General features: G+C 67.1%; 55 protein-coding genes and 1 pseudogene (1 of these 56 only partly in view). 31 read left to right on the top strand and 25 right to left on the bottom strand.

Annotated features, from left to right (window positions below):
* Together AC4ELS_RS16205 and AC4ELS_RS16200 are read left to right on the top strand one after the other, a co-directional pair.
* Positions 1-431, top strand: partial view of a Rieske 2Fe-2S domain-containing protein gene (locus tag AC4ELS_RS16205; protein WP_448446135.1) — the end only. The gene continues 1,126 nt to the left of window position 1, outside the view; only the last 431 of its 1,557 coding nucleotides appear in the window; its start codon lies beyond the left edge, outside the window; the stop codon is at positions 429-431.
* A complete protein-coding gene (locus AC4ELS_RS16200) occupies positions 428-763 on the top strand; it encodes a hypothetical protein (RefSeq protein ID WP_448446133.1) in 336 nt (111 codons plus the stop codon). Before AC4ELS_RS16205 ends, AC4ELS_RS16200 begins: the two co-directional genes overlap by 4 nt.
* Positions 764-766: 3 nt before the next feature.
* Here AC4ELS_RS16200 and AC4ELS_RS16195 read toward each other — a convergent pair whose 3' ends face one another.
* Positions 767-1,594 (bottom strand): DUF5718 family protein, encoded by an 828-nt coding sequence (locus AC4ELS_RS16195; protein WP_499048138.1) that lies wholly within the window; start codon positions 1,592-1,594, stop codon positions 767-769.
* A 120-nt stretch (positions 1,595-1,714) separates the two neighbouring features.
* On the opposite strand from AC4ELS_RS16195, the gene AC4ELS_RS16190 reads away from it, so the two are divergent.
* Positions 1,715-2,413 carry a hemerythrin domain-containing protein gene (locus AC4ELS_RS16190; protein ID WP_499048137.1) on the top strand — a complete coding sequence of 233 codons (699 nt, stop codon included), beginning with the start codon at positions 1,715-1,717 and terminating at the stop codon, positions 2,411-2,413.
* Positions 2,414-2,426: 13 nt separating this feature from the next.
* On the opposite strand, the gene AC4ELS_RS16185 is transcribed toward AC4ELS_RS16190, so the two are convergent.
* Together AC4ELS_RS16185 and serS are read right to left on the bottom strand one after the other, a co-directional pair.
* Positions 2,427-5,750, bottom strand: a complete 3,324-nt coding sequence (locus AC4ELS_RS16185) for an ATP-binding protein (protein ID WP_499048135.1) — start codon at positions 5,748-5,750, stop codon at positions 2,427-2,429.
* A gap of 33 nt (positions 5,751-5,783) precedes the next feature.
* Complete coding sequence (gene serS / locus AC4ELS_RS16180) at positions 5,784-7,040, bottom strand: serine--tRNA ligase (RefSeq protein ID WP_448446124.1); 1,257 nt, start codon at positions 7,038-7,040, stop codon at positions 5,784-5,786.
* Between the two features lie 155 nt (positions 7,041-7,195).
* Between serS and AC4ELS_RS16175 the strand changes: the two genes are divergently transcribed.
* The 3 genes from AC4ELS_RS16175 (at position 7,196) to AC4ELS_RS16165 (ending at position 9,333) form a co-directional block, all read left to right on the top strand.
* Entirely contained in the window at positions 7,196-8,623 is a 1,428-nt protein-coding gene (locus tag AC4ELS_RS16175) for a septum formation family protein (protein WP_448446122.1), read from the top strand.
* Positions 8,624-8,625: 2 nt separating this feature from the next.
* The gene (locus AC4ELS_RS16170) at positions 8,626-8,976 is read left to right on the top strand and encodes a metallopeptidase family protein (RefSeq protein WP_448446120.1); all 351 of its coding nucleotides are present in this window, start codon (positions 8,626-8,628) and stop codon (positions 8,974-8,976) included.
* A 156-nt stretch (positions 8,977-9,132) separates the two neighbouring features.
* Positions 9,133-9,333, top strand: a complete 201-nt coding sequence (locus AC4ELS_RS16165; RefSeq protein ID WP_064882813.1) for a hypothetical protein — start codon at positions 9,133-9,135, stop codon at positions 9,331-9,333.
* Here AC4ELS_RS16165 and AC4ELS_RS16160 read toward each other — a convergent pair.
* Both AC4ELS_RS16160 and pheA read right to left on the bottom strand, forming a co-directional pair.
* On the bottom strand, positions 9,330-10,019 hold the full coding sequence (locus AC4ELS_RS16160) for a histidine phosphatase family protein (RefSeq protein WP_064882815.1): 690 nt from the start codon (positions 10,017-10,019) through the stop codon (positions 9,330-9,332). The genes AC4ELS_RS16165 and AC4ELS_RS16160 overlap by 4 nt on opposite strands.
* A complete protein-coding gene (gene pheA, locus AC4ELS_RS16155) occupies positions 10,016-10,960 on the bottom strand; it encodes a prephenate dehydratase (RefSeq protein WP_064882817.1) in 945 nt (314 codons plus the stop codon). Before pheA ends, AC4ELS_RS16160 begins: the two co-directional genes overlap by 4 nt.
* A gap of 144 nt (positions 10,961-11,104) precedes the next feature.
* On the opposite strand from pheA, the gene AC4ELS_RS16150 reads away from it, so the two are divergent.
* The 4 genes from AC4ELS_RS16150 (at position 11,105) to AC4ELS_RS16135 (ending at position 14,717) form a co-directional block, all read left to right on the top strand.
* Positions 11,105-11,899, top strand: a complete 795-nt coding sequence (locus AC4ELS_RS16150; protein WP_064882819.1) for a DUF2470 domain-containing protein — start codon at positions 11,105-11,107, stop codon at positions 11,897-11,899.
* Between the two features lie 46 nt (positions 11,900-11,945).
* Positions 11,946-12,710, top strand: coding sequence for a CPBP family intramembrane glutamic endopeptidase (locus AC4ELS_RS16145; RefSeq protein WP_448446117.1), 765 nt, complete (start codon positions 11,946-11,948; stop codon positions 12,708-12,710).
* Positions 12,711-12,735: 25 nt separating this feature from the next.
* Positions 12,736-14,019, top strand: coding sequence for an LCP family protein (locus AC4ELS_RS16140; RefSeq protein WP_448446115.1), 1,284 nt, complete (start codon positions 12,736-12,738; stop codon positions 14,017-14,019).
* Positions 14,020-14,168: 149 nt separating this feature from the next.
* Positions 14,169-14,717: a ferritin gene (locus AC4ELS_RS16135; protein WP_448446113.1), complete on the top strand. Its 549-nt coding sequence runs from the start codon at positions 14,169-14,171 to the stop codon at positions 14,715-14,717.
* A gap of 13 nt (positions 14,718-14,730) precedes the next feature.
* Here the strand turns inward: AC4ELS_RS16135 and AC4ELS_RS16130 are convergent, their stop codons facing one another.
* From AC4ELS_RS16130 to AC4ELS_RS16120, 3 genes are read right to left on the bottom strand one after another with little or no spacing between them, the layout of a single operon-like run.
* The gene (locus AC4ELS_RS16130) at positions 14,731-15,603 is read right to left on the bottom strand and encodes a glycerophosphodiester phosphodiesterase (protein WP_448446111.1); all 873 of its coding nucleotides are present in this window, start codon (positions 15,601-15,603) and stop codon (positions 14,731-14,733) included.
* Positions 15,604-15,608: 5 nt separating this feature from the next.
* Complete coding sequence (locus tag AC4ELS_RS16125) at positions 15,609-16,733, bottom strand: DUF4328 domain-containing protein (protein WP_448446109.1); 1,125 nt, start codon at positions 16,731-16,733, stop codon at positions 15,609-15,611.
* Positions 16,734-16,774: 41 nt separating this feature from the next.
* Positions 16,775-17,116 carry a rhodanese-like domain-containing protein gene (locus tag AC4ELS_RS16120; protein WP_064960113.1) on the bottom strand — a complete coding sequence of 114 codons (342 nt, stop codon included), beginning with the start codon at positions 17,114-17,116 and terminating at the stop codon, positions 16,775-16,777.
* 420 nt (positions 17,117-17,536) lie between these two features.
* Between AC4ELS_RS16120 and AC4ELS_RS16115 the strand changes: the two genes are divergently transcribed.
* The 4 genes from AC4ELS_RS16115 (at position 17,537) to AC4ELS_RS16100 (ending at position 20,549) form a co-directional block, all read left to right on the top strand.
* Positions 17,537-17,695 (top strand): hypothetical protein, encoded by a 159-nt coding sequence (locus AC4ELS_RS16115; RefSeq protein WP_165609202.1) that lies wholly within the window; start codon positions 17,537-17,539, stop codon positions 17,693-17,695.
* A 165-nt stretch (positions 17,696-17,860) separates the two neighbouring features.
* Positions 17,861-18,484: a superoxide dismutase gene (locus AC4ELS_RS16110; RefSeq protein ID WP_003883955.1), complete on the top strand. Its 624-nt coding sequence runs from the start codon at positions 17,861-17,863 to the stop codon at positions 18,482-18,484.
* Positions 18,485-18,722: 238 nt separating this feature from the next.
* Positions 18,723-19,259 (top strand): hypothetical protein, encoded by a 537-nt coding sequence (locus AC4ELS_RS16105; protein ID WP_064884533.1) that lies wholly within the window; start codon positions 18,723-18,725, stop codon positions 19,257-19,259.
* Positions 19,260-20,150: 891 nt separating this feature from the next.
* The gene (locus tag AC4ELS_RS16100) at positions 20,151-20,549 is read left to right on the top strand and encodes a secretion protein EspR (protein WP_055120869.1); all 399 of its coding nucleotides are present in this window, start codon (positions 20,151-20,153) and stop codon (positions 20,547-20,549) included.
* 78 nt (positions 20,550-20,627) lie between these two features.
* Here the strand turns inward: AC4ELS_RS16100 and AC4ELS_RS16095 are convergent, their stop codons facing one another.
* From AC4ELS_RS16095 to AC4ELS_RS16085, 3 genes are read right to left on the bottom strand one after another with little or no spacing between them, the layout of a single operon-like run.
* Complete coding sequence (locus tag AC4ELS_RS16095) at positions 20,628-21,770, bottom strand: hypothetical protein (protein ID WP_448446105.1); 1,143 nt, start codon at positions 21,768-21,770, stop codon at positions 20,628-20,630.
* Entirely contained in the window at positions 21,767-22,258 is a 492-nt protein-coding gene (locus AC4ELS_RS16090; protein ID WP_055118736.1) for an ImmA/IrrE family metallo-endopeptidase, read from the bottom strand. Before AC4ELS_RS16090 ends, AC4ELS_RS16095 begins: the two co-directional genes overlap by 4 nt.
* A gap of 37 nt (positions 22,259-22,295) precedes the next feature.
* A complete protein-coding gene (locus AC4ELS_RS16085; protein ID WP_499048131.1) occupies positions 22,296-23,510 on the bottom strand; it encodes a hypothetical protein in 1,215 nt (404 codons plus the stop codon).
* 212 nt (positions 23,511-23,722) lie between these two features.
* Here AC4ELS_RS16085 and AC4ELS_RS16080 point away from each other — a divergent pair, with 212 nt between their 5' ends.
* From AC4ELS_RS16080 to rraA, 8 genes are all read left to right on the top strand, one after another.
* On the top strand, positions 23,723-24,379 hold the full coding sequence (locus tag AC4ELS_RS16080) for a DUF6474 family protein (protein ID WP_064884529.1): 657 nt from the start codon (positions 23,723-23,725) through the stop codon (positions 24,377-24,379).
* Between the two features lie 9 nt (positions 24,380-24,388).
* Positions 24,389-24,916 carry a hypothetical protein gene (locus AC4ELS_RS16075; RefSeq protein WP_499048129.1) on the top strand — a complete coding sequence of 176 codons (528 nt, stop codon included), beginning with the start codon at positions 24,389-24,391 and terminating at the stop codon, positions 24,914-24,916.
* Positions 24,917-24,945: 29 nt separating this feature from the next.
* On the top strand, positions 24,946-25,599 hold the full coding sequence (locus AC4ELS_RS16070; protein ID WP_064884524.1) for a YcnI family copper-binding membrane protein: 654 nt from the start codon (positions 24,946-24,948) through the stop codon (positions 25,597-25,599).
* The gene (locus AC4ELS_RS16065; protein WP_448446099.1) at positions 25,596-26,102 is read left to right on the top strand and encodes a copper resistance CopC family protein; all 507 of its coding nucleotides are present in this window, start codon (positions 25,596-25,598) and stop codon (positions 26,100-26,102) included. The genes AC4ELS_RS16070 and AC4ELS_RS16065 overlap by 4 nt, the downstream gene beginning before the upstream one ends.
* Positions 26,078-26,932, top strand: coding sequence for a CopD family protein (locus AC4ELS_RS16060; protein WP_499048128.1), 855 nt, complete (start codon positions 26,078-26,080; stop codon positions 26,930-26,932). Before AC4ELS_RS16065 ends, AC4ELS_RS16060 begins: the two co-directional genes overlap by 25 nt.
* An 89-nt stretch (positions 26,933-27,021) precedes the next feature.
* Positions 27,022-27,552 carry a hypothetical protein gene (locus AC4ELS_RS16055; protein WP_463792069.1) on the top strand — a complete coding sequence of 177 codons (531 nt, stop codon included), beginning with the start codon at positions 27,022-27,024 and terminating at the stop codon, positions 27,550-27,552.
* A gap of 44 nt (positions 27,553-27,596) precedes the next feature.
* Entirely contained in the window at positions 27,597-28,361 is a 765-nt protein-coding gene (locus AC4ELS_RS16050; protein WP_499048126.1) for a MerR family transcriptional regulator, read from the top strand.
* Positions 28,362-28,381: 20 nt separating this feature from the next.
* On the top strand, positions 28,382-28,864 hold the full coding sequence (gene rraA / locus AC4ELS_RS16045; protein ID WP_448446091.1) for a ribonuclease E activity regulator RraA: 483 nt from the start codon (positions 28,382-28,384) through the stop codon (positions 28,862-28,864).
* Between the two features lie 59 nt (positions 28,865-28,923).
* Here the strand turns inward: rraA and AC4ELS_RS16040 are convergent, their stop codons facing one another.
* Positions 28,924-30,396, bottom strand: a complete 1,473-nt coding sequence (locus AC4ELS_RS16040; RefSeq protein ID WP_448446089.1) for a flavin-containing monooxygenase — start codon at positions 30,394-30,396, stop codon at positions 28,924-28,926.
* A 78-nt stretch (positions 30,397-30,474) separates the two neighbouring features.
* Here AC4ELS_RS16040 and AC4ELS_RS16035 point away from each other — a divergent pair, with 78 nt between their 5' ends.
* Positions 30,475-31,116 (top strand): TetR/AcrR family transcriptional regulator, encoded by a 642-nt coding sequence (locus AC4ELS_RS16035; protein ID WP_448446087.1) that lies wholly within the window; start codon positions 30,475-30,477, stop codon positions 31,114-31,116.
* Between the two features lie 24 nt (positions 31,117-31,140).
* On the top strand, positions 31,141-32,388 hold the full coding sequence (gene dinB / locus AC4ELS_RS16030) for a DNA polymerase IV (protein WP_499048124.1): 1,248 nt from the start codon (positions 31,141-31,143) through the stop codon (positions 32,386-32,388).
* A 14-nt stretch (positions 32,389-32,402) separates the two neighbouring features.
* Here dinB and AC4ELS_RS16025 read toward each other — a convergent pair whose 3' ends face one another.
* Positions 32,403-32,834, bottom strand: a complete 432-nt coding sequence (locus AC4ELS_RS16025) for a hypothetical protein (RefSeq protein WP_463806114.1) — start codon at positions 32,832-32,834, stop codon at positions 32,403-32,405.
* A gap of 163 nt (positions 32,835-32,997) precedes the next feature.
* Here AC4ELS_RS16025 and AC4ELS_RS16020 point away from each other — a divergent pair, with 163 nt between their 5' ends.
* On the top strand, positions 32,998-33,288 hold the full coding sequence (locus AC4ELS_RS16020; protein WP_064883028.1) for a YiaA/YiaB family inner membrane protein: 291 nt from the start codon (positions 32,998-33,000) through the stop codon (positions 33,286-33,288).
* Here AC4ELS_RS16020 and AC4ELS_RS16015 read toward each other — a convergent pair.
* A complete protein-coding gene (locus AC4ELS_RS16015) occupies positions 33,277-34,284 on the bottom strand; it encodes a PHP domain-containing protein (RefSeq protein WP_448446083.1) in 1,008 nt (335 codons plus the stop codon). The genes AC4ELS_RS16020 and AC4ELS_RS16015 overlap by 12 nt on opposite strands.
* Before the next feature lie 9 nt (positions 34,285-34,293).
* The gene (locus AC4ELS_RS16010) at positions 34,294-34,671 is read right to left on the bottom strand and encodes a thiol-disulfide oxidoreductase DCC family protein (protein WP_135361336.1); all 378 of its coding nucleotides are present in this window, start codon (positions 34,669-34,671) and stop codon (positions 34,294-34,296) included.
* A gap of 103 nt (positions 34,672-34,774) precedes the next feature.
* On the opposite strand from AC4ELS_RS16010, the gene AC4ELS_RS16005 reads away from it, so the two are divergent.
* A complete protein-coding gene (locus AC4ELS_RS16005) occupies positions 34,775-36,391 on the top strand; it encodes a SulP family inorganic anion transporter (RefSeq protein ID WP_448446082.1) in 1,617 nt (538 codons plus the stop codon).
* Here AC4ELS_RS16005 and AC4ELS_RS16000 read toward each other — a convergent pair.
* On the bottom strand, positions 36,384-37,730 hold the full coding sequence (locus AC4ELS_RS16000; protein WP_499048122.1) for an NAD-dependent succinate-semialdehyde dehydrogenase: 1,347 nt from the start codon (positions 37,728-37,730) through the stop codon (positions 36,384-36,386). The two genes, AC4ELS_RS16005 and AC4ELS_RS16000, sit on opposite strands and share 8 nt — an antisense overlap.
* Before the next feature lie 150 nt (positions 37,731-37,880).
* Between AC4ELS_RS16000 and AC4ELS_RS15995 the strand changes: the two genes are divergently transcribed.
* A complete protein-coding gene (locus tag AC4ELS_RS15995) occupies positions 37,881-38,732 on the top strand; it encodes an LLM class F420-dependent oxidoreductase (RefSeq protein ID WP_064935414.1) in 852 nt (283 codons plus the stop codon).
* A gap of 482 nt (positions 38,733-39,214) precedes the next feature.
* Here the strand turns inward: AC4ELS_RS15995 and AC4ELS_RS15990 are convergent, their stop codons facing one another.
* The 4 genes from AC4ELS_RS15990 to AC4ELS_RS15975 all read right to left on the bottom strand — a co-directional run bounded on the left by AC4ELS_RS15990 (position 39,215) and on the right by AC4ELS_RS15975 (position 49,067).
* Positions 39,215-40,528, bottom strand: a complete 1,314-nt coding sequence (locus AC4ELS_RS15990; protein WP_499048120.1) for a glycosyltransferase family 87 protein — start codon at positions 40,526-40,528, stop codon at positions 39,215-39,217.
* Positions 40,529-40,566: 38 nt separating this feature from the next.
* A complete protein-coding gene (gene gltD / locus AC4ELS_RS15985; protein WP_055118773.1) occupies positions 40,567-42,042 on the bottom strand; it encodes a glutamate synthase subunit beta in 1,476 nt (491 codons plus the stop codon).
* Positions 42,035-46,615 carry a glutamate synthase large subunit gene (gltB, locus tag AC4ELS_RS15980; RefSeq protein WP_064958509.1) on the bottom strand — a complete coding sequence of 1,527 codons (4,581 nt, stop codon included), beginning with the start codon at positions 46,613-46,615 and terminating at the stop codon, positions 42,035-42,037. Before gltB ends, gltD begins: the two co-directional genes overlap by 8 nt.
* A gap of 394 nt (positions 46,616-47,009) precedes the next feature.
* Positions 47,010-49,067, bottom strand: a complete 2,058-nt coding sequence (locus AC4ELS_RS15975; RefSeq protein ID WP_499048118.1) for a heavy metal translocating P-type ATPase — start codon at positions 49,065-49,067, stop codon at positions 47,010-47,012.
* Positions 49,068-49,129: 62 nt separating this feature from the next.
* Here AC4ELS_RS15975 and AC4ELS_RS15970 point away from each other — a divergent pair.
* Both AC4ELS_RS15970 and aqpZ read left to right on the top strand, forming a co-directional pair.
* Positions 49,130-49,931: pseudogene (locus AC4ELS_RS15970) on the top strand (PaaI family thioesterase).
* A gap of 111 nt (positions 49,932-50,042) precedes the next feature.
* Entirely contained in the window at positions 50,043-50,816 is a 774-nt protein-coding gene (gene aqpZ, locus AC4ELS_RS15965) for an aquaporin Z (RefSeq protein WP_064883020.1), read from the top strand.
* 1 nt (position 50,817) lies between these two features.
* On the opposite strand, the gene AC4ELS_RS15960 is transcribed toward aqpZ, so the two are convergent.
* The 4 genes from AC4ELS_RS15960 to AC4ELS_RS15945 form a co-directional block, all read right to left on the bottom strand.
* On the bottom strand, positions 50,818-51,642 hold the full coding sequence (locus tag AC4ELS_RS15960) for an MBL fold metallo-hydrolase (protein WP_498883588.1): 825 nt from the start codon (positions 51,640-51,642) through the stop codon (positions 50,818-50,820).
* A gap of 47 nt (positions 51,643-51,689) precedes the next feature.
* Complete coding sequence (locus AC4ELS_RS15955; RefSeq protein ID WP_055118784.1) at positions 51,690-52,241, bottom strand: Dps family protein; 552 nt, start codon at positions 52,239-52,241, stop codon at positions 51,690-51,692.
* Positions 52,242-52,312: 71 nt separating this feature from the next.
* A complete protein-coding gene (locus AC4ELS_RS15950) occupies positions 52,313-53,212 on the bottom strand; it encodes a DNA-3-methyladenine glycosylase family protein (protein WP_498883586.1) in 900 nt (299 codons plus the stop codon).
* Between the two features lie 9 nt (positions 53,213-53,221).
* Positions 53,222-53,581 (bottom strand): DUF427 domain-containing protein, encoded by a 360-nt coding sequence (locus tag AC4ELS_RS15945; protein ID WP_064883023.1) that lies wholly within the window; start codon positions 53,579-53,581, stop codon positions 53,222-53,224.
* A gap of 60 nt (positions 53,582-53,641) precedes the next feature.
* Here AC4ELS_RS15945 and AC4ELS_RS15940 point away from each other — a divergent pair, with 60 nt between their 5' ends.
* Both AC4ELS_RS15940 and AC4ELS_RS15935 read left to right on the top strand, forming a co-directional pair.
* Complete coding sequence (locus tag AC4ELS_RS15940; protein WP_498884090.1) at positions 53,642-54,613, top strand: aldo/keto reductase; 972 nt, start codon at positions 53,642-53,644, stop codon at positions 54,611-54,613.
* A 20-nt stretch (positions 54,614-54,633) separates the two neighbouring features.
* Positions 54,634-55,089 carry an SRPBCC family protein gene (locus AC4ELS_RS15935; protein ID WP_498883584.1) on the top strand — a complete coding sequence of 152 codons (456 nt, stop codon included), beginning with the start codon at positions 54,634-54,636 and terminating at the stop codon, positions 55,087-55,089.
* A gap of 10 nt (positions 55,090-55,099) precedes the next feature.
* Here the strand turns inward: AC4ELS_RS15935 and AC4ELS_RS15930 are convergent.
* Positions 55,100-55,736 (bottom strand): HNH endonuclease signature motif containing protein (locus tag AC4ELS_RS15930; RefSeq protein ID WP_499048116.1); only part of this gene is annotated, 637 nt, incomplete at its 5' end.

Below are 55,736 nucleotides of genomic sequence, written 5' to 3'. Positions count from 1 at the left end.
GCCTTGTCCGTGAACCCATCGCCGACGAGAAGTTCCGCTACGGCTTCGCGATCCCGCCCGAGCTGGTACGCACCGTGCTGCGGGATGACGAACCGGACTGGGTCAACACCATCTTCCTGTCCACCCGGTTCAAAGCCTGGCGCGTGGGCGGTTACAACGAGTACCTGTACACCTTCTTCAAATGCCTCACCGATGAGCGCATCGCCTACGCCGACGGCTGGTTCGCCGAGGCGCACGACGACTCCTCGTCGATCACCCTCGACGGCTGGGAAATCCAGCGTCGTTGCCCGCACCTGAAGGCCGACCTGTCCAAATTCGGTGTGGTGGAAGGCAACACCCTCACCTGCAACCTGCACGGCTGGCAGTGGAACCTGGACAACGGCAAATGCCTGACCACCAAGGGCCACGAGTTGCGGTGCAGCAAGTCATGACCGCCCCGCGCCAGTACTACGACGACGGTCTGATCCAGTTGGACCGTGAGGCGATCACGTTGCGGCGCTACCACTTCCCGTCGGGAACCTCGAAGGTGATCCCGCTGCGGTCCATCAGCGGATACCGGGCCGAATCACTCGGCCTGGTCCTCAACCGATTCCGCATCTGGGGCAGTTCAGACCTGCGCCGCTGGCTGCCGCTGGACGTGTGGCGGCCCCTCAAGTCGACGTTGATCACCTTGAAGGTCAAAGGGACTCGCCCCGACCCCGCGTTCACCCCGCAGCGGCCCGCAGAGTTCATCGCAGTGCTCGACGAACTGCTGGGGCGCTAGGCGTCAGCGCGCGGAGCGCACCACCTGCCGCAGTTCGGATGCCGCGCTGGAGGCACTGTCGTACACCCGCACGATCGCCTCGTCGCCCGGCTTGAGGAAAGTGGACTCACCCAACGGGGTGTAGCGGGTGGCGCCGATGCCGATCAGCACGTTCTCGGGATGGCCGCTGGCCACCATCAACGCACCGACATCCTCCAACGGCGTGTCTGCCGAGCCCTTCTGGTTGGCCAGCCGCTCGACGATCCAGTCCAGCAGCACCTCGCCGTAGTACGAGTAGCCCACCAGGGGTGAATCCACCCCGTAGGCATGCTGCTCGCCGTCGTTCTCGCTCAGGTAGCAGACCAGTCGCATGGTGGCCGTCGGACCGTCCGGGGTGAGATCGCTGATCTCGAAGAATTGCGGCGCAACGCCTTTGGAGGCCGGGCCCCAGTTCTTCTTGTAGCTGATCTTGGGTGCGCCCGGCCTGCGGATCGAGCAGTCGTTGAAGGCGCCGAGCGCGAATGGCTCCAGCCGCACCACGGTGTCGCCGTTCCACACCACCCGGCAGGCCACCCCGACCTCGGGCTCGATCTGAAGGTTCAGTGGGCCCTGGAATTCGGGGTCCTCGCCGACGTCAGGAATCACGATGGAGTCGCTGGACAGCGGGAACTCGCCCAGAAAGTCGTCCCGGCCCGGCGCGTACCACGGAAAGATGCCTTTGGGTGCGTACCCTTCGGTAACAACCTTGACGAAATCCCCGGCCTCCCCGGCCTGTTCGAGGTGGCCCGCGAAGTTACCGGCCACGCCGAAGCCGAACCAGTTACGCAATTCGGCAAGGTCGATGTCGATCATGGCTGCAACCCTACTGTGGCCACGACAAGCCGGTAACAAGTCGCTCTTAAGTCGCCGGGACCAAGCTGTGCTCTGCGAGTGCCGATCCGCGCCGGATCAGCCGAATCCGAGGAGTGTCCCGTGCCGACAACCACCACAAGCACCACCGTCTCACCTCGTCGCGCGGGTGACCCCGCGCCGGACCTGCTGGGTATCGCGTTGGCACACCGCGCGATGCTGGCCGACCTGCTCCGCCTGGGAGACCTGGCCGCGGCGGTGCGCGACCGGGATGTGATCTGCACCCCCGGCCGGGCCCGGGCCATCTCCCGGTATGTCGAGCTGCTGTGCGATTCCATCCACCATCACCACACCACCGAGGACACGGTGCTGTGGCCGGTGGTCCAGGCCAGTGTGGGCGACCATGTGGACCTGAGCGAGCTGATCGACGACCACGCCGCGCTGGGCCCGCGGTTGGAGCAGCTGCGGGCCCGCGCCGCGGCGTTTCGGCTCTCGATGGGTGATCGCCATATCGCCGGCCTCATGGCCATCGAGCTGGCCGAACTGGCGGCCCTGCTGACCGAACACATCAACGACGAGGAGATGGCGGTGTTCCCGCTGATCACCGAGCACGTCTCGGTCGCGGACTGGGAGACGGTCGAGAAGGCCGCCCGCAGAGCGGGGTGGTTGTGGTTCGAGGGTCCGCGGTCGCTCGCCGTGATGAGCGACGACGAGCGCACACACCTGGCCCAGCAGGTGGGGATCGAGCTGCGGATGATCCTCGCCGTCGTGGGGTTGCGGTACCGGCGCCTGGAGCGAGCCGTCTTCGGCGTCAGTCGATGAGCCGGCCCACCGGTCAGTCGATGAAGCGCCGCGCCTCGGCCGCCAGCCGGTCCCTCAGCTTCGCGGCGGCCTCCCGGTAGCCGCCCGCCTGCTCCGGCCGGCCCAGCGCGTCGGCAGCGACGGCCAGCGCCTCGTCGACAGGCCCCATCATGAGGCCGTCGACACCGAGTCCGGCGATGCGCCCGGAGTAGGGCACGAGGTCGGCCGCCCGGGCCTCTGCCTCCTCGACATCGCCGAGCGCCACGGCGGCATTGACGCGTAGCACCGTGAACGGAAGCCAGAAGTACGCCCGCTCGATCGGTTGCCGGTCGCGCCACAGTTCGCGGGCCTCCGCCTCGCGCCCCCGCGCGATCAGCGCCAGCACCGCGGCGTCCAGTGCCGCAACCGACACCTCACGGTAGAAGAACACCAACTCGTCGGCGAGCACACCGAGGTCTCCGAGGCAGAACTCACCCGTCACCCGGCCGACCATCGCCAGCTTGGCTCCGTTGGCGGCACCGTTCTCGACCATCCGTGCCGCCAGATCGGTGTAGGCACCCACCGCCTCGTCCAATCGCGCGGCAAGCAGATACATCCGGGCACGGAACAGTCCCAGCACGCCGAGGAGATGGACGAGCTGCCCGGTGCCGGCCCGGGCCACCGCGATATCCACGTGCCGTTTCGCGGTCACCAGATCGGACCGATGACCGGCCGCCAGCGACAGCAGCCAGTGCGCCACCGCTTGATAGTCGGCCTGCTCGGTGGCCTCGGCGGTCCGCAGCAGTTCGGCGGCGGTCGATTCACGCTCGGCATCGATGTCGGGGCCCAGCGCACAGTACGCCCGGACATTGAGGGCAGTGCACAACAAGCGGCCCGACGATCCCGGGTCCTCGGCGTAGGCGCGTCGCGCCAGCTCGAGCAGTTCCGTGCTGGCGGCCAGTGCGCCCTCCGGATCGGTGCCCTCCAGCTCCACATAGAGCGCCTTGAGCAACCGGATCCGGTCAGCCGCAGTGACTTCCGTCGGACCACCGGCCAGCACCTGGCGCAGCAGGCCGATCATCTGCGCATCGGATTCGTCGTATTCGCGGTCCCGCCACACCAGCGGGGTGTCCCACGCGGTCAGTACCCGCACCATGAGGTCGTCGCGCGACTTCCCGGTCAGCAGCTGCAGCGCAGCCTTCAACTCGATGCGCGCGGCGACGGCGTCGCCGGACTGGGCCAGGGCGGAGATCAGCCCACACCGGGCTTCGATCTCGGGCTCGAGCCCCTCGGTGCTGGGCCGCAACCGGCGACTGGCCGCCAGCTCCAGCATCTGCACGGCGGCACGCCACTGCCGGGCGGCTTCGACGTGGGCACCGACCGAATCCGCCTCACGGGCTGCCGCGGTCGCGAAAGCCGTGGCGGCCAAGGCGGTTTCCGCGGTCGCCGACGCGACCGCGTGGTGTGCCAGGGCAGCGGGGTCGACGGATCGGCCGGGCGCGCGCAACAGCTCCAACGCCGCACCGTGCAACCGCGACCGCCGCAGTTTGGAGGTGTCCTCATAGAGCGTGTCGCGAACCAGCGAATGGGCAAACCTCAATCTGCCTGGCGCCGGCTCGTCGAGCAGGCCGAGCAGGACGGCCGGTTCCAGTGCGTCGAGCAGGTCGTCAGGGTCGTTGCGCCCCAGTTCGGCGAGGAGGTCGACGTCGATGTCGCGGCCCAGCACGGCTGCTTGACGCAACGCGGTGACGGTGGGGCCCGGTAACCGGGCCAACCTGCGGCGCAACACATCTCGGACGCCGACGGGCACCGATGCCCAGACCGCGTCCGGCCCCTCCGCGGCCATCAGCCGGGCCAGTTCGCGGACGAACAACGGGTTGCCGCCGGTGCGTTCACGCAGCAGCCGCAGCGCCTCCCCGCTGGCGGCGGTCAGTCCGTAGTCCGCTGCCAGTGCCGCCGTGGCCGCCGCGTCGAGACCGTCGAGAATCAGATGTGCCGCGGTGTGCACCGTCAGCGCCGCCCGCGCCACCTCGAGTTCGCCGCGGTCCTCCGACGGGCGATAGGTGCCGATGACCAACACCGGAAGGTCCTTGATCCGGTCGGCCACCAGCCGCAGCAGCTCCAACGTCAGACCGTCGGTGCGATGCAGGTCGTCGAGGACCACCGCCAACGGTTGGCTGCCCGCGACCGCGCTCAACACGTCGGCCACCGCATGCCCGAGCCAGAACGTGCCCGCCTCGGCCGCGGCGACGTCGTGCAGCAACGGTGCCAACGCCTGCCTTCCGTCGTCCGCCGGGGCTCCCGCCTCCAGCAACTCGCGCAACACCTCGGTCCACGCCCAGCCTGCCGGCGCGCCGTGGACCTCCGGGCAACGGCCGAGCACGGTGCGCCAGCCCGCAGCCCGCAACTGGGCTGTCGCCGCGGCCGCCAGGGTGGTCTTGCCGGATCCCGCCTCTCCCCCGATCCACAGCACTGCGCTGTTGCCGGCGGCCACAGCGTTTGCGGCAGTGTCGATTTCGGCGAGTTCCTCGGCGCGGCCGTAGGCCGACAATTCTGAACCGCCGGGCGCGGCGACCTCCGGGATCGCAGGCTGAGCCGGACGGGAGGGCTCCAAATGATCTGCCTGGCGCAGGATGTCACGCTCGAGATCACGCAGAGCGCGGCCCGGTTCCAGTCCGAGCTCATCGACGAGGTGGTCCCTGGTACGCCGCAGCACTTCCAGCGCGTCGGTCTGACGTCCGGTCTGATACAGGGCCGTCGCCAGCACGGCAGCGGCGCCCTCGCGGCCGGGACGCTCGCCGACATGCCGTTCCAGCGCGGCGATCGCGGTGCTGTACCGGCCCAGCTCGACCTGCGCAGCGGCCTGGGCCTCCAACGCGGCAAGCCGCAGCTCGGTCAGGCGGGCGATCTCCGGCGCCGCCCACAGCGCATCGCCCGCCCCCGCGAACGGGTCTCCCGACCAGTCGGCCAAGGCCTCTTCGAGCAGGCACACGCGTTGCTGTGGATCCGATTCCCCATATGCAGCAGTGACTTTCGCTTCGAACTGCCAGGAGTCGACGGCATCGGCCGGCAGTCGCAGACAGTATCCGGGCGCGGCGCTGACCAGGATGCGGGCCGGGGCCCGTCGCTGCCGACCCGGCTCGAGTGCCCGCCGCAGATGCGACACGTAGACCTGGAGAGCCGCCAACGCCTTGGGTGGCGGTTCACCCTCCCACAGGTCATCGATGAGGCGGTCGACGGACACGGTATGTCCGTGTGCGGCAACCAATCTCGCCAACAGCGCCCGTTGCAGCCGGGCACCGAGATCCACCGGCTCGTCGCCCACCCAGGCCTGTACCGGCCCGAGCACCCTCACCCGTACCACGCTGTCCCCCGACATGTCCGCAGTTCTACTGGGCCGTGGTGTGGACGGTTACCGGGGTTCCAGCACCGGGGTGCCGACGAACGGCACAAGCGCCTCGGGTACCCGCACGCTGCCGTCGGGTTGCTGATGGTTCTCCAGGATCGCCACCAGCCAGCGCGTGGTCGCGAGCGTGCCGTTGAGCGTGGCGGCGATCTGCGGCTTACCGTTCTCGTCGCGGTAGCGCGTGGCCAATCGCCGCGCCTGGAACGTCGTGCAGTTCGAGGTGGACGTGAGCTCCCGGTAGGTCTGCTGGGTGGGCACCCATGCCTCGCAGTCGTACTTGCGTGCCGCCGATGAGCCGAGATCGCCTGCGGCGACGTCGATCACCCGGTAGGGCACGTCGATGGCCGCCAGCATCTGGCGCTGCCAGCCGAGCAGTTTCTGATGCTCGGACTCGGCGTCCTCGGGCTTGCAGTAGATGAAGCCCTCGACCTTGTCGAACTGGTGCACACGGATGATGCCGCGGGTGTCCTTGCCGTAGCTGCCGGCCTCGCGCCGGAAGCACGACGACCAGCCGGCATACCGCTTCGGACCGTCGGACAGGTCCAGGATCTCGCCCGAGTGATAGCCAGCCAGCGGCACCTCCGAGGTGCCGACCAGGTACAGGTCGTCGGCTTCGAGCCGGTAGATCTCGTCGGCGTGGGCGCCGAGGAATCCGGTGCCCGCCATGACTTCCGGCCGCACCAGCACCGGCGGGATCATCAGCGTGAACCCATTCGCCACGGCCACCTGGGTGGCCAACTGCAGCAGGCCCAGCTGGAGCAGCGCCCCGGCACCCGTGAGGAAGTAGAACCGCGAGCCCGACACCTTCGCGCCGCGTTCCATGTCGATGAGCCCGAGTGCCTCGCCCAGCTCGAGATGGTCCTTGGCGTTCTCGATCGCCCGCGGCTCGCCGACGGTGTCCAGTAGCGCGAAGTCGTCCTCGCCGCCGGCCGGCACACCGTCGATGATCACGTTGCCGATCGCCATGTGCGCAGCGGTGAAGGCGCTCTCGGCCTCGGCCTGCGCCGCCTCGGCAGCCTTGACCTGCTCGGCCAGGTCCTTGGCCTGCTGCAGCAGGGCCGGACGTTCCTCGGGTGTCGCCTTGCCCACCAGCTTGCTGGCGGCCTTCTGGTCGGCCCGCAGATTGTCGGCCGTCGAGATCGCGGCCCGCCGCGCCGCATCGGCCTGCAGCAGGGCGTCGACGCGCGCCGGGTCTTCCCCGCGGGCTCGTTGCGACGCACGGACGATGTCGGGATTGTCGCGCAGCAGCTTGAGGTCGATCACGGGCGCAACCCTACTTTTTGAAGTGCGAAGACGTACATCTGAGGTGGTCGAAAAGGTGGCGCCGGTCAAGAGTGACGGCCTCCGGGCACAACCTCGCAACATTACAACCGCATCACTTGTCACAGGGGCTGACACGCCTGTCACAATGGAGGGCAATGTTGGACGCACCCGAGCACCCCGAGTACCCCGAGAACGGGGCCCTGCTCGCCGAACCTCTTCCGGACGAACGACCCGCGAGGGAACGGTGGTGGCAGAGTCTTGCGGCCGCGTCGACGCGACGTGCGCTGCTGTTGACCGCGCTCGGCGCACTACTCATCGCGGGCCTGATCACCGCGTTGCCCATGGGTGAGGGATCGAGCTCCGCGCCGGGCGCGATCGCCCTCGGGCCGCGAGGCAACGACACCTTCAATCACGTCAAGCGCGGCGACTGCCTGAACTGGCCCGGCCGCAATCCCGACGCCGCGCACATCGTGGACTGCAAGGACAACCATCGCTTCGAGGTCGCCCAGGCCGTCGACATGCGCACTTTCCCCGGCAGCGAGTACGGACCAGGTGCGCCGCCGCCGTCGGTGGACCGGATCAAGCAGATCAGCCAGGAGCAGTGCACCCCGTCGGTCCGTGGCTACCTGGGCCCGAAGTACGACCCGAACGGCAAGTACACGATCGGCCTGCTGTGGTCGGGCGAGAAGGCCTGGAAGCAGTCCGGTGAGCGGCGCATGCTGTGCGGGCTGCAACTGCTCGGCCCCGGCGACGGCCAGTTGGAGTCGGCAGGCAAGGTGTCCGACGTCGACCAGTCGAAGGTCTGGGCCGCGGGTACCTGCCTCGGAATCGACGCCGCCACCAACCAGCCCACCGACGTCCCGGTCGATTGCGCGGCACCGCACGCCATGGAGGTCACCGGCGCGGTCAACCTCGCCGAGAAGTTCCCGGGCGGGTTGCCTGCGGAGGGCGATCAGGACAACTTCATCAAGGACGCCTGCACCGCGCAGACCGATACCTACCTGGCCCCGGTCCAGTTGCGCACCACCACGCTGGCGCTGAGCTACAGCACGATCTCACTGCCCAGCTGGTCGGCCGGCAGCCACCAGGTGTCGTGCAGCATCGGCGCCACGTTGGGCAACGGCGGCTGGTCGACGCTGGTCAACAGCGCCAAGGGACCGCTGATGATCAACGGACAGCCCCCGGTGGCGCCGCCTGACATCCCGGAGGAGCGGCTCAACATGCCGCCGATCCCGATGCCCGATGTGGACGAGACCTCGTCCTCGTCGTCGGGTTCGTCCTCCTCGTCGGGATCCGGTTCATCCGGTTCCGGCTCCTCAGGCTCGTCCGGCTCCGGCTCCTCGGGCTCGTCGGGTTCCGGATCGTCGGGTTCGTCGGGATCCTCGTCGAGCGGCCAGCACATGCCGCAGGCCTCGACCACCGCCGCGCCGGCTCCGACACAGGCCAACACCTTCAACCCGCCGCCGCCCGAGCAGGCACCGGCCCCGGCACCTGAGCAGGGTCCCGCGCCGGCTCCCGACGGCGCGGCGCCGCCTGCGGGCCCGCCTCCGGGTGAGCCTGCCCCCGTACCGCCGGCGCCGTAGCCGTGCCGGTGCGGATGAGCTCGCAGCGGTTCGACGAGTTGGTGTCCGATGCGCTCGACCTGATCCCTGAGCAGTTGGCGGCCGCGATCGACAACGTCGTGATCCTGGTGGAGGACCGCGATCCCGACGAGCCCGAGATCCTTGGCCTGTACCAGGGCGTCGCGCTGACCGAGCGGGATTCCTGGTACGCCGGCTCACTGCCGGACACCATCACGATCTACCGCGGGGCCCTGCTGGATTTCTGTGACAGCGAGGCCGATGTGGTCGACGAGGTGGCAATCACGGTTATCCACGAGATCGCACACCACTTCGGGATCGATGACGAGCGGCTCCACGAACTGGGCTGGGGATGAGCCGCTTGCGCGAAGACAAATGGCCGGGATGAGCCGCTTGCGCGAAGACAAATGGCCGGGATGAGCCGCGTGCGCGAAGACAAAGGGCTGGGCTAGGTCGCGGGTTACCCCGCGCGGCAACCGGGTTTTGTCGGTCCGCAGTGCTATCAACGGGCTATGACGATCCAGTGCCGGGAGTGCGCAGCCGGTCTGGAGCATTGCCACGGCACCGTGATCCACCACGTTCGGTACCGCGCGGAATGCACCGACGACACCTGCACCACTCCGGAAGCAGCGCATACGTTCAGCCTCGACTGTGAGTCGGTGGGCTGCCCGTGTGCAAATGACAGTGCCCAGTCGATCCAGCGGGCCGGTTAACCCATCGGGTCGGTTTCGGACTTCACCGCGTCGATGACCGGCGTGGCGTGGGGCTCCGGGTAGAAGGGCGGTGTCACGGCCGCCCACTGAACGCAGCTCCAGCGTCCGTCGGTGATCGGTGCCAGCACCACCGATTCGGTATTGGCCAGATGGTGATCGAGGGCGAAGCTGCCGTCGACGCCGGCCAGCACGGCGGCCACCAGGCGGATGGCCGCGCCATGGCTCACCAGCACGATGTCGCTCTCGAAGGCGTGGTCGTCCAGGTAGCGAAGCCGCAGCTCGGTGAGCACGGGCACGTACCGGGCCAGCACCGCCTCGGCGCTCTCGCCGCCGGGCATCGGCACGTCCAGTTCGCCCCGGTGCCAGCGCTCGTAGATCCGGTTGAACTCGGCGACGGCGTCGTCGTCGCTGCGGTCCTCGAGCTCACCTACCTGAACTTCATGGACGCCGTCGAATTCGAATGGGACAAGCCCGGTTTCGACACCGATACCGGCGGCGGTCTGTGCTGCGCGCCGGGCCACCGAATGGGCCAGGATCGACGGGCGCTGGTTCAGCGTTCCGGCGAATCTCCGGGCCTGCTCGTGGCCGAGATCGGTCAGGTCGGCACCGGGTGGCACGGTGTCCAGACGCCGGGCGACATTGCCGTGGGACTGTCCGTGACGGACGAGGATCAGCCGTCCGCTCATGAGTCGTCCGTTCCGTCGCGCAAGCCCGCCAACCACCGTGAGGCCTCATCCAGGCGCGGCGGGGGTGCACCCGCGCTCGCTCCGGTCGGCCAGGAACCTAGATATCGCACATCGGTACAACGTCGATAGAGCGCTTTGAGTGCCTCGGCCACCGGATCGTCGTCGATGTGTCCGACGCAGTCCAGGAAGAACATGTAGGTGCCCAGCTCGGTTCGGGTGGGCCGGGATTCGATCCGGGTCAGGTCGATGTCGCGGATCGAGAATTCGGTCATGGCCGTGACCAGGGCGCCTGGGGTGTTGTCCAGCCGAAGGACCACCGAGGTCCGATCGGCGCCGGTGGCTGCGGGCGGCGCACCGGGCGGGCCGGCCAGGACGAAGCGGGTGCGGGCGTTGGCCTCGTCGACCACGTCGGCGGCGAAGATGTCCAGGCCGCAGCGCTCGGCGGCCAACCGTGTGCTCACCCCGGCGTCGGCCCGGCCCTCGGCCACCTCGTGTGCGGCGGCGGCGTTGGACGTGGCCGGGACGATGTCGGCATCGGGCAAGTTGGCGGCCAGCCACCGACGCACCTGCGCCAGCGCCACCGGGAAGGCCGCGACGGTCTGCACGGGCCCGCTGTGTCCTGGCCGCGTCACGATGGTGAACGCAACGTCGAGAGTCAGCTCGGCATAGACCTGTAGCGGCTTCCCGACCGCGAGGCTGTCCAGGGTCGGCAGCACCGACCCTTCGATCGAATTCTCGATCGGTACGCACGCGTAATCCGCCGAGCCGTCCCGCACGGCAGCCAGCGCGCCCGGCGTGCTCTCGGTCAGAACCGGGGTGAAGCGGGCGCTGCCGTCGCCGGTCGCCGGCGACAGTCCGGGCACCAATTCATGGGCCACCATCTGCAGTAACGCCACTTCGGTAAAGGTTCCCTCGGGCCCGAGGTAGGCGATGCGCGGCACCTCCCAACCCTATCGGGTCGGCGTCTGCGTCATCGGTTGATGACGCCCGGCGGGCGTTTCACGGAAGCCTTGCCCGCCGGGCACCGTCCAGTTAAGTTAGGCTTACCTCACCTAAGTTCCTCACCTAGTTTCGAAGGCGGCGAGATGGCCATAGCGACACCGACGACAGCCGAGCGGATCCGCAGCGCATGTGCACGGGGCGGCGGCGCCATGGTCGCGGTCGAGGGCATCGAACCCGTCGCCTCACCCGTCCATCACCTGCTCGACGACGGCTCGTTCGCGATCACCGTCCCCGAGAACGGCCCCTTGGCCGGCATGGCGATGGCGGCCGGCTCGGCAGGGGTGCAGGCCGTGCTGGAGATGACCGACTACGCGCCGCTCCCGTTGCGCGAACCCGTGCGCTCCCTGGTCTGGATTCGCGGCCGCCTACAGCACGTGCCGACCGACGCGGTTCCGGCGCTGCTCGACCTGGTCGCCGCCGAGAACCCGAATCCAGCTCTGCTGCAGGTGAACTCCAAGCCCCAGCCGAACGACGACCAGGACAACGACAACCACGCCCTGATGCGCCTGGAGATCGAGTCCGTGGTCGTGGCCGACGCCACCGGCGCCGAGTCGGTCGGTCTCGGAGCACTGCTGCAGGCGCGGCCCGACCCGTTCTGCGCGATGGAATCCGGGTGGCTGCAGCACATGGAGTCCGCCCACCGCGATGTGGTGGAACGCCTGGCCACCCGGTTGCCGATGACACTGCGCACGGGGCGGGTCCGACCGCTGGGCCTGGACCGTTACGGGGTGCAACTGCGGGTGGAAAACGAACACGGCGATCACGACGTCCGGTTGCCGTTCCCCAAGCCGGTCGACGACGTCACCGGCCTGAGCCAGGCCATCCGGATCTTGATGGGCTGCCCATTCCTCAACGGCCTGCGCGCGCGCCGGATCTGACCCGCACGATCCGCCGCACCGCCGCACCGCCGCTACCGTAGCTTCGGTGACCGGGCCCAACGATCAACTCGAGCCGCAACGCCGCACGCTCAAGATCGAGATCGCCGTCGTGCTCGCGGTGACCTTCGGGCTCAGCGCGTACACCGCGTTCCTCCGGCTCATCGAAGCGGTGCTGCTCGGACTGTCGGGGCAGACCGTCGCGCTCAACCCCAAGCGGTCCCCGTTCGACCTGATCGACCTCGGCCTGCACCTGGCCGTGATCCTGCAGCTGCTGGCCTGGGGAGCATTGGCCCTGTACCTGCTGTGGCGCAGCGGTTTCGGGCCGTCCAAGATCGGCCTGTCCCGTCCGCAGTGGCGCGCCGACGGATTGGGCGGACTCGGTCTGGCCCTGCTCATCGGCCTGCCCGGGTTGGGGTTCTATGTGCTGGCCCGAGTGCTGGGCCTGAGCGCCGACGTGGAACCGGCCGAGTTGTATGACACGTGGTGGCGCATCCCGATGCTGCTCGGTGTGGCGTTCGCCAACGGCTGGGCCGAAGAGATCATCGTGGTGGGGTTCCTGCTCACCCGGCTGCGTCAACTCGACGTCAGCCCGGGCCGGGCCCTGATCATCTCCAGTCTGCTGCGCGGCGCGTATCACCTGTATCAGGGTTACAGCGCGGGGCTGGGCAATGTGGTGATGGGCCTGGTGTTCGGCTACGCCTGGCAGCGCACCGGACGGCTGTGGCCGCTGATCATCGCCCACACCCTGATCGACGCGGTGGCATTCGTCGGCTACGCGCTGGTGGCGGATCATCTCAGTTGGCTGTATTGACGCCTGCGGCACGTACATTTCTGCTGTGGACGACTTCACCGCCTCGGGCGGACCTCGCGACCCGCGCTCGCGGCGTCCGGGACCGCGCCGCCGCGACAACGAGCCGTCCCAGGTGATCCGGCGCGACCCGAACTACCGCCCGGCCTGGCCGCCGAATCCGCCGACGCCGCCACGAACCCCGCCGCCACCCAGACAACCCCCACCCAGGCAATCCCCGCCGCGGCAGCCCCCGCCCAGGTCCGCGCCGCCGCCACCACCGCGCCCGCCCCGGGGTTCGCAGCCGACTCCGCCCAGGTCGGCGCCGCCGCCCCGACCCCCGGCCGCACCCGCACCGGTGCGCAAGCCCCGCCGGCGACGCCACTGGGGCCGTCTGGTGTTCGTGGTGCTGCTCGTCGGCGTGCTGGCGCTGATCGGCGGCGGTGTGTGGATTGATTCGTCACTGCACCGGATTCCGGCGCTGGCCGACTATCCCGAGCGGCCCGGGGCGGCACACGGCACCACCTGGCTGCTCGTCGGATCGGACAGTCGCCAGAACCTCAGCCCCGAGCAGCAGGCCGATCTGGCCACCGGCGGGGACATCGGCAACGGCCGCACCGACACGATCCTCTTGGTACACATTCCCGGGATCGGCTCGGGCACACCGGCCACCATGGTCTCGATCCCCCGGGATTCCTACCTGCCGATTCCGGGCTACGGCGAGGACAAGGTCAACGCTGCGTTCTCGCTGGGCGGGGCACCGCTGCTGGCACAGACGGTCGAGCAGGCAACCGGTCTGCGCCTCGACCATTACGCCGAGATCGGTTTCGACGGTTTCGCCGGCCTCGTCGATGCCGTCGGCGGGGTGACGATGTGCCCGGCCGAACCGATCAGCGACCCGCTGGCCGGGATCGACCTCCCGGCTGGTTGCCAGGAGTTCGACGGCCGTAACGCGCTCGGCTACGTCCGCAGCCGAGCCACGCCACGCGCCGATCTGGACCGGATGATCCACCAGCGCGCGTTCATGTCAGCGCTGCTGCACCGGGCCACCAGCCCGGAGGTGCTGCTGAACCCCCTGCGGTGGCAGCCCATGGCCCGCGCGGCCACCAACTCGGTGGCCGTCGACCAGGACGCGCACGTCTGGGATCTGGGCCGGCTGGGCTGGGCGATGCACGGCGACATGGTGACGACGACGGTGCCGATCGGCGAATTCACCGGCAGCGATTCGGGCGCGGTGGTGGTGTGGGACAGCGACGCGGCAGGTCGGCTGTTCACCGCACTGGCCAACGACGCCGCCGTTCCGGACGACGTGATCGAAAAACCGCAACCTTGAGCTTAGGCAAAGCTAAATAAAGCAGTAGCAAATTCTGTACAGCAAATGTAATGCGCACCACACGACCGCTGTCCAACTAAGGTAAAGCTGACCTCAATGAGGTCTACCTTCGATGACAACGCATTCTGACCTGCTATATCCTCGCGATCATGACGACGACCGGTGAACACGACACGAAATTCCACGCACTTGTTCAGGACCAGATCCGCAGCGAGTTCACCGCGTCACAGCAATACATCGCAATTGCGGTTTATTTCGACGGCGCGGATCTTCCGCAGCTCGCCAAGCACTTCTACGCACAGGCGGTCGAAGAGCGCAACCACGCCATGATGCTGGTCCAGTACCTGCTCGACCGGGATATCGACGCCGAGATCCCCGGTGTCGATGCGGTGTGCAACCGCTTCGACGCTCCCCGGGACGCGCTCGCGCTGGCGCTCAGCCAGGAGCGCACCGTCACCGAACAGATCAGCCGGCTGGCCAGTGTTGCCCGCGAAGAAGGTGACTATCTCGGCGAGCAGTTCATGCAGTGGTTCCTCAAGGAGCAGATCGAAGAGGTCGCGTCGATGGCGACGCTGGTGCGCATCGCCGACCGCGCCGGTTCCAACCTGTTTCACATCGAGGACTTCGTCGCTCGCGAAATCGCCGGAGGAGCGGGTGCGGACGCAGCGGCACCGAAGGCCGCGGGCGGCAACCTCTAGCCCTCAGGTCTTCTCAGTCCCGGCCCGCGCCGGTCAGGCCGTTCTGCAGCCAACTCTTGGTGCGGCCGGGATGATTCGTGGCCACCCACCCCACGCCGATGTCGCGGCAGAACTGCACATCCTCGTAGTGGTCGACGGTCCAGCAGTACAGGGCACGCCCCTGGGCGGCGGCCCGGTCGACCAGTTCTGGGTGCTCGCGCAAAGTTGCGATGGACGGGCCGACGGCGGTGGCCCCGACCGTGGTGGCGGCACTGCCGCCCAGATACCGCGACGTCTCACCGAGCAGCACCGTCGGGAGCATCGGGGCGGCCCGGCGAATCCGCCATACGGCTGCCGCCGAGAAGGACATCACCACCGCGCGGGACAGATCGGCCGAGGCGGGCGCCGCGATCCCGTAGCGGTGCAGCAGCGCCAGCACCTTGTTCTCCACCAACGCGCCGTAGCGCACGGGATGTTTGGTCTCGATGAACAACTTGACCGGCCGGTTCCAGTCGAGCACCAGCGATACGAGGTCGTCGAGGGTCAGCAGCCCGGTGTCTCCGACGGCACCTTCTGGCGCGTCGTCTTCCTCATCGTCGTCGGAGCGCCCGCCGGCATGCCACGACCCGTAGTCCAGCTGGCGCAACTCGGCCAGCGTCATCTCGCTGACCAGCCCGGTACCCGTGGAGGTGCGGTCCACCCGGCGATCGTGCACGCACACCAGGTGCCCGTCACGGGTCAGGCGCACATCGCATTCCACGCCGTCGGCACCCTCACGCAGCGCCAGGTCATATGCGGCGAGTGTGTGTTCGGGCTTCTCGGCGGACGCTCCCCGGTGGGCCACCACGAACGGATGCCCAGGCCCCGGGGTCGCCTGCGCAGCGGCTTCGCCGTCGCCCGTTTCCATACGGCCTATGCTGCCGGGTTCTGCCCCTGGGTCTCAACCGGAACGGCGGATTCAGCGGAATCCTCACGATTCTGCGAACTGTCCGCCGCCTCGGTGTCGACCGGGGAAGGGTCGGGAGTGGGTGTCGGATCAGAAGATTCGGGCTCGAGCACCACCCAGCGCCGGACGCTGCGCTCGGCCGTCGCACCGCTGCCCTCGAACCCGACGAACACCTTGGCGGTCAGCAGGAACGCCGCCAGCGCCAGCAGATACCCGACGATCGCGGTCACGGTGTTGTTGGCGATGTTCTGCGGGGTGTTGTTGAAGAACGTCACGTACACGGTGCTGACCATCGATGCGAACGCGACGATCGCGCTGAACACCCAGACGATCCACCACACCACGATCTGGCGACGCAGATGCGAGAGGCGCCCTTCGAGGGCGGCCAGCTCCCACACGAACACCGGTGCCATCACGAGGTTGACCCCGGGCAGCAGGCAGCACAGCCACAGCGTCCTGGTGCTGCGCGGATCGACCTCACCGTGGGCGGCGTATCCGGCGGCCCGCCGCGTGATGAGCCAACGCACCAACGACACCACCGCGACGACCACGACGCCCATCGCCACCACGCTGGCCAGCAGCCCGATGGCCACTCCGCCGATCGCGATCAGCGGATGCAGCAGCACGCTGCGGTTGATCAGCAGCAGCACATAACGAATCACGTGAGCGAACGCGGCGATTCCCAGCACCACCATGGCTGCGACGAGCATGAGGCGTACGGTGCCGGCGTCGGTCTCGCCGTCGGTTTTCTGAGGCTGTTCCTCGAGATCGAACTGCTGGTGCAGTCCCCAACTCGGAATCGAGCGGTAGTGCGGCGTCGGGCCGAGCGGCCGCCGCTGCCTGCGCTGGTGCGGCGGAGGGCCGGGACGCAGGGCGATCCAGCGATAGCCGGGGGCGAGGTGCGGCGGAGTGCGCTGCGCCGTCGGCGCCGTCTGTGCCGGCGACGGAGGCTGGGCGGAAGGTCCCCACTGTGACTGGGGCGACGACGGCGCCGAAGGCGCCATCAACGAACCGCCGCACCGGGGACACCACGACCGCTGCCGGTCACGCACGTTCCAGCGCGTCCCGCACTGCGAACACACCTGGATCATCCGACCAGCCTAGCCACGATCTCTGAACAGGTCCTTGGCGGTCAGACGGTTCCGGTGCCACCGGCGTCGGTGATGACGGGACGTCCGGCCCCGGCCCACGCAAGCATTCCGCCCTCGACATTGACCGGGGTGTACCCGTTGCGAGCCAGATAGTTCGCCACCCGCAGGGAACGTCCACCCGCGTGGCAGATCACGTACAGCTCGGCGTCCGGGTCGATCTCGGCGATTCGCGCCGGCACATCACCCATCGGGATGTGCTGGGCCCCTTCGGCGTGACCGCGTTGCCATTCGTCGTCCTCACGGACGTCGAGCAGCACGACAGCCCCTTCGAACGTGGTGGGTACCGCAGCGATATCTGCCTGCCCGACTTCCACATCGTCCATGCCGTCAATGCTCGCATGCCGATGCCGGTGAGCGCAGCCGCCCCTGATGGCTCGTCGCGGCGTTAGCAACGGAAAGCTATCCACAGTTTCCACAGGTTCATCCACAGGGCGGGCACCTGGAGAAAAGCCCCCGAAATGGGAGTTACTGTGCGGTAGCTGTCCATCACTGTGGATAAACCTGGGGTGTTCACGGCAGCGATCAACAACCACCACCGTCGCGGAGCGAAATTAAGCACTCGGCTAAACCTCGGCCGCCGGCACGACCGGTCCGGTTTGGGATCAGCCTGATTCCAGGCCCCGTAATCGACGTGGAGGCCGATTTTCCCTTGGCCATTACACGGGCTATGATCGGCGTCACACCAGCTGTTGTGACAGAACTCACTGGGGGCAAGGATTGATCGTGCAGGTCAGGAGTTTTTGATGGCGTCACATCCGATCGGATCGGGATCGGCCCTTCCGCAGCCTGAATGGCACTCATCCGGGCATCTGCACACCCGTAACCAGTTGATGTCGTTCCTTCGGGCCAGCGTGATCGCCGTGCTGCTGCTCGGCGTGCTGGCCGTCATCGTCTTGTTGTGACCGACGCCCGATCGGGTATACGTGTGGTCGGCGCACGCGTCCTTGCGGTGCGCCCTGCGATGGAGCAATGTTGGCGGTGATCTTGAGTGTCGAACCGTGAGGCTCGAACACGACGATCTCTGACGAACGCCTGGCTCCATCGATCGATAATGAGGAAGGAATCTCGTGGCTGAATACACCTTGCCGGACCTGGATTACGACTATGGAGCGCTGGAGCCCCACATCTCCGGGCAGATCAACGAACTCCACCACAGCAAGCACCACGCGGCGTACGTCAAGGGCGTCAACGACGCCGTCGCCAAGCTCGACGAGGCGCGGGCCAACGGAGACCACGCGGCGATCTTCCTCAACGAGAAGAACCTGGCCTTCCACCTCGGCGGCCACGTGAACCACTCGATCTGGTGGAAGAACCTGTCCCCCAACGGTGGCGACAAGCCGACGGGTGACCTTGCCGCGGCGATCGACGATCAGTTCGGCTCGTTCGACAAGTTCCAGGCGCAGTTCACCGCCGCCGCCAACGGCCTGCAGGGTTCGGGTTGGGCCGTGCTCGGCTACGACAGCCTCGGCGACCGGCTGCTGACCTTCCAGCTCTACGACCAGCAGGCCAACGTGCCGCTCGGCATCATCCCGCTGCTGCAGGTCGACATGTGGGAGCACGCCTTCTACCTGCAGTACAAGAACGTCAAGGCCGACTACGTCAAGGCGTTCTGGAACGTTGTGAACTGGGAGGACGTGCAGAACCGCTACGCGGCGGCCACCTCCAAGACCAACGGCCTGATCTTCGGCTAGCTCCCGTCGACTGAGGGCTGGATCGGTTTTCTGATCTCTCACCAAGGGGCGTCGCGCAGATTGCGTGACGCCCCGCCCTCGTTTCTGGGGACGGTCGTTCTTGGCCGACTCGTTACCGGTCCGGATCCCGTGTCGCCTTGCACCGCCCGGGTTGCTGCCGCATTCTGATCTCATCGACCCACAGACGTGTCGGAGCACCGGCCAACCGGCGAGCCAACACCGATGTCCCGGAGGCGATATGGATACGACGGGGTCCGGCCGGGCGATTGAGATCGCCCCCTTCCATTCCGGCGGTGCACTCAAAGGGTTTGTGGTGCTGGGCCGATGGCCCGATTCCACCAAGGAGTGGGCGCAGCTTCTCATGGTCACCGTGCGGGTCGCCTCGCTACCTGGGTTGCTTTCCACCACAACGATTTTCGGGGTTCGGGAGGAATTGCCCGAGACACCCCGCCCCGGCACCGTCGGCATCGTCATCGCAGAGGGTCCGGTAGTCGGCGAATCCGCCGTCCCGCCCGGGTATTTCGCCGAGCACCAACCGCCGGCACTGCTGATGTTGCATCCGCCCTCGGAGACGACGCCGTCGCTTCCCGAGTGCACCGGCGCCGCTTCCGGCTGCGTGTTACTGCCCGGCCTTCCACATCTCGGACTGGAGCACCGCGCGGCCTGGGTGGAAGCCGAATCCGACGGCACGGTGACGTCGATGGTCAGCAGGGTGGGTGTTGATCCGATCAGTCACCCCGATACGGCGATTCTGGCGATGCTTTTGGCGGCGTAGGTACACCAGGAGCGGGACATCTTCTCCAACAAGGAGAGTCCAGCTTCCGAAAATGGATAAGAAACCTGGCGGGTCGGCCAGACAGCGGCTATGGTCCTCTAGATCAGCGAAGGGCGGAAGCCCCGCAATCGTCGTGTCGACATGCTGGCCTTGAGCCCGGCCGACAACCTGCGATGCGGTGGGCGACACCTTCGACCGTATATGGGTGAGCCGCGCAAGCGGCAGGTATCGGCGGTGTGTCGAAAGGTCGCCATGTCCGCAGGCGCAGGTGTCAGCGTCAGAGCAGGATCGCCGATGTCGGCGACCCGGCACGGGCTCCAGATAGCCGTGGCGTCCCGCCGCAACCGTCCCCGTACCCGCATTTGTGCCAATGATTGTCTGGCGACGACGGAAACCTCCGCCTGTTTCCGCCCGGCAACTACCTTCCGGAATCGGTCCCAGAATCCAGCCGGCCCCGTCTGGCTATCGCGCGCGAGGGGGTTGACGGGCATTCCACCGCCCAACCTGTAACGTGTTCCACGTCGTCCGACAACGGCCTCGCGCGGAATCCGACGCGACCGGAGGTCGGCACTCTAGCAAATATCTGTTTCCGCTAGTCACGGCCCTGCATCGGTTGCCGGCCAAGATGTTGATCATGATCGGGCGCCCCTGTGCTCGCAGCTCACCGCGCCCAATACAACGCAACCGTCACCTTTTGCATTGCCAGACGGTGCAATCCCGCTTACCCCCCACGGCGAAGGTCCGGGTATCCGCAGCCGAGGGGGTCAAAACGCAAAGCCAGTTTAACTTTTGTGGCGTTTGCACTTGGTTGTCGTCACAACACTCGCTACGATGGTCAGCAAATACGCCGCCTAATTCGTACCGCTCATGAAGCATGTGGAGGTCAAATCGATGAGCAAGACGTTCGCCGCCCGCCTAAACCGCCTGTTCGATACGGTTTATCCACCTGGGCGCGGACCCCACACGTCTGCCGAGGTGATCGCCGCACTGAAGTCTGAGGGCGTCACCATGTCGGCTCCGTACCTGTCGCAGCTCCGTTCGGGCAACCGGACAAACCCGTCGCAGGCAACCATGGCCGCACTTGCCAACTTCTTCCGGATCAAGCCTGCCTACTTCACCGACGACGAGTACTACGAGAAGCTCGACAAGGAACTGACCTGGCTGGCCAGCATGCGTGACGAGGGGATCCGCCGGATCGCTGCCCGTACTGTCGGGCTGTCCAACGAAGCTCAGCAGGATCTGGTCCAGAAGGTCGATGAACTGCGCCGCCGGGAACACCTCGACGACTGATTCGTCGGTCTCGGCCGGCACCTTCGCGCGCTGAAACCCACGTCAGTGGGGCCCATTCGGTTCCCACTCGCGCGGGTTTCAGCTGCGCGTCGCCGCGCCGTTCATTTCCCGGTACCGCTCGGAGATCGCGAGAATCCATTCCCGGTCGGAATACGATTCGGGCTGGCTCAACCAGGCGAGCCCCGGAAACTCGGAATCCTTGTCACCCTCGCGGGTGTCGTAGATCCACTGGGCGATCGCCTTGGCCTGCTCCCGCGGTGGTACATCGGGTCGCTCCACCTCGTCCAATTGTGTTGTGTCGCTTGGCTCTCCCGATCCGCTTGCGCCACGCGGCGCAGCCGTCTGATGCTGCCGCGCATCAGCGGCGGTCGCCTCCAGGTAGAGCGCATCGGAGATCAGCGACATCCGTTCGGCGACGCGGAACACCAACGGTCCGCGCGGACGTACGCCGATGCCGACATCGGGCTGGCGCCGGGCCAATTCGTTCAGAAGCGGCTTGATGGTCCGCAATTCGTGGTGCGCACCGAACCAGTCCTCGACGCTCGGCAGCAGCGATCCGGCGGCCACGATGACCATCGCACAACCGAGAAGGGTGGCCGCGGCGCCGACTCCGACGGGTTCGGTCCGGCCCACCGCTCTGAGTAGGACGAAGCCGCTGGCAGCCACGATCAGCACCATGCCAACGGTGAACAGGAACAGCGCCCGTCCACGCCGGCTGCGATTCGAGTAACGCAGGCCGGCCCAGACCACCAGGGTGAGCGCCAGGAACACGTAGAGCAGTGGCAGCAGCCACGAAGCACCGTGGGACCCAAGGTCCCGGCGCAGGTATTCGGCCGGGGACATCTCCGGTTGCCTGCCTGCGGCGAAGAAGATCACCAGGCTGATCACCGCGACGACGCCGGCGATGCCGTACTGGATCAGCGCGATACGACGGGTGAGCGTGGCCGAACGGCCCGAGGAGGCAGTCGTGATCATGACGCAACTGCCTGCCGCACAGGCGATCAGCGCGACCTGGCTCAGGCCGGCCGCGATGTTGGGCCAGTGCACCACCGTGTCGATCAGCAGGGCGAGCGGCTCCCAGTTCAGCGCGGCTACGACACCGAGGCTGCCCAACGAGAGGATCATCGCGGAGCTCACCAGGGATTGCTTGTTGACCAGAGCCCAACCGATGCGCAGGCCGGTAGCCAGACCGAGTAGGCCGGCGATCACCCAGACGATCAACCAAACGCCTCTCCGAGGCGGACCTGCACGATCGACGACCGGTCGGACGGCAACCGGCCGAGGCGGTAGAGCAGGAGCGCGGCGAAATCCTCGGCTTCCTGCTCGATGTCCTCGCCGTTGGGCCCCATACAGCCGGTCCGCTGGTTCAGCATGTAGCTGATCAGATCCGAGGTGGCCACCTCGGCGGTGGCGGCCGCTGCGTCGACGATCGAGATGCCTTCGTGGCCCAGGACCAGGTGTCCGAGTTCGTGAGCCAGGGTGCGGTCCCAGGCCGGCAGACCCTGCTGGATGAGGAAGACGTCGCGGTCGGCGTACTGCCGCCACTGCCCGCACACCCCGGGTGGAAGTTCGGCCATGGTCAGCTCGATGGGTCTGCCGCGATCTTCACTCACCGCGTCGACCAGACGGGTCAACGTGACTTCACCCTGTCGCGGGGCGAGGTCGAGAACCTCGTTGACAGCGCGGGTGACGCTTCGACTGGCGGACATGATCCCCCCTTTCCACCCTGGATTCTTCCAAGTCGTGCTAACTCATGAACCGACTGGCATCGATTCGGACCGTACGGCCGGCTTTCGCCTGCCGGTAGCCCACGAATCCACCGAGGCCGGTCAGAGCCATCATCCCGGTAACCCCGGGCAGCGCCACTGCCGCGAGTTCCATTGTGTTCGCGGTGCGCAGGTAGTCCGCGTACCCCGCCCGGAAAGCCACGGGCATCGCGGCGTCCAACCCGACAGCGGCGGGCGGCGGCGACCCGGAGCGCATCTTGATGCTGGGTTGCACGGGTCCCGACCACGGCCCGGACTGCGGCCCGTGGTCAGAGCCCGGAGCGCCCAACGGCACCGCGAGCGGCGGCACGATGACCGGCAGTGCGATCACCGGGACGGCGATCGGCGGTACCCCGGCCGCTGCGGCCAGACCGGGCGGGGGTGGCACGGCCGCGTCGGGAGCCTGTGTCTGCGCGACGGGTATCTGGAGGACCGGTGGGCGCGGGAAGTCGAAGGGAGTCGGGACACCGGGACCCCACTCCCCGCCACCGCGAGTAGGACCGCCGATCAGCGTCGTGGTCGTCGCACTTGTCGGAGACGTCGTAGCCGAGGTTGTCTCGGTCGTCGACTCGGTCGTCTTCGTGGTCGTCGGCTCCGTGGACTTCGTGGTGGTCACCGCGGTCGACTCCGTGGTCGACGTCATTTGAGTCGTCGAAGGCGTAGTGGGCGCAGTGGTCCCCGATGTCGTCCCCGGTGTCGTTGTGGCCTCGGAAGTGGTCGGCTCGGCAGAAGTCTCCGACGGGTTTGAGGTGGGTGGCGTCTCGGTACCGGAGGCCGTCGCGGTGGCCGTCCCCGTGCCTGTCCCCGTTTGCGGGGGCGTGCCGGTCCCGGAGGGCTGGCCCGTTCCCGACGGTTCACCCGTGTCCGTCGGTTTGCCAGTTGGCTTGGTCGGTCGGCCCGTCGGCTTGGTCGGCTTGCCCGTGGGCCGGGTGCCGCTGTGGGACGGACGCGTGCCCGGCGAGCCGCTGCCGTCGCCGTCCTCGCCCTGGGAGTCGCCGTCCCGGCTATGGCCTTGGCCGTGGTCCTTGCCGCTGTGCCCGTCATGGCCATTGCCGGCACCATTCGAGGATCCCTGGCCGCTGTCGGGCCGACCCCGATCGGGATCGGCAAATGCCAATGCCCCTCCGACACCGGCGGTGATCAGGCCCGTAAGCACCAGACCGGTCGAGGCGGCGACGCGCAACCGCGAACGCACGTTGTCACCACCCTTTCGCGCACCGCCCAACAGCTTCGATTGATGAATCTGATTCTTGCACAATCGGGCAGTCCAAATTTGCTAGCTGAGGCGATTACCCGGGCCCGTAGCGGGGAGCCGCAGCAGAGCAAATCCACCGGACGATACTGTGGGTCTGCAGCAGTTCTGCGGTGACCACGAACACACGACGAATTGACCGGGAGGCAACCGGAATGGGCCTGTTCACGCGACGAAAAAGCCGCGCCACCCGCCGCGCCGAAGCCCGCGCCATCAAGGCGAAGGCCAAGCTGGAGGCCCGGCTCACCGCAAAGAATGAGGCTCGTCGCATCAAGTCCGATCAAAAATCTGCGCAGCGGGCTCTCAAAGCTCAGGTCAAAGCGCAGCGGGACAGTGACCGCAATGCCCTCAAAGTCGCCGAGACCGAGTTGAAGGCGGCCCGCGAAGGGCGCCTGCTCTCCCCCACCCGGATTCGCCGCGTGCTCACCGTCACGCGTTTGCTGGCACCGGTGCTCGTGCCCTTGATCTACCGGGCCGCCACGGCCGCCCGTGGCGCCCTGGACGAACGTCGCGCTGATCGTCTCGGCGTCCCGTTGGCTCAGCTCGGTCAGTTCTCCGGGCACGGCGCCGAGTTGTCCGCGCGCATTTCCGGGGCCGAGCAGACCCTGCGCCAGGTCGCCGACAAGAAACCCAAGGACGCCGAGACCAAGCAGTTCGTTTCGGCGATCAACGAGCGCCTCACCGATCTGGCCGCAGCCGTGACGGCCGCCGAGAACATGCCGACCGCGCGCCGCCGGGGTGCCCACGCGGCGATCACCGCTCAGCTCGACGGCATCGACGCCGATCTGATGGCGCGGCTCGGGTTGGTCTAGCTCAGCTCCATGGCCGGCGCCGCCCGTATCGACTCCGCAGCCCCGCTGCGCGGTACGGCCGTCGGCGCACTCACCGCTGCGCTGGCCATCGCCGCCCATGGCGTCGCCGGGGGCGGCCTGCCGGACGGGGCCGTGGCCGCCCAACTCCTCGTGCTCTCGGTGACATTGGGTGCGCTGGCCGCGAACCTGGCCGCCGCGAACCGCACCGTGGTGCTGTGGGGCCTGCTGGGCGCCGGCCAACTGCTGGCGCACGCGTTGTTGGCCACGGCCGGTCACGTGCACGACGCTCAGCCGGGCCTGGCCATGTTCGGCACGCATGTGGCCGCGGTATCGCTCGGCGCGGGTCTGATCGCTTGTGGTGCGCGCCTTTCGGCGACGGTTTCGCGGGTGGTCCGCGTGATTGTGCGGAATGGCCGCGTCGCACCCGAATCGGCCGCCGGCGGCACGGCACGCAGCGCCGATCAGCCGTTGCACTCCGCCCGTCTCCTCGCCGCTTCGGTGTCGCACCGGGGTCCGCCGGTCGGCGTCATTGCCTGACCATCCGACCCGACCCACGAAAGACACCAATGCAACCCTTCACCGGGGCGTCCTCGCGCGCCCTACTCGCGACCTCCGCGGTGGCCGCCGCCGGTCTGCTCACTGCCGCGCCGGCCTGGGCCCATGTCCACGTCGACGCCGACAATCCGACGCCGGGGACCACCTCGGTACTCACCTTTCGGGTTCCCGGCGAGTCCGATACCGGTGCGCTGACAACACAATTGAAAGTCGACCTGCCCAACGTGGCCTCGGCCCGCACCGAGGTGATGCCGGGCTGGGCCGCCAAGCTCGACCGTGACACCGCGGCGGGCACGGTCCGGACGGTGACGTGGACGGCGGCGCCCGGGGTAGGCATCTCATCCGAGCAGTTCGCGCTGTTCCGGGTGTCGGTCAAGCTTCCCGACGCGGCGACCGCGAGCTTTCCCGTCACCCAGACCTACTCCGACGGCTCGGTGGTCCGCTGGGATCAGCCGCCCCTGCCCGACGGCAGCGAGCCCGAACATCCGGCTCCACAGCTGGCGCTCACCGGAACCGAGGCCGCTCCGGCGCCCAGCCAAACCGCTCCTGCCGTCGCACAGCCCGCAGGCACCGTCGACAATTCCGCACGATGGCTCGCCGGCGGGGCGTTGATCGTGGCAGCAGCCGCGGTGGTCGCGTCCCTGCTGAACCGGCGCCGGTCATGAGCCGCCTGCCGGCCGCCATTCTGAGCGGACTGATCCTGGCCGCGTCCGCACTGCTCGGAGCCCCTGCGGCGTCCGCACATGCGGCCCGGATCGCGACCGACCCGGCCGAACATTCCTCGCTGAGCAGCTCACCGCCGCGGGTGAGCGCCACGTTCAACGAGGCACTGCAGCCTGCCTTCGCCAACATGACGGTCGTCGGGCCGGACAACAACCTGTGGTCCGAGGGCGATCCGACCGTGGCCGGCGCGGTACTCAGCGTCGGGGTCCGTCCGCTCGGCCCGGCCGGAACGTACACGGTCAATTACCGGGTGACCTCGGCCGACGGGCACGTGGTTTCGGGTTCCTGGTCGTTCGACCTGACGGTGGCCGGATCGGGCACGCCGGGCGCGGCCGCGTCGGCGCCTGCGCAGTCCGACGGCGGCATCGTGGTGTGGCCGTTCGTGCTGGTCGCCGCCGTCCTCATCGGCGGCGGAGCCTGGTGGGCGGTCCGGCGCCAGCGGTGACCGGCGCGCTGATCCGGGCGCTGGCTGACGGCGCCGCCATCGTGACCCTCGGCCTGGCTGCGGTGCCGCTGCTCGAATCCGACCGTTACCGCGCCGAATTGTGTCGCAGAGCCGCGGGACCGCTCGGGCTGGTGGCAGCCGCCTGGCTGTTGGCCGAGGTCGTGCGGCTGACTGTGGAGGCGGCGCAGACCGCGGGCGTCGGGTTCTGGCAGATCGGCGTCCGCACCCTGACCGACTTCGGCCTCCACACGACCGCGGGCCGTTCGGGGCTGGTGGGTGTGGCAGCCGCGTTGATCGTCGCTGCGGTGGCGATCCTGGCCCCGCGAGGTGCGACCACAACCGTCGTCACGCTCGGCCTGGCCGCCGTCGGTATGGCGGCCAGGACACTGGCTGGGCATCTGTCCGAGAGTCCGGTCGGCGGAATGGCCGTGGCGGTGCACGCATTGGCCGCCGCGGTGTGGTGCGGCGTCCTCGCCGCCTTGGTGCTCACCGTGACGCACCGGGGTCAGTGGGCGAGGGTGTTGCCCAGGTTCTCGCAGTTGTCGCTGTCGTGCGTGGGCGTGCTGCTGGTCGCCGGGGTGGCCGGGGCGGCGATCAGGTTGAACTCGCCTGCCGATCTGTGGACGACCGCCTACGGCCAGGTGTTGACGGTCAAGGTCGTGGTGACCGCGGCCCTGTTGACGTTGGCCTGGCATAACCGGGCGCAGTGGCTGCCTGCGGCGCGGGCCCATCGCAGCAGCGCCGCACTGTCACAGAACCGTTCGTTGGTGGAGTTGGGCATCATGGCTGTGGCGGTCACGCTCGCCGCGGTTCTGGCCGTCACGGGTTGACCGCTGCGGCGCCTGGCATGATGGGAAACACTGCCGGCCCTACCCCCCGCGCTCGCGCGGAACACCGGACACTGCAAAGGAGCAGCCAGATGGCAGAGCAGCAGGATCAACCCGCCGAGAAGCCCGAGACCGGGGCCGAGTCGGCTGCGGCCGACGCATCAGCGGCCGGCGCGGATCCTGCTCCGCCCACTCCGGCCCCCAAACCCGGCCCTCCGCCGGCCAAGAAGGCCGCCGCGAAGAAGGCCCCCGCCAAGAAAACCCCGGCGAAGAAGGCCCCGGCCAAGGCCGCCAAGAAAGCTCCGGCGAAGAAGGCCCCGGCCAAGAAAGCGCCGCCCGCTCCTCCGGCTACTCCCGCTCCGGCTACTCCCGCCGCCCCGCCCCCGGCCGAACCAGCCCCCGCGCCCGTCATCCCCCTGCCGGATGTCGCCAAGGCAGCCAAAGAGACTGCCGCCCAAGCCAAGTCGACTGTCACCTCGGCCGCCAATCCAGTGTCGGGCCCGGTGCCATCCGCACTGAGCGAGAGCCCGTCGTCCAAGCTGCCCCTTGCCGCGGCGGTGGCCGTAGGCGTCCTGGCCCTGCTCCTGGTCGTGCTCAGCCGTCGGCATTCCGAGGACAGCTGACCCGGGCTTGACCCTGACGCGACGTCAGGGTCGATAGTGGCCTCGTGCACGCAGATCCGCAGGTGAGATCCGTCGGCGCGGTGGCCGCGCTGACGGAGATCTCGGTGCGGACTCTGCATCACTACGACCACGTCGGTCTCGTGGTGCCCAGCGTGCGTACCGCGGCGGGTTATCGCGGCTATACCGACGCCGATATCGAGCGGTTGCATTTGGTGTTGGTGTACCGGTCGGTCGGGCTGGCGCTGGATGAGATCCGGTCCCTGCTCGACGATCCGGATGCCGACGTGCTCGCCCACCTGCAACGCCAGCACAGCGTCCTGTGCGATCAGGCCGAGCAGCTGCAGCAGACCATCAAGGCAGTGGAGGAATTGATGAGCGCCCACGACAGAGGAATTCAGCTGACCGCCGAGGAGCAGGTGGAGATCTTCGGCAGCGCCGTTTTCGACGAGCACGCCGAGGAGGCCGAAGCGCGCTGGGCCGATACCGAGGAGTGGAAACAGTCCCGGCAACGGACCGCGCAGATGACCAAGCGGGACTGGATCGAGTTCAAGGCCGAGAACGACGCGCTGCTCGACGCCCTAGCCGAGGGTAAGCGCACCGGGGTCGAACCGGGCTCGGCGCAGGCCGACGAGTTGGCGGCACGGCATCGCGCCACCATCTCGCGGTTCTACGACTGCAGTGACGACATGCATGTGTGCCTGGCGCAGATGTATGTCGACGACGAGCGCTTCGCCCGCTACTACGACGATGCAGAGCCTGGGCTGGCCCAGTTCGTGCACGACATCATCGTGCAAAGTGTCGGTCGCTAGCGGGCTGCGATAATCGCGGGGTGAGTATCGAACCGCGCGCCACCGCTGATCTGGTCGACGAGATCTACCCCGACGTCCGTAGCTGCGATCTGCAGTTGCAGAACTACGGCGGCAGGACCATGTTCGCCGGGCCGATCACCACGGTGCGCTGCTTCCAGGACAACGCCCTGCTGAAGTCGATCCTGTCCACCCCGGGTAACGGCGGGGTGCTCGTGGTCGACGGTGACGGCTCGGTGCACACCGCGCTGGTCGGTGACATCATCGCCGGGTTGGCCGCCGACAACGGCTGGTCCGGGGTGATCGTGCACGGCGCGGTACGCGATGCCGCCGCGCTGCGCACCATCGATGTCGGGATCAAGGCGCTGGGCACCAACCCGCGCAAGGGCACCAAGACCGGCGAGGGTGAGCGCGACGTCGAGGTCAGCTTCGGCGGCGTCACCTTCATCCCCGGCGAGATCGCCTATGCCGACGAGGACGGCATCGTGGTCGTCGCCGCTTCCTAAAACCAGAAGCGAGAAAAGCCCCCACCTTGATGAAGGTGGGGGCTTTTCTCGCTTATTGCCTAGCTAACCTTCACGGCCGCACGGTGTTTGGTGAACATCAGCGACTCCTCGTCGACCTTGCCGTAGCGGATGGTCCGCAGGTCGAAGAAGTAGTTCTGCTTGAGCCGCCAGGGCGCCTCCGACCCCGACTTGGGCAGGCTGTCCATGGCACGCCGGAAGTATCCCGGGGTGAAGTCCATGAACGGCATCTCGTCGACAGCGGTGCCGGGGTGCTGGGCCTCGACGCGGTCGAAACCGTTGGCGTCCATGTAGTTCAGCACGCGGCAGATGAACTCCGAGACCAGATCCGCCTTGAGCGTCCAGGACGCATTGGTGTAGCCGAAGGTGATCGCCATGTTGGGAACACCGGAGAGCATCAGGCCCTTGTAGGTCATCGTGTCCGACAGGTCGATCGGCTCGCCGTTGCGCAGGGCCTGGGCACCGCCGAACAACTGCATGTTCAGACCGGTCGCGGTGACGATGATGTCGGCCTCGAGCTCCTGCCCGGAGCTGAGTTTGATGCCCTTGTCGGTGAACGTGTCGATCGTGTCGGTGACGACATCGGCCTTGCCCGACCGGATGGCCTTGAACAGATCGCCGTTGGGCGCCAGGCAGACTCGCTCATCCCACGGGTTGTAACGCGGGCTGAAGTGCTTGTCGTAATCGAAGTCCTGGGGCAGCCGGCGGGTGCCCATCTTGCGCAGGAACTGCTTGAAGATCGACGGGAAGCGGCGCGCGATCTGGTACTGGCCGGTGCTGTACCCGACGGCCTTCCAGCGGTTCGCGAAATGCGCGAGATTCTTCGGCAGGTACTTGTTGGTCTTCACGGCGAACGGATCGACCAGAGGCAACGATCCGACGTACGTGGGCGAGCGCTGCAGCATGGTGACGTGCCCGACGCCGCCGTTGACCAACGATGGGATCAACGTGATCGCGGTGGCACCCGAGCCGATCACGACCATCTTCTTGCCGGCGTAATCCAGATCCTCCGGCCAGTGTTGGGGGTGGACGATCTGGCCCTTGAAGTTCGAGGAGCCGGGGAACTCCGGTGAGTAACCCTCGTCGTAGTTGTAGTAGCCGCTGCACACCGACAGGAACGAGCAGGTGATCTGCTTCTCCTCGCCATCGTGCTCGACGGTCACGGTCCACTTGTTCTCGGCGTCGGACCAGTCCGCCGACACCACCTTGTGGCCGGTGCGGATGTGCTTCCGGATGCCGTTCTCGTCGGCAGCCTCGTTGATGTAGTTCCAGATCGACTGGCCGTCGGCGATCGATTTGGCCGACTCCCACGGCTTGAACCGGAACCCGAGGGTGAACATGTCCGAGTCGGAGCGGATGCCCGGGTACTTGAACAGGTCCCAGGTGCCGCCGATGTTCTCCCGGCGCTCGAGCATCACGTAGCTCTTGGTGGGGCAACGGTCCTGCAGATGCCAGGCCGTGCTGATGCCGGAGATGCCGGCGCCGACGATCACAACATCGAAGTGTTCGTTCATGGGACCGACGGTATCAACATGGTGTTGAGTCGGTCAACAGTCTGTTGATAAATTCAACGCGGTGTTAGGCTGCTCGTTGTGACCACCTCCGGTACGACGCGCGCCCCCCGCGGTCGACGCGCCGCCCGACCATCGGGCGACGACCGTGAGGCGGCCATCCTCGAGACCGCCCGGCAGCTGCTGGAGACCAAGAAGTTCGCCGACATATCGGTCGACGACCTGGCCAAAGGTGCCGGGATCTCCCGGCCGACGTTCTACTTCTACTTCTCATCGAAGGAAGCGGTCCTGCTGTCGCTGATCGACCCGCTGATCAAGCGGGCGGACACCGGTTTCGACAGCGCACTCGAGGACATGCCCACCGACCCCAAGCGGGCGATCCGGCACGGGATCGAGATCTTCGTCAGCTCGTTCGGGTCGCATCCGGCCACCGCACGCGCCGGTACCGAGGCACTCAACAGCAGCCCGGAGTTCCGGGTGTTCTGGTCCGGGCTCATGCAGAAGTGGATCAACCTCACCGCCGCCCTGATCACCGCTGAGCGTGAGCGCGGCGCCGCCCCGGAGACCATTCCCGCGATGGACCTGGCGACCTCGCTCAACTTGATGAACGAGCGCACCATCATGGCGGCTCTGGGCGCCGAACAACCCGCGGTCGCCTACGACAAGGTGGTCGACACCCTTGCCCACATCTGGCTGACCAGCATCTACGGCCGGCCCCTCTAACCCGTCCGCCACCTATGCGAACATATGTTCGTGTCGGGCTCACCCACCGCTCCGCAGGCTCAGGCTCAATCGCCTGCTCCGCAGGCCGCTATCCTGCACGCTGATCTCGACTCGTTCTACGCATCAGTCGAGCAGCGCGACGATCCGGCGCTGCGCGGCCGCCCGGTGATCGTCGGCGGCGGCGTGGTGCTGGCGGCCAGTTACGAGGCCAAGGCGTTCGGGGTCCGCACGGCGATGAGTGGTGGTCAGGCCCGGACGCTGTGCCCGCAGGCCATCGTGGTGCCGCCGCGGATGTCGGCGTATTCGGAGGCCAGCGGGCACGTGTTCGAGGTCTTTCACGACACCACACCGGTGGTCGAGCCACTGTCGGTGGACGAGGCGTTTCTCGACGTGTCCGGGTTGGGGCGGGTGTCCGGCACTCCGGTGGAGATCGCCCGACGGCTGCGCGAGCAGGTCAGCGAGCAGGTGGGCCTGCCCATCACCGTCGGCATCGCACGCACCAAGTTCCTGGCCAAGGTGGCCAGCCAGGTGGCCAAACCGGATGGGCTGCTGTTGGTCCCGCCCGATCGCGAACTGGCGTTCCTGCATCCGTTGCCGGTGCGCCGGCTGTGGGGTGTGGGCGCCAAGACGGCCGAGAAGCTCCATGCCCACGGGATCGAGACCGTCGCCGATGTGGCCGAGCTGCCCGAGTCTGCTCTGCGGCCCATGGTCGGCGGTGCGATGGCGCGACAGCTGTATGCGTTGTCGCGCAACATCGACCGACGCCGGGTGACGACAGGGGTCCGGCGCAGTTCGGTCGGCGCCCAACGTGCGCTCGGCCGGCGCGGCAATACGATGTCGGCCGCGGAGGTGGATGTCGTGGTGGTCAACCTCGTCGACCGCATCACCCGCAGGATGCGCGGGGCCGGCCGGACCGGACGCACCGTCGTATTACGTTTGCGCTTCGATGATTTCGGCCGGGCCACCCGGTCGCACACCCTGCCCCGGGCTACCGCATCAACTGACGCGGTCCTGGCCGCGGCCCGCGCACTGGTGACGGCCGCAGCTCCCGTGATCGCCGAGCGCGGGCTCACACTGATCGGGTTCGCGGTATCCAACATCGACCACCAGGGCAGCCAGCAGTTGGAGCTGCCTTTCGACTCGGAACCCGATCCGGTCGCGATCGACGGCGCCATCGATGAGGTGCGGCAGCGGTTCGGTAACGCGATGCTGACCCGCGGTGTGCTGGTCGGACGTGATCCGGGCCTGGAGATGCCGACGCTGCCCTACTAGAAGAGTTGCGCGTGCTAAAAGAACTGTCCGGCAATGAATCCCGCGAGCAGCACGGCGAACCCACCGATCTCGCCGACGATGAGGGCGATCATCCCGGCGTGCAGTGATGTGGTGGGCTTCTCGAACTGGTTGGTGGTGTCGCGCTTGGCACCGTGCTCGATGTAGGCGGCGATGGCGACGACGAAGAACAGCACGAGCACCATGGCTGCGGCGAGGTTCACCCACGTGGGCCAGGCGCTGAGTTCGACGAAGACCGCGACCAGCAGCGTCGCGAAGGAGTACAGCAGCGCGGCCCGGTGGGCGATGTCGACGTACGGGTGGGCCAGGTGATTCTCGCTGGTGGCCATCTGCCGGTACTTCCACACCCCGAGCACCAGGGCCAGCAGGAAGATCAGGCCGGCGGCGAGCAGGGTGATGACGGTGTCGATGCCGAGTTCCGCGTGCATCGCGTGAGTTTACGAGCCTGTCGAATTCGGCCGGTCACCCGCAGTGCGGTATTGGACCGAGGATCGTCCGCCGATGTGCTGCGGCCGTGGCAACGGAACTGAGCATGAAATCTGAGTAATGTCCCCCATCCGCAGCACCCCGGACTACGACAAGCTGCGAGACATGAACGCTTTCAACGACTCATCCAGGGTCACCGCCGCATTCTTCCTCCAGGCCGCCATCGCTTTCGGGGCCAGCTTTCTCGGTCTGCTCGGCGGGGTCCTGTTCCTGCCCCTGGACCTGTGGCAGCGCCTGTTCCTGGCGATGACGGTCCTATTCCTCGTGACGAGCTCGTTCACCCTGGCCAAGGTGATCCGCGATCAGCAGGAAGCCACCACCATCCGGGTCCGGCTCGATGAGGCCAGGATGGAAAAGCTGATCGCCGAACACAATCCGTTCACCTCAGCCGCCTGAGGCCCACTCCAGCAGTTCGTCGGCGGGCCAGGTGTTGACGATGCGCTCGATCGGTACCTCGGCGTCCAGGGCGCGCTGGGCCCCGTAGCCGAGAAAATCCAGCTGGCCGGGTGCGTGTGCATCGGTGTCGATACTGAACACGCAGCCGATCTCCAGCGCCATCGTCAGCAGCCGGGTCGGCGGGTCGCGCCGCTCGGGACGGGAATTGATCTCGACGGCCGTGCCGTGTTCGAGGCAGGCCGTAAAGACTTTCTCGGCATCGAATTTCGACTCGGGCCGCATGCCGCGGCCGCCGGTGACCAGGCGTCCGGTGCAGTGCCCCAGCACATCTGTGTGCGGATTCGAGACGGCCTTGACCATTCGCCGGGTCATGGCTTCCGAGTCCATCGCCAGCTTCGAGTGCACGCTTGCCACCACCACGTCCAGGCGTTCCAGCAGTTCGGGTTCCTGGTCCAGCGATCCGTCTTCGAGGATGTCGACTTCGATCCCGGTCAGGATCCGCATCGGGGCCACAGCCTCGCGTAGGTCCTCGATGACGTCGAGCTGCTCACGCAGCCGGTCTGGGGACAGCCCGTTGGCGATCTTGAGCCGTGGCGAGTGGTCGGTCAGCGCGCAGTACTCGTGTCCGAGGTCGCGCGCGGCCAGCATCATCTCCTCGATCGGAGCGGATCCGTCCGACCAGTTGGAGTGCACGTGCAAGTCTCCCCGGAGTGCGGCCCGCACCTCTGCACCCCCGAGATCGACAGCCGCCTCACGCAATTCGACGAGGGTGTCGGGCTCCCGGCCGGCCCATGCCTGGGCGATCACCTTCGCCGTCTTGGGCCCCACCCCTGGCAACGACTGCCAACCGTTCGTCGCGCCGAGGCGTTCCCGTTGCGCATCGGACAGCGCCTCGACGATGTCGGCGGCATTGCGGTAGGCCATCACCCGCCGCGGGTCCTCCCGGGCGCGATCCTTGTAGTACGCGATCTGACGTAGTGCGGTCACCGGGTCCATGGGCACTGCTCAGCAGTCCCCCGGCCGCGCCGCGCAGTGCGGCGTGGTGCCCGGGAACCGGTAGCGATGCGTCGCGACCCAGCGGTAGACCGCGTTCTGCAGTTGACGTACCCCCGGCACCCGGTACACGCGCAACGGAATCCTGGTGCCGAACCCGGCCGAGACGGCGGCGTTGATCGCTTCGGCGCCGCGGTACACCTCGCCCGAGGAGTCCTGCCACCATGCCGCTTCGAGCATCTGATCGGCCGGCACCCCGAGCCGGTCAGCGGTGCCGGCGGCCTGAAATGGCGCGGTCCGCAGATCGCCGGTGCGCTGCCGGCTCGTCAGAGCGTTCACGCTGCGGGTACACATGCCACAGTTGCCGTCGAAGTACAGGACGCCGTTCATACCTCCAGTGTGCCCGCATCGGGACGTGCATTTGCGCCCTATGACGGGCAGCCCTACAGTGGATTGAGATATTCTTCAATCCATCAATTCGTCAGGTCCCACCATGTCTCGGCTACTGCCCAACCGCGGCGACTACACCGAACTGCCGCGCTCGTGGCGCCGCGACATCCTCGCCGGGGTGACCGTCGGCGTGGTGGCACTGCCGTTGGCGTTGGCTTTCGGGATCAGCTCGGGGGTGGGAGCCGCCGCAGGGTTGGTCACGGCAGTGGTGGCGGGCCTGGTCGCGGCGGTGTTCGGCGGTTCGCACGTGCAGGTGTCCGGCCCGACAGGAGCGATGGCGGTGGTCCTCGCGCCGATCGTCGCGCAACACGGACTCGGCAGCATCGCACTGGTGACAGTGGTGGCGGGGCTGGTGGTGCTGGCCGCAGGCGTCACCGGCCTGGGCCGGGCGGTGACGTTCATCCCGTGGCCGGTGATCGAGGGGTTCACCCTGGGCATCGCGATGATCATCTTCCTGCAGCAGGTCCCCGCCGCATTCGCCCAACAGGCACCCGCCGGCGAGCGCACGCTGCCCGCCGCGATCACGGTGATCGCCCAGGCAGAGTGGACAGCCGCAGCGAAAACCCTTGGGGTGGTTGGGGTTGTCGCGCTCCTGATGGTCGCGCTCCCCCGCCTGCACCGCGCCATTCCGGAATCCCTGACAGCGGTCATCGTGGTCACCGTGCTGGTCAGCATCCTCCACATCCCGGTGGCCGCGATCGGTGAGTTGCCGTCGCATCTGCCCGCCCCGGTGTTCCCCCACGCCGATCTGGGCGCCTTGCGCACCCTGCTCGGCGCGGCACTGGCCATTGCCGCGCTGTCGGCCATCGAATCGCTGCTCTCCGCGCGGGTTGCGGCCACGATGTCACCGACCGGACCGTACGACCCCGACCGCGAGTTGGTCGGGCAGGGTTTGGCGTCAGTGGCTTCGGGTGTTTTCGGCGGCATGCCCGCAACGGGCGCGATCGCGCGCACCGCGGTCAACGTCCGGGCCGGCGCCCGAACACGCGTCGCGGCGATCGTGCACTCACTGGTGCTGCTCGGTGTGGTCTATCTGGCGACCGGACCGGTCTCGACCATTCCACTCGCCGCGCTGGCCGGAGTGCTGATGGTGACGTCGTTCCGGATGATCTCGGCGGGCACGGTCCGAAAGATCCTGCGCTCCACCCGTTCCGATGCGCTGACTTTCGTTCTGACCGCGGTGGTGACCGTGTGCTTCGACCTGATCGAGGCGGTCGAGATCGGCATTGTCGTCGCCGCATTCTTCGCGTTGCGTTCCGTGGCGCGGCGCAGCAGCGTGGTTCGAGAGGAACTTCCCGGTCCGCAGCTACCCGGCGACGACGAGATCGCGCTACTGAGGCTCGACGGTGCGATGTTCTTCGGTGCCGCCGAACGTATTTCGAGCGCGATCGTGGACGCCGAACATCCACACACTTCCGTCGTCATCATCCGGATGTCGCAACTCGGCATGCTCGACGCCACCGGCGCACACACCCTCGCGGAGATCGCCACCGAACTGGAGTCACGCGGGATCACGGTGATCATCAAGGGTGTTCGACCCGAACACGCCGAGTTGTTGGCCAACGTCGGCGTGTTCGAGTCACTACGGCACGAGAACCACCTGCTCGATTCGCTGGACGATGCGATCGCGCATGCGCGAACGCACGTCAGCGTCAGGTGACCGTACGGATCAGCTTCTTGTTGACGAACTCGTCCATGCCGAACCTGCCGAGCTCGCGCCCGAAACCGGACCGCTTGATGCCGCCGAACGGCAACTCGGCCCCTTCGGCACCGACCGCGTTGACGAACACCATGCCCGCATCGATCCGGTCGGCCACGCGGGCGGCCTGATCGGCATCGGTGGTGAAGACGTAGGAACCCAATCCGAACGGGGTGTCGTTGGCGATCTCGACGGCCTCGTCTTCCGAACCGGCCTTGTACACCACGGCCACCGGGCCGAACAGCTCCTGGCGGTAGGCGTCGTTGTCCTCGGTCACTCCGGTGAGAACGGCAGGCGGATAGAACGCACCGCGGCGCTCACCTGCCGACTTGAGCTCGGCACCCTGCGCGACGGCGTCCTTGACCTGCTGTTCGAGCCTTTCGGCGGCCAGTTCCGAGGACAGCGGGGCGATCCCGTCGGCGGCCGCCAGCAGCTTGTCGGTGAACTTGGTCAGGAAGTCGTCGTAGATGTCCTCGGCGACGATGAACCGCTTGGCGGCGTTGCAGGCCTGCCCCGTGTTCTCCATCCGCCCCTCGACGGCGGCTTCCACCGTCGCGTCGAGATCGTCGGTGGACAGCAGGATGAACGGGTCGGACCCGCCGAGTTCCAGCACGCACTTCTTGAGATTGCGGCCGGCGATCTCGGCCACTGCCGCACCGGCCCGTTCGGAACCCGTCAGTGACACCGCGGCCACCCGGGGGTCGGCGATGATCTCGGCAACCTGGTCGTTGGTGGCACGGATGTCGACGTAGGCGCCTTGCGGGAGCCCGGCCTCCAGGAAGATCAGCTGCAGCAGTTCGGCGGATTCGGGGCACTGCGGAGCGTGCTTGAGCAGAATTGTGTTGCCCACGATCAGGTTTGGGCCGGCGAAGCGGGCGACCTGGTAGTAGGGGTAGTTCCACGGCATGATCCCGAGCAGCACACCGACGGGACCTCGCTTGACCACCGCGTTGCCCTCGCCCTCAAGCAGGGGAATCTCCTCGTCGGCGAGGAACTTCTCGGCGTTGTCGGCGTAGTACTGGTAGATGGCGGCGCTGAAGTCGACCTCGCCCAGGGCCTGGTCGCGCGGCTTGCCCATCTCTCGGACGATGACGTCGGCGAGTTGCTCGCGACGCTGCTCGTGCAGGGCGGCGACCTTACCGATGAGCGCGGCCCGCTCGGCCACCGTGGTGGTGCGTGCCCAGGTGCGGCCGGTCTTGGCGGCAGCTTCGATGGCGGCCTGGATCTCGGCGTCGGTCGAGGTCGGGTAGGTGGCGACCACCTTTGCGGTCGCCGGATCGGTGACTGCGTACTCGCTCATGTCTACTCCCAGATGGTCTGATCGCGTGATTCCGCATATTTCCCTGCCTGAGACTACCGATTGCGGCGTCTAAATGGCACCGAAGATACGGAATCAGCATTGACCGGTTCGTCCGGAATGAATGCTGCGACGGGACTAGTTTCTGAAGGCGTGCGCTTCGCCTTCAAAACATCCCCGCAGAACACGACCTGGGCCGACATGCTTGCCATCTGGAAAGCGGCCGACACGATCGACGTCTTCGAATCCGGCTGGACGTTCGACCACTTCTATCCGATCTTCTCCGACTCGTCGGGCCCCTGCCTCGAGGGCTGGACGACGCTGACCGCGCTCGCCCAGGCCACCGAGCGGTTGCGCGTCGGTGTGCTCGTCACCGGTATCCACTACCGCCATCCCGCCGTGTTGGCGAATATGGCCTCGGCACTCGACATCGTCTCCAACGGCCGCCTCGAGCTCGGCATCGGCGCCGGCTGGAACGAAGAGGAATCGGGTGCCTACGGAATCGAATTGGGCTCGATCAAGGAACGCTTCGACCGGTTCGAGGAGGCCTGCGAGGTCCTGAAAGGACTGCTGACACAGGACACGACGACGTTCGACGGCAAGTTCTACCAACTCAAGGATGCCCGCAACGAGCCCAAGGGCCCGCAGCAGCCGCATCCGCCGTTCTGCATCGGCGGCAGTGGCGAGAAGCGCACGCTGCGCATCACCGCGAAGTACGCCGATCACTGGAATTTCGTAGGCGGTCCACCCGAGGAGTTCGCCCGCAAGCGCGATGTGCTGGCCGCGCATTGCGCCGATCTCGGCCGCGACCCCAAGGAGATCACCCTGTCGGCGCACGTGCGGCTGGGTCCGGACCACGATGTCGCGAAGGTCGTCGACGAGGCGGCGGCGCTGGGCGCCGAGGGCCTGGATCTGGCGATCATCTATCTGCCGCCGCCCTACGATCCGGCCGTGCTGGAACCGTTGGCCGAGGCAATCAGGGACTCAGGTCAGCTCACCGTCTGACACAAACAGCTACGCCCTCGGACCGGCGCTTTTGCGTCGATTCGAGGGCGTCGTGCGCTGTGACGGATACCCGTCAGAAACCGAAGCGAAGTAGCTCGTCCGCCGTGGCCAGGCGCTCGTTCTTGGCCGGGAACTCACGGCTCTTCATCGGATGACGGAACAATGACCAGGCAATACGACCCATCCGTGACCGACTGATCGGGTTGATGTACACGGTGAACACTCCTGCGAATTACTGGTTGCTGTACCCGTAGTTCTACGTTACCGCAGCACTCTCACCACGTCATTAAATACCCGCCATCCGGCAAACTGGGCGAGGCACGCCGCAAAAACATCAGATGTTTCTAACGAGACTAATGTGGCGATTGAGGCGACCGAAAGGCTCCTTTTCGAGATGTGGATCACATTTCGACGCTGGTCAAGCCATCTACGTGCTGTGATGCAGGTCACGACAGTTAATTAAGAAATCTCTCAAATTTGCCTTACTGGGCCCGCGCCAACGCCTCGTCGAGGAACTCCGGCGGGTAGTCGTCGAGGTCGTCTGAGGTCATGGCGATCTCGTCGGGATCGTCCGGCTCCGGCGGCGTGCTCAGCCGCAGCCAACTGACCGCCGCGACCACGAAGCATCCGAACACCAGCGGGTACCAACCGCTCGCGATCTGGCCGGACCAGAAGCGCCGCAGGTCCAGGAAATTCCAGTACACCCCGCTGAAGTACATGGTGGTGTGGTTGCGGCCGGGCCGGTGCAGTGTCCACATGAAGGTCAACGCGAGCAGCCCGACAGCCCGGTACGCCCAGCCGCGGGCCCAATGACCCTGCGTCGTGCACGCCTTCGCGACGAGCCAGAAGATCGCGGGGGCGAACCACACCCAGTGCGCTGCCCAACTGAACGGCGACACCGCGCAGCCGGTCAAACCCACCAGCATCACGGCCAGTGCCCGTTCGCCTCGTCGGTGTGCCCACGCCGCGATGGCCATGCATGCCGCGAGTACCAGCAGGCTCACCACGATCCACAGCCACTCCGGCCGTGGGTTCGGGGCGAAGTACCGGGCCAGAAATCCGTTGATCGACTGGTTGGCCAGGTGGTCGATCGAGCTGATGTGGGCGGTGTCGCCGAGGTGAGTCCAGAACCACGCACTGTCTTTCGGCAGCAGCGGCCAGGTGAGCGCCGCCGTCGCGACAAAGGTGATCGCGGCCGTGGCCGAAGCCCGCCACTGCCGGGTGAGCAACAGGTACGGGAGAAATACCAACGGGGTGAGCTTGATGCCCGCGGCGACACCCAGCCCGATCCCCCGCCATCGGGACTGTTCCGGGCGCAGCAGGTCGAGCGCCACCATCGCCATGAGCAGGACATTGATCTGTCCCCACCACAGCGTGGCCTGCACCGGTTCGACATCCACGGCGATCACCGCGAGCGCTGCGCTCATCACGCCGAGCCGCAGATCGGCGCGGATCCCGGCCAGTCGCAGGATCCGCCACGCGATGAGCGCCAGCAAGCAGATCGAGAGGGCCAGCAGGACGTACTTGGCGACGTCGAAACCGAGCCAGGCGAACGGCGCCAGGACGAAGGCCGCGAACGGCGGGTAGACGAACCAGGCGCCGCGCAGCGCCGGTTCCTGGTACAGGCTCCTACCGTCCCAGGAGGCGTGCACGCCGGCGCGGTAGGTGTCCAGGTCGAAGTTGTTCTCGGTCAACCCGAAGAAATGGGTCCCGAACGGCACCAGGTGGTTGTGCACCACCACCGCCAGGACAGCCACAACTACTGCACCTACGACGACGCGACGTCGCAGCCTCACCTCTCCACCCCCCGGTTGGCGAGTCGAAACGCGGAAACCTAGCGCTGCGGCGCTGCCGTCGGCTTGATCACCACCGGCAGAGCGGTCTTGCCCATGAGGTAGCGGTCGACACCAGCGGCGGCGGCCCGGCCCTCGGCAATCGCCCACACGATCAGCGACTGTCCACGGCCCATGTCACCGGCGACGAAGACGCCGGGCACCGAACTCTGGAAGTTCTCGTCGCGGGAGACGTTGCCACGGTCGGTCAGCTCGACACCGAGCTTGCTCAGCAGGCCTTCCTTCTCCGGTCCGACGAAGCCCATGGCGAGCAGCACCAGGTCGGCCTTGAGCTCGAAGTCGGTCCCTTCGACCTTCTCGAACTTGCCGGCATTCATCTTGACCTCGTGCGCGCGCAGGCCGGTGACACGACCGTCGGCGCCGGTGAATTCCTCGGTGTTGACCGAGAACACGCGCTCGCCGCCCTCTTCGTGGGCCGAGGACACCCGGAACATCAGCGGGTAGGTCGGCCACGGGGTCGAGTCCGCGCGGGTCTCCGGCGGGCGCGGCATGATCTCGAACTGGTGGATGCTGGCCGCACCCTGCCGGTGCGAGGTGCCCAGGCAGTCCGCGCCGGTGTCGCCACCGCCGATGATGATGACGTGCTTGTCCTTGGCGGTGATCGGCGGTTGGCCGTTCTCGTCGAGGACTGAAACATCCAAGTCGCCCGAGGCAAATCGGTTGGCCCATGGCAGGAATTCCATGGCCTGGTGGATGCCGTCGAGCTCGCGGCCCGGGATCGGCAGGTCACGCCATGCGGTGGCACCCCCGGCCAACACGACTGCGTCGTAGTTCAGCCGCAGCTGCGCCACGGTGATGTCGACGCCGACGTTGACGCCGGGCCGGAACTGGGTTCCTTCGGCCGCCATCTGCTCCAGACGCCGGTCGATGTGGCGCTTTTCCATCTTGAACTCGGGGATGCCGTAGCGCAGCAGGCCGCCGATGCGGTCGGCGCGCTCGAACACCGTGACGGTGTGACCGGCGCGCGTGAGCTGCTGGGCGGCGGCCAGTCCGGCGGGTCCGGACCCGACGACGGCGACCTTCTTGCCGGTCTGCACGTCGGGCATCTTGGGGACAACCCAGCCCTGGTCGAAGGCGTTGTCGATGAGCTCGACCTCGACCTGCTTGATGGTCACCGGATCCTGGTTGATGCCAAGGACACAGGACGCCTCACACGGGGCGGGGCACAGCCGTCCGGTGAACTCCGGGAAGTTGTTGGTGGCGTGCAGCCGCTCGATCCCGTCGCGCCACCGGTCCTTGTAGACCAGGTCGTTCCACTCGGGGATCAGGTTCCCCAGCGGGCAGCCGTTGTGGCAGAACGGGATACCGCAGTCCATGCATCGTGATGCCTGGTCCCGCAGCTTGTCGTGGGAGAAGTCCTCGTAGACCTCTTTCCAGTCCTTCAGGCGCAGCGGAACCGGCCTGCGGGTCGGGAGTTCCTTCGAGGTGTGCTTGAGGAAACCGCGCGGATCAGCCATTGGCGGCCGCCATGATCGCCTCGTTGACATTCTCGCCGGCCTGTTCAGCGGCGGCGATTGCGGCCAACACACGCTTGTAGTCGCGCGGCATGACCTTCACAAAGTGCTTCAACTCGTTAACCCAATCAGACAGGACCCGTTGTCCCACAGCCGAATCGGTTGCGTCGACATGGGCGGTGAGGATGCCCTTCAACCATTCGGCGTCGGAGGCCTCCATGGCCTCCAGCTCCACCATCTCGGTGTTCAGGTTCTCACCCAGCACGCCGGCCGGGTCGTAGACGTAGGCGACACCGCCGGACATGCCCGCCGCGAAGTTGCGGCCGGTGGGTCCGAGGATGACGACCTTGCCGCCGGTCATGTACTCGCAACCGTGGTCGCCCACGCCCTCGACGACCGCGTGGGCGCCGGAGTTACGGACCGCGAACCGCTCGCCGACCTGGCCGCGCAGGAACGCCTCGCCGCTGGTGGCGCCGAACAGTGCCACGTTGCCGGCGATGATGTTGTCCTCGGCGGCGAAGTCGGCCGGTGCCTCGTCGGCGGGGCGGACCACGATCCGGCCACCCGACAGACCCTTGCCGACATAGTCGTTGGCGTCGCCGTAGACCCTCAGCGTCATGCCCTTCGGGACGAACGCGCCGAAGCTGTTGCCCGCGGAGCCGTCGAACGTGATGTCGATCGTGCCGTCCGGAAGCCCTTGCCCGCCATAGGCCTTGGTGACCTCGTGGCCGAGCATGGTGCCCACGGTGCGGTTGACGTTGGTGATCTTTGTCGAAAAACGGACGGGCGAAGCGGAATCCAGGGCCTCGCGGCTCTGGGTGATCAGCTGCTGATCGAGTGCCTTGTCCAGACCGTGGTCCTGCCGCGAGCTGCAGTACAGGTCCTGGTTCATGAACGCCGACTCGGGTTCGTAGAGCACCGGCGTCAGGTCCAGCTTGTGGGCCTTCCAGTGCTCGGCGGCCTTGGTGGTGTCCAGTGCACCGACCTGGCCGACCATCTCGTTGACGGTCCGGAAGCCCAACTGCGCCATGAGTTCACGGACTTCTTCGGCGATGAACATAAAGAAGTTCTCGACGAACTCGGGCTTGCCGTTGAACCGCTCACGCAGCACCGGGTTCTGCGTGGCCACACCCACCGGGCAGGTGTCGAGGTGGCAGACGCGCATCATGATGCAGCCCGACACCACCAGTGGCGCGGTGGCGAAGCCGAATTCCTCGGCGCCAAGCAGCGCGGCGACGACGACGTCACGGCCCGTCTTGAGCTGACCGTCGACCTGGACCACGATGCGGTCGCGCAGGCCGTTGAGCAGCAGGGTCTGCTGCGTCTCGGCCAGGCCCAGCTCCCACGGGGCGCCGGCGTGCTTCATCGAGGTGAGCGGGGTGGCTCCGGTACCGCCGTCGTGGCCGGAGATCAGCACCACGTCGGCGTGTGCCTTGGAGACACCCGCGGCGACCGTTCCGACGCCGTTCTCGGACACCAGCTTCACGTGCACACGCGCGGCCGGGTTGGCGTTCTTGAGGTCGTGGATCAGCTGTGCCAGATCCTCGATCGAGTAGATGTCGTGGTGCGGCGGCGGCGAGATCAGGCCGACACCTGGGGTCGAGTGCCGCACCTCGGCCACCCACGGGTACACCTTGTGCCCCGGAAGCTGGCCGCCCTCACCAGGCTTCGCGCCCTGGGCCATCTTGATCTGGATGTCAGAGCAGTTGGTCAGGTAATGGCTGGTGACACCGAACCGGCCGGAGGCCACCTGCTTGATGGCGCTGCGGCGCCAGTCGCCGTTCTCCTCCGGCTCGAAGCGGTGCACGCTCTCGCCGCCTTCACCCGAGTTCGAACGTCCGCCAAGGCGGTTCATCGCGATGGCCAGCGTCTCGTGTGCCTCGGCCGAGATCGAGCCGTAGCTCATGGCACCGGTGGAGAAGCGCTTGACGATCTCGGAGGCCGGCTCGACCTCGTCGATGGAGATCGGCTGGCGGACACCGTCACGGAACTTCAGCAGACCGCGCAGCGAGGCCATCCGCTCGCTCTGGTCGTCGACCAGGGCGGTGTACTCCTTGAAGATCGAGTACTGACCGGTGCGGGTCGAGTGCTGCAGCTTGAACACCGTGTCCGGGTTGAACAGGTGGTACTCGCCCTCGCGGCGCCACTGGTACTCGCCGCCGACCTCGAGCTCGCGGTGGGCGCGCTCGTCGGGACGGTCGAGGTAGGCCAGTGAGTGGCGGGTGGCGACGTCGGCGGCGATGTCGTCGAGGTCGATGCCGCCCACTGGACAGCTCAGCCCGACGAAGTACTGGTCGAGCACGTCCTGGGAGATGCCGATGGCCTGGAACAGCTGGGCACCGGTGTAGGAGGCCAAGGTGGAGATGCCCATCTTGGACATCACCTTCAGCACGCCCTTGCCTGCGGCCTTGACGTAGTTGGCCTTGGCTTGATCACTGGTGATTCCGGCGATCACACCGCGGTCGACCATGTCCTCGATCGACTCGAAGGCCATGTACGGGTTGACGGCGGCGGCGCCGAAGCCGCACAGCATGGCCATGTGGTGCACCTCGCGGGCGTCACCGGCCTCGACCACCAGGCCGACCTTGGTGCGGGTGCGCTCGCGAACCAGGTGGTGATGCACCGCCGCGACGGACAGCAGCGACGGGATCGGCGCCATGGTCTCGTTGGATTCGCGGTCGGACAGCACGATGATTCGGGCACCCTCGCGGATGGCCTCCGACACCTTGGCGCGGACGTTGTCCAGCGCCTCTTTGAGGCCCTGGCCGCCCCGGTTGACCGGGTAGAGGCAGCGGATCACCGCGGCGCGCATGCCGTGCTTGTGGCCCCGGACCTCGTGGTCGGGGTCGACGCAGATCAGCTTGGACAGATCGGCGTTGCGCAGGATCGGCTGCGAGAGCACGATCTGCCGGCACGATTCCGGACCTGGGTTGAGCAGGTCGCCCTCGGGCCCGATCACGCCCTGCAGGCTGGTGACCACCTCTTCGCGGATGGCGTCCAGCGGCGGGTTGGTGACCTGGGCGAACAGCTGCTGGAAGTAGTCGAACAGCATCCGCGGCCGGGCCGAGAGGATGGCGACCGGCGTATCGGTGCCCATCGAACCGAGGGCTTCGGCACCGGTGCGCGCCATGGGCGCGACCAGCAGGTTCAGCTCCTCGTAGGTGTAGCCGAAGATCTGCTGACGCAGCACCACGCGGTGGTGCGGCATCCGGACGTAGTCACCCGGCGGCAGCTCGTCGAGCGGGAACAGGCCCGCCTCGATCCACTCCTGGTAGGGCTGCTCGCTGGCCAGCTGAGCCTTGATCTCCTCGTCGGAGACGATGCGGCCCTGGGCGGTGTCCACCAGGAACATCCGGCCGGGCTGCAGGCGCAGCTTCTTGACGACGGTGGACGGGTCGAGCGGAAGGACGCCGGCCTCCGACGCCATCACGACGAGGCCGTCGTCGGTCACCCAGATGCGCGAGGGGCGCAGGCCGTTGCGGTCGAGCACGGCGCCGATGACGGTGCCGTCGGTGAAGCAGACCGAGGCGGGTCCGTCCCAGGGCTCCATCAGCGAATCGTGGAACTCGTAGAAGGCACGGCGCGCGGGATCCATCGACTCGTGGCGTTCCCACGCCTCGGGGATCATCATCAGCACGGCGTGCGGCAGGCTGCGGCCACCGAGGTGCAGCAGCTCGAGCACCTCGTCGAAACGGGCGGTGTCCGATGCGCCGGGGGTACAGACGGGGACGATCTTGTCGAGTCCGTCGGTGCCGAACACGTCGGTGCGGATCAGCGCCTCACGGGCGCGCATCCAGTTCTCGTTGCCGGTGACGGTGTTGATCTCGCCGTTGTGGGCGATCCGCCGGAACGGGTGGGCCAGCGGCCACGACGGGAACGTGTTGGTGGAGAAGCGGGAGTGCACGATGCCCAGCGCGCTGGTCATCCGCTCGTCCTGCAGGTCCAGGTAGAACGCCTTGAGCTGCGGCGTGGTCAGCATGCCCTTGTAGACGAAGGTCTGCCCGGACAGGCTCGGGAAGTACACCGTCTCGCGGCCGGGGCCGTCCTGGCCCGGGCCCTTGGTGCCCAACTCGTGTTCGGCGCGCTTGCGCACGACGTAGGCCTTGCGCTCCAGGTCCATGCCGGTGGCGCCGCCGATGAACAGCTGCCGGAACGTCGGCATGGCGTCGCGCGCCAGTGCGCCCAGCGATGAGTCGTCGGTCGGCACCTGGCGCCAGCCGAGCACCTTCAGGCCCTCGGCCTCGACGATCTTCTCCACGGCCTCGGCTGCCGTCGACGCGTCACGCGACGACTGCGGCAGGAAGGCGATGCCGGTGGCGTAGCTTCCGGCCTCGGGGAGTTCGAAATCGACTACCTCACGCAGGAACGCATCGGGGACCTGCAGCAGGATGCCTGCGCCATCGCCGGTGTTCGGTTCTGCGCCCTGGGCACCGCGGTGCTCCAGATTCACCAGTGCTGTGATCGCCTTGTCCACGATGTCCCGGCTGCGGCGACCATGGATGTCTGCCACCATTGCCACACCACACGCATCGTGTTCATATGCGGGGTTGTACAGCCCGACCTTGCTGGGCGCCATTCCCACCTTGCCCTTCAACACGCTTCTACGAAGAAGCCGGCTCGGCGTGGGCGCCTCCGTGCAGCACTGGACGACGGCTATGTCCCACACGCCATAAGTGGAGAAAACGATAAGGCAACTACCGTGGCAGATGCCAACTTAGCCAAGCCTAACTATACTTGCTTGGCGGCTTTGGAACACGCTCGCCGACTGATCGATAAACCAGCGAATTCCAGTGCAGCCCTTAGGATTTCATGCCGACCCCATCGAGGGCATCTCAGCCCCCGCCGGGCCCGGCAGTAACCCCTTGCGTCAATTTAGTTTGCCATACACATCACATTGTGCCGTTATAGTGCCGTTATATCAACAATCAATATTTGCAGGAAAGCTTAGTCAGATTCTTAGAATTGCATGATCAACGTCCCGAGGCCCGCGCAACGCTGCGCACGCCGGCCTCGGGCCGTAGGTCGAGACGACGTAGCGACTGCGCATTGAGTGCCACGACAACCGTCGACGCTGACATCAGTATCGCTCCGACCGACATCGGCATTACAAAGCCCAGTGGAGCGGCCACTCCCGCAGCCAACGGCACCGAGATCAGGTTGTAACCCGCTGCCCACCAAAGGTTTTGCTTCATCTTCCGGTACGACTGCCGGGAAAGCTCGATTACCGAGAGCACCGACCGGGGATCCGAGCTGGCGAGGATGACGCCTGCCGATGCGATGGCGACATCGGTTCCCGCGCCGATCGCGATGCCGACGTCGGCCTGGGCCAGCGCCGGCGCGTCGTTCACGCCGTCACCGACCATCGCGACGGTCAGACCTTCACCCTGCAGTTCGGCGACTTTGGCCGCCTTGTCTTCGGGCCGCACGCCGGCGAAGACCCGGTCGATACTTAGTTCTGTCGCCACCGCCGAAGCGACGGGCGCTGCGTCACCGGTGATCATCACCACTTCGATCCCGAGGTCGTGCAGCGTGTCGACGGCCTGCCGGGATTCCGGGCGCACCTCGTCGGCCAGCGCCAGCGCGCCGGCCACTTCCCCGTCGACCAGCACGTGCAGCACGGTGGCGCCGTCCCACCCGGAGGCATCCGGCAGCGCGGAGCGCCCGGCCTGGTCGAGCAATGCGGGGCCGCCGACCTGCACCCGATGCCCACCGACCATGGCACTGACACCGACCGCGGGTGACGAACTGAAGTCGCTGGCCGGCGGAATGTCGAGGTTGCGGCGACGAGCCGCGTCGACGATGGCGCGGGCCAGCGGGTGTTCGGAGTCGGCCTCGGCGGCTGCTGCCAGCGCCAGCACTTCGTTGTCCGGACGCTCGGTGGCCGCCATGGCGGTGACGGCCGGCTCACCCTTGGTCAGCGTGCCGGTCTTGTCGAACAGGACCGCCCCGACGGTGCGCATGGTTTCCAGCGCCAGCCGATCCTTGATCAGCACACCACCGCGGGCGGCCCGCTCGGTCGCGATGGACACCACCAGCGGGATGGCCAGGCCCAGGGCGTGCGGGCATGCGATCACCAGCACCGTGATGGTGCGGACGACGGCCTGGTCAGGTTCGCCGAACAGGGTCCAGGCCAGCGCCGTCAGCAGTGCCGATCCCAGGGCGAACCAGAACAGCCAGCCCGCGGCCCGGTCGGCCAGTCGCTGCGCTCGCGACGACGAGTTCATCGCCTCGCCGACCAGCCGTTGGATGCCGGCCAGGGCGGTGTCGTCGCCCACGGCCGTCACCCGGATGCGTAATCCGGAGTCGGTGGCGACGGTGCCCGCGACGACGTCGTCTCCCACGCTTCGGCGCACCGTCCGCGACTCACCGGTGACCATCGACTCGTCCATATCGGCTGCACCGTCGATGATCCGGCCGTCGACGGGGACGCTGGCACCCGGCCGCACGATCACCAGATCACCGACCCGCAGATCCGTTGGGGGAACAGTGACCACCTGCTCGGCCTCGCCGTCACCCTCGACCCGCTCGGCCTCGTCGGGCAGCAGCGCAGCCAGCGAGTCCAAAGCGGAAGTGGTTTGCGCCAGGGAGCGCATCTCGATCCAGTGGCCCAGCAGCATGATCACGATCAGCAGCGCCAGTTCCCACCAGAAGTCCAGTTGATGGTGCAGTACGCCGAGACTCGCGCCCCACGACGCGATGAACGCGACAGTGATCGCCAATCCGATCAGCAGCATCATTCCCGGTGCGCGCGAACGTATCTCGCTGACGGCACCGGTCAGGAAGGGCCGACCACCCCAGACGTACATGACGGTGCCGAGCACCGGGGAGATCCAGCGTGCTCCGGGGATATCCGGGATCGAATAGCCGAGGAGCATCGCGAACATCGGCGAGAGAGCCACCGTCGGCACTGCCAGAACCGCCATGACCCAGAACAGCCGGCGGAACTGGGCGACGTGGTCGCCGTGGCCGGCATGTCCCGCATGACCGGCGTGTTCGTCTTCGTGCATCGCGTGTTCGGTCGTGGTCATGTGGCCACTGTATACCCCTAGGGGGTATATGGCTACCGTGGTGGGCGTAACTGTTGACGGCGATGCACTATCCGCTGAATACCCCGTTGGGCCGCATGGGCGTACAAACCCTTGAAGAGCGCCCGGATCGCTGCGTGGCCTCCATCCCCGTCGGCGGACTACTCAATCCCCTGACGCGGGTACCGACCATCGCTCCGCTGGCGATGCTGGTCGATCACATCGGCGGGCTGATCAACCACCTTCGCCGCAACGAAGACGAGTGGACCGTGTCCAGCGAGCTGGCCATCGAGCTCACCCCGAATGCCATAGACCTGGTCACTGCCACGCCGGAGGTGCCCGTGGTGGCGACCGCCCGGCCGTTCGGCCCGAAGGGCACAGGTTCGCTGAGCCTGTCGGAGCTCACTCACGGAGACCAATTGATCGGGACCGCGACGGTGCGGTCCTTCCACATCCATGCGCCAGGGCACATCCTCGAATGGCCCACCGACTCAGCCGAGGGCGCGCCACCTGCGGCACTGGAGGACCGCATGTCGGTCCAGGTCGCCGAGACCGGTGGGAGCACCGCGGTACTGCGGCAGTTGCCCGACCCCGTCATCAACAACAGCATCGGCATCGTGCACGGTGGAGTATCGGCAGCGGCGCTGGAACTCGTCGGCTCCGCGGCCCTCGGTGCCGACGCCGGCGAGCCTTGGCGGACGGCTTCGCTGCGAGTCAATTACCTGCGCCAGTTCCGTGGCGGTGACGAATCACGTTACGAGGCGCGCACGTTGGCGGGTCGGACGCAGCTCAGGAGCGGTTGACGCGCAGGCCATCGGCGATGACGGCGCGGTGGCGCTGGTGGCCCGGTTGACCGCATACCGCTGATTTTCACGGCAACGTAAATTTCACTGTGCGATCAATTCGGCAACAACGACTCTGCCATCGGCTACTGGCGTGAAACCCTCCGGATGAACCACATCTACGGAGGAGTTCGCCATGAGTACGCCGAGCATGTCACATCGATTGGCAGCCGAATTCATCGGGACGTTCTGGCTGGTCCTGGGCGGTTGCGGTAGCGCGGTTTTCGCCGCGAAGTTTCTCTCCGACGGCTTCTCCGTGGGGATCGGGTTCCTCGGGGTGGCCCTCGCGTTCGGCCTGACGGTGCTGACCGGCGTCTACGCCTTCGGCACCATCTCCGGCGGGCACTTCAACCCGGCCGTCACGCTGGGTGCCGCACTGGCCCGCCGCGTCGAGTGGGTGGCCGTTTTGCCGTACTGGATTTCGCAGGTGGTGGGCGGTCTGGTGGCCGGCGTGGTGATCTATGTGATCGCCAGCGGCAAAGACGGTTGGTCTGCCACCGGGAACATGGCCGCCAACGGTTACGGCGAACACTCCCCCGGCGGATACTCGCTGGCCGCGGTGCTCCTGGCCGAGGTGATCCTGACCGCGGTGTTCCTGCTGGTCATCCTCGGTTCCACCGATGACCGCGCACCGAAAGGCTTCGCCGGTCTGTCGATCGGCCTCACCCTGACGCTGATCCACCTGATCTCGATCCCGATCTCCAACACCTCGGTCAACCCGGCCCGCTCCACGGCGGTCGCGTTCTTCAACGGCAACGGCGCGCCCGCGCAGCTGTGGGCGTTCTGGCTGGCCCCACTGGTCGGTGCGGCCATCGCCGGTCTGGCCTACTCGTTCCTGTTCGGTTCCCCGGAGGCGCTGGCCGAGCGCCCGGTCCGCGAGGACACCCTGGACCAGGAGCGCACCCGCTAGATCAGGTCAGATGGTCGAATTCCCCACTGACCCAACGGATATGAGTATCAGCTGACCGGTGCACTACCTCCTTGGCGGCGCTGTCTATCTCGTCGCCGCCAAGGGTGTAGAGCCGGTCATAGTCGTACCCGTCTAGCCGATCCACGATCCGGCGCACCACCGCGGCCGACAGCGGGACGTGCTTGGGAAAGTTGCGCTGAAACGACACCCAGTTGCTGGCCAGTCCGCCGGAGATGGTGTCCCCGACCAACAGCGTGCCGTCAGCCGTCAGCGCCACCGAACTGCCCCGCATGTGACCGCCGACGTGGATCAATCGCACTCCGGGCAGCGGTTCCAGCTCCTCGGTCCACTGCGTTATCAGCGGATCGGGAGCCGGAAGCCACTCTGCGTCAAGGGCATTCACGTACACGGGCACGCCGCCGAAGGCCCTGCTCCAACTGAGTTGCGCCCCGAACATGTGGGGATGGCTGGCAGCGACGGCGTCGACACCACCGAGGCCGTGAACGAGGCCGATGATCTCGTCGTCCAGGTAGCCCGGCGCATCCCACAGCAGGTTCCCGTCCGCCGCCTGCACCACAAACGACCGGTGCCCGATGGCGAACTTGGGCGCCCGCCGCAAGCTGTGCACTCCGCGACCGTGATCGACGTGTTCGGTGTGGTGCGGTTGCGCCGCCAGTTCCTCCAGCGTCGTCCAGGTGCCATGCGGCGGTAGGTCTCCACGCTCCTCGATCGAGACGACCTCCGAGGTCAACACACAGCTGTCGGCCGGTTCGATGGCGGAATCCGGGTGTTCCACACCGCATCCCGTGCAGATCCAGGTAGGCATGACACCGAGCCTGGCACCTCAACAACTGTTGAGGTCAAGCGCGCAGCCTATGCACTCTTACGCCGCGCCTTGCCGGCGGCACCGCGCTCGGTAGGTGCGCCCTCATGGGCCAGCGTGCCCCCGGCGCTCTCCAGGTGAGCCCGGACGAACCACTGGAACTTCTCGAGTTCGGCGGCATGGTCGATGAGAACGTCCTGGGAGACAAGATCGAGTTTCTCCAACTTGTCGATCGCCTTGCGGGTGTCCTCGATCACCCCGTTGTAGACGAGGTCGAGCGCCGCGAGGTGCGCTTGCACGTTGTCACGTCCGACGGAGTAGTCGTCCCAGGTGCGGTCAGAGATGATGGCCCCCGGGGTACCCTTCGGCGATTTGCCCAGCGCAGCAATCCGTTCGGCGACCTCGTCGGCGTAGGCGCGCACCAGCGCCACCTGTGGGTCGATCATCTCGTGGACGCCGATGAAGTTCGGGCCGACGACGTTCCAGTGGACATGCTTGAGCGTCAGATGCAGGTCGTTGTACGTGCTGAGCTGCTTCTGCAAGAGCTGGGCCACTTCGTTGCCCTGCTTGTCGGTCAGACCGGGAATGGTGAACGAGGTCATTGCGGCTCCTTTCGGTTCACGATCGGTTCCGCCCCGGGGTACCCGACAACGGCGGCGCGCAATCACCCCGGCTACAGCGCGCGTAGGTTCGGAATGGCCTGACGCGCTCCGAAACGCGGATTGTGGGCCAGCCCACTGGCTTCCAACAAACGGACGGCCCGCTGCCGGTGTGGGCGCAGAGGTTCGAGCAGTTCGACCATCTCCGCATCGTCGATCGGCCGGCCGAGCAGGGTGCGTCCCACCATCGTCGCCAGGTGATAGTCGCCTACCGACAGCGCATCGGCGTCGCCGAAGGCGCGTTGCACGGTTTCTGCCGCCGTCCACTCACCGACACCGGGCAACGAGCGCAACGCCGTCACCGCCCGCTCGGCGGTGAGCCTCTCGATGGCATCGGCGCGCTGTGCACAGCCGACGATGGTGCGCGCCCGGCCCGGGTCCACGTTGGCCCGATGGAATTCCCACGACGGGATACGTCGCCACACGTCGGCGGTAGGTGGCACCCGCATCCCGTCAGGCGCCGGACCGGGCGCCGGGGCGCCGTACTTCGTCACCAACCGCCGCCAGGCTCGCCACGCATCCATGCCCGAGACCCGCTGCTCGATGATCGCGGGCACCAACGCCTCCAATACCCGGCCGCTGCGCCCGAGACGCAGGTGCGGCACGCGCCGATGCGCCTCGGCGATGGTCGGCTCGACGGGATCGAAGTCACCGGCGTGGTCGTCGGCACCCACCAGCGCCGGAAAACCGTCCAGGAACTCCGCGACACCCGGGCCCCACGCCTCGCAGTCCACGGTGTCGACGGCTGACTTGGTGATCCGTGCGGTCACCGGACCGGTTTTCATCGCGCTTACGCGCCAGATCGCGCCGTCGACACTGATCCGGTTGGTCGGGTCGTACCCGCCGCGGCGCCAGGGAGCCAGCGTCAGCCCCGGACTGGCCGGGCCTTCGAACGTGACGCTGATTGAGGGCACCGCTCCAGACTAGGCCAGGGCGATGTCGGCCTTCTGCGGGTAGAAGGCCAGGTGATCGGCTATTTCAGCGACGGCCGCGTACGGCTGCTCGTAGGTCCAGACCGCGTCCTCGACGTCGCCGACGTGGTAATAGTTCGCCTCACCCTTGTAGGGACAGTAGGTGGTGGCAGCGCTACGAGTCAGCGTTTCCCACACGACATCGGCGCGCGGAATATATTGCACGGCTGGATAAGTCGACTCCTGCAGGGTCAGGGCCGCATCGGTCTGCGCGATGATCGCGCCGCCGACGGTGACGGTGACCCGACGTCCGGTCGGGGTGATGGTGATGGGGTGGGCTGCGCTCGGCTGCAGCACCTGGCGCTCGGTCATATGCGGCACAACACCACGGCGCGGCCACCGATTCCCGGGCAGACTGGAGCGATGGGTACTTTGCAGACCGCACGGTTGGGTGACCTCGAAGTGGCGCGGATCGGTCTGGGCACGATGGGCATGTCCTTCGCCTATGGCAGCGCCGGTCGCGACGACGCCGAGTCGATCCGCACCATCCACCGGGCCATCGACCTCGGCGTCACCCTCATCGACACTGCCGAGGTGTACGGCCCTTACGCCAACGAAGTGTTGGTCGGGCAGGCACTGAAGGGTCGACGCGACAAGGTCGTGCTCGCCACCAAATTCGGGATGATCTCCCACACCGGCCGCGACGGGGCGGACAGCAGCCCGGCCAACATCCGCACCGCGGTGGAGGGGTCGCTCCAGCGCCTGGGCACCGACCACATCGACCTCTACTACCAGCACCGCCTGGACCGTTCCACGCCGATCGAGGAAACCATCGGCGTGCTGGCCGACCTCATCGCCGAGGGCAAGGTTCTCCATATCGGGTTGTCCGAGGTAGGGGTCGAGACCATCCGGCGTGCCCACGCCGTCCACCCGATCACCGCACTGCAATCGGAGTACTCGTTGTTCACCCGAGACCCCGAGGACGGAATCCTGGATATCTTGCGCGAGAAAGGTATTGGCTTCGTCGCCTACTCACCTCTCGGACGCGGCTTCCTCACCGGCCAGATCCGATCCGTCGACGACCTCGCCGACGACGACACCCGCCGCGACAACCCCCGGTTCACCGGCGAGAACTTCGCGGTGAATCTGCGGCTCGCCGACGAGGTGCGGACCATCGCCGAGGCCTCGGGAGCGACGCCAGGGCAGGTCGCGCTGGCCTGGCTGCTGTCGCGTGGCCCCGACATCGTGCCGATTCCGGGAACCAGGCGGGTCGAACGACTGGAGGAGAACATCGCGGCGGATGCGGTCACGCTGACTCCCGACCAGTTGTCCCGGCTCGACAATCTCGCCGCGCCCGCCGGCGACCATCACACCGAGGCCCAGATGCGGATGATCGACCGGTAGCCCGGGTCTACGATCGGCCCATGACCGCGCCTGTGAAAGCCACTGTGTCGATCGCTGCCGATCCCGCAGCCGTGTACGCACTCATCACCGATCTGCCCACGCTGGCCTCGCTCGCCGAGGAGGCTCATGCGATGAAGTGGCAGAAGGGCAGTTCGGCCACCCCCGGGTCAGTTTTCAAGGGTCACAACCGCAATGGCTCGAAGGCCTGGAGCACGACGTGCACCGTCACCGACGCCGAGCCCGGCAAGACGTTCGCCTTCGACGTGAAGTCCCTGGTGTTCCCGGTGGCGCACTGGCGCTACGACATCACTGCCGCCGAGGGCGGTTGCACGGTGACCGAGTCCACCTGGGACCGCCGTGCTGGCTGGTTCAAGAAGGTCGCTGGGCTGGCCACCGGGGTGCCCGACCGCGACGGCGCAAACGCCGAGCACATCCAGCTCACCCTGCAGCGGCTGAAGGAACGCGCCGAAGCTTGATCGCCCCTGCTCAGAAGGGTGGTGGTGGTCCGTTTTCTTCGGCGAGCCAGGCTTGGTAGTCGCGTTCGTAGGCGAGGTCGTTGTTGAGTTCGGCGCGTAGGCGTCGTTCTTCGGCGATGCGGTCACGTTGGTCTTGTTCGCGGGTCCGTGAGCGTTTGGGCATCTTCGCACCGCGATCGGGGTGCGGGGCTTGCGGTTCAGGGTCGGCGAGGTTGAGGTCCCCGGTCGGTTGAGCCAGAGTCGGGAACAGACCGGCACCGTGAGGTTCGGTCACATGGGTGTGTCCGGTGGGGGTGGTGAACTCGATGGTCCCGTCGGGTCGTTGGCGGTCAGACCAGCCGGGGCAGAACGTTTTCACCAAATGGTGTGCCCGGCAAAATAGTTTGGTGTTCGACGGATGCGTCGGCCCGGCGGGCCAGGGCGCGGTGTGGTCAATGTCGCAGCGTTCGGCCGGGGCATCACAACCGGGGAACCGGCACGTCAGATCGCGCCACCGGATGAACTCCGACAACGCCACCGACGGGCGGTACCGCGGCTCAGCCGCAGCGGACTCAGCTGCTTCGGCCGCATTCCCGGTGGGCATACGCACCGGTTTGACCTTGGCGGTGGCGGCCAGGTCACGCACGGACTCGGCGGGCACGATGCCG

The organism is Mycobacterium shunyiense (assembly GCF_058270035.1).
Note: the sequence above shows the minus strand (reverse complement) of the source record. Positions and strands in the feature narration are given on the sequence as shown.

What these genes read in the sequence shown, in the direction of transcription:
- AC4ELS_RS16015 (WP_448446083.1), bottom strand. Translation starts at nt 34,284, where the DNA reads ATGGACCCGGTGACCGCACTACGTCAGATCGCGTACTACAAGGATCGC.
- dinB (WP_499048124.1), top strand. Translation starts at nt 31,141, where the DNA reads ATGTTCGTGTCGGGCTCACCCACCGCTCCGCAGGCTCAGGCTCAATCG.
- AC4ELS_RS16020 (WP_064883028.1), top strand. Translation starts at nt 32,998, where the DNA reads ATGAACGCTTTCAACGACTCATCCAGGGTCACCGCCGCATTCTTCCTC.
- AC4ELS_RS16000 (WP_499048122.1), bottom strand. Translation starts at nt 37,730, where the DNA reads ATGAGCGAGTACGCAGTCACCGATCCGGCGACCGCAAAGGTGGTCGCC.
- AC4ELS_RS15935 (WP_498883584.1), top strand. Translation starts at nt 54,634, where the DNA reads ATGACCGCGCCTGTGAAAGCCACTGTGTCGATCGCTGCCGATCCCGCA.
- AC4ELS_RS16120 (WP_064960113.1), bottom strand. Translation starts at nt 17,116, where the DNA reads ATGGACGATGTGGAAGTCGGGCAGGCAGATATCGCTGCGGTACCCACC.
- AC4ELS_RS16185 (WP_499048135.1), bottom strand. Translation starts at nt 5,750, where the DNA reads ATGTCGGGGGACAGCGTGGTACGGGTGAGGGTGCTCGGGCCGGTACAG.
- AC4ELS_RS16160 (WP_064882815.1), bottom strand. Translation starts at nt 10,019, where the DNA reads ATGAGCGGACGGCTGATCCTCGTCCGTCACGGACAGTCCCACGGCAAT.
- AC4ELS_RS16090 (WP_055118736.1), bottom strand. Translation starts at nt 22,258, where the DNA reads ATGTCCGCCAGTCGAAGCGTCACCCGCGCTGTCAACGAGGTTCTCGAC.
- AC4ELS_RS15975 (WP_499048118.1), bottom strand. Translation starts at nt 49,067, where the DNA reads ATGACCACGACCGAACACGCGATGCACGAAGACGAACACGCCGGTCAT.
- AC4ELS_RS16150 (WP_064882819.1), top strand. Translation starts at nt 11,105, where the DNA reads ATGGCCATAGCGACACCGACGACAGCCGAGCGGATCCGCAGCGCATGT.
- AC4ELS_RS16100 (WP_055120869.1), top strand. Translation starts at nt 20,151, where the DNA reads ATGAGCAAGACGTTCGCCGCCCGCCTAAACCGCCTGTTCGATACGGTT.
- aqpZ (WP_064883020.1), top strand. Translation starts at nt 50,043, where the DNA reads ATGAGTACGCCGAGCATGTCACATCGATTGGCAGCCGAATTCATCGGG.
- AC4ELS_RS16075 (WP_499048129.1), top strand. Translation starts at nt 24,389, where the DNA reads ATGGCCGGCGCCGCCCGTATCGACTCCGCAGCCCCGCTGCGCGGTACG.
- AC4ELS_RS16130 (WP_448446111.1), bottom strand. Translation starts at nt 15,603, where the DNA reads ATGGAAACGGGCGACGGCGAAGCCGCTGCGCAGGCGACCCCGGGGCCT.
- AC4ELS_RS16135 (WP_448446113.1), top strand. Translation starts at nt 14,169, where the DNA reads ATGACGACGACCGGTGAACACGACACGAAATTCCACGCACTTGTTCAG.
- AC4ELS_RS16070 (WP_064884524.1), top strand. Translation starts at nt 24,946, where the DNA reads ATGCAACCCTTCACCGGGGCGTCCTCGCGCGCCCTACTCGCGACCTCC.
- AC4ELS_RS16025 (WP_463806114.1), bottom strand. Translation starts at nt 32,834, where the DNA reads ATGCACGCGGAACTCGGCATCGACACCGTCATCACCCTGCTCGCCGCC.
- AC4ELS_RS16055 (WP_463792069.1), top strand. Translation starts at nt 27,022, where the DNA reads ATGGCAGAGCAGCAGGATCAACCCGCCGAGAAGCCCGAGACCGGGGCC.
- AC4ELS_RS16175 (WP_448446122.1), top strand. Translation starts at nt 7,196, where the DNA reads ATGTTGGACGCACCCGAGCACCCCGAGTACCCCGAGAACGGGGCCCTG.
- AC4ELS_RS16080 (WP_064884529.1), top strand. Translation starts at nt 23,723, where the DNA reads ATGGGCCTGTTCACGCGACGAAAAAGCCGCGCCACCCGCCGCGCCGAA.
- gltB (WP_064958509.1), bottom strand. Translation starts at nt 46,615, where the DNA reads ATGGCGCCCAGCAAGGTCGGGCTGTACAACCCCGCATATGAACACGAT.
- AC4ELS_RS15960 (WP_498883588.1), bottom strand. Translation starts at nt 51,642, where the DNA reads ATGCCTACCTGGATCTGCACGGGATGCGGTGTGGAACACCCGGATTCC.
- gltD (WP_055118773.1), bottom strand. Translation starts at nt 42,042, where the DNA reads ATGGCTGATCCGCGCGGTTTCCTCAAGCACACCTCGAAGGAACTCCCG.
- AC4ELS_RS16195 (WP_499048138.1), bottom strand. Translation starts at nt 1,594, where the DNA reads ATGATCGACATCGACCTTGCCGAATTGCGTAACTGGTTCGGCTTCGGC.
- AC4ELS_RS16040 (WP_448446089.1), bottom strand. Translation starts at nt 30,396, where the DNA reads ATGAACGAACACTTCGATGTTGTGATCGTCGGCGCCGGCATCTCCGGC.
- AC4ELS_RS16065 (WP_448446099.1), top strand. Translation starts at nt 25,596, where the DNA reads ATGAGCCGCCTGCCGGCCGCCATTCTGAGCGGACTGATCCTGGCCGCG.
- AC4ELS_RS15955 (WP_055118784.1), bottom strand. Translation starts at nt 52,241, where the DNA reads ATGACCTCGTTCACCATTCCCGGTCTGACCGACAAGCAGGGCAACGAA.
- AC4ELS_RS16010 (WP_135361336.1), bottom strand. Translation starts at nt 34,671, where the DNA reads ATGAACGGCGTCCTGTACTTCGACGGCAACTGTGGCATGTGTACCCGC.
- AC4ELS_RS16005 (WP_448446082.1), top strand. Translation starts at nt 34,775, where the DNA reads ATGTCTCGGCTACTGCCCAACCGCGGCGACTACACCGAACTGCCGCGC.
- AC4ELS_RS16125 (WP_448446109.1), bottom strand. Translation starts at nt 16,733, where the DNA reads ATGATCCAGGTGTGTTCGCAGTGCGGGACGCGCTGGAACGTGCGTGAC.
- AC4ELS_RS16200 (WP_448446133.1), top strand. Translation starts at nt 428, where the DNA reads ATGACCGCCCCGCGCCAGTACTACGACGACGGTCTGATCCAGTTGGAC.
- AC4ELS_RS15945 (WP_064883023.1), bottom strand. Translation starts at nt 53,581, where the DNA reads ATGACCGAGCGCCAGGTGCTGCAGCCGAGCGCAGCCCACCCCATCACC.
- AC4ELS_RS16105 (WP_064884533.1), top strand. Translation starts at nt 18,723, where the DNA reads ATGGATACGACGGGGTCCGGCCGGGCGATTGAGATCGCCCCCTTCCAT.
- AC4ELS_RS16165 (WP_064882813.1), top strand. Translation starts at nt 9,133, where the DNA reads ATGACGATCCAGTGCCGGGAGTGCGCAGCCGGTCTGGAGCATTGCCAC.
- AC4ELS_RS16115 (WP_165609202.1), top strand. Translation starts at nt 17,537, where the DNA reads ATGGCGTCACATCCGATCGGATCGGGATCGGCCCTTCCGCAGCCTGAA.